The following is a 54,724-nucleotide window of genomic DNA, read 5'->3' on the forward strand; positions in this document are numbered from 1 at the left end:
TTTGCGACACTACCAATGCAAATCCCCAGAGCTTTTCCACTCCCGGCGGTTTGCACCCTTAATTTTCATATTGTACCGTTAATTAGCATACTGTGCCCTTAATTGCCGTACGGTCTGAGTTGTGGATAAGTGTCGACCTATTGGGGCGGGAGATTTAGGTGGCCAACAAGCGTCTTGCGAAACATCGTGCAGCGGTTCTTCGGCCGATCCTGGAGCTTGAGAAGAGGGGCGAGCCGATCAGCGCTGCTATTGGTGACGCCGCTTGGGAACTCGGCTTGGCGAAAAGCCACACATGGTCACTCTACCGACGTCTTAGAGAGAACGATGCACGTGCCACGGCGTTGGAGTTGGACCGTCGCGGGCCGAAACCGGGGTCGAAACGGATCGCGCAAGACGTCGAAATCATCATCGATGAGAGTCTGCAGCGTTACTATCTGGTTCGCGAGCGCTCGAGCTTTCTTCGCATCTGGCGTGAGATCCGTGCCGAGTGCGAGGCGAAAGGATTTCAACCCCCGACCCGGAAAACGGTCAAGGCCCGACTCGACGCGATGGATCAGCGAGAGGTCATCCGGAAACGGCGCGGGGCAGAGGAGGCTGACAAGGTCTTTGCCGCGCGTCCTGGCCGACTTGAAGTTTCAGCCCCGCTGGAAGTCGTTCAGATCGATCATACAACTTCGGACATCACGTTGGTCGATCACGTCAATCGACGGCCGCTTGCGCGCCCCTATCTGACGGTGGCCATCGACGTCGCGAGCCGGATCGTTCTCGGGGTCCATGTCACTTTCGATGAGCCATCTGTCTTGTCGATCGCCTTGTGTCTCGATCACTGTGTGCGCCGGAAATCGGTGCACGTCCCTGGAACACTGGAAGAGGTGATTTGGCCGACGGCCGGCATTCCTAAGGCGATCCACGTCGACAATGCGCAGGAGTTCCACAGTGACGCCTTTAGAATGGCCTGCGAAGATTGGGGCATTACTGTCGAGTATCGTCCGCTTGGCGGCAAACACTATGGCGGTCATGTCGAACGGCTGATCGGAACGACCATGGGTGCCGTTCATGTGCTGCCCGGGACTACGCATTCCTCAATCGTCGAGAAGGGCGACTATGACAGTGAGAAGCATGCGGCCCTGACACTGACCGAGTTCGAGGATTGGCTTCATCTGGAAATCTGTCGCTATCACAATACGGTTCACCAAGCTCTTGGGAGAACGCCGCTTGCGGCTTGGGCGGACATGGGCGGTGATACCGCCGGACGGCAGGTTGTAGATGTCGATGCCTTTCGGATAAGCTTCATGCCGTTCGAGTGGCGCCAGCTCGGCCGCACCGGTATCACGCTCTTCGGGGTCTATTACTGGAGTGATGTCTTCGCGTCATTGGTTGGACGCGGGCAGGGCAAGGTACAGGTGAAATACGATCCGCGAGACCTGTCGCAGGTCTGGGTCATCGCCAGTGATGGCCGCGTGATCCCGGCGCGCTACCGGGACCTCAGCCACCCGCGAATATCGCTTTGGGAAAGCCGGCGGGCGCGGAAAGAGTGGCAGGAAAAACATGGTGGCCGGATCAACGAGCGGATCCTATTCCAATTGATTGACGCGCAACGGCGGCTGGCTGAGGCGGCGCGCCAAAAGACGCGGACTGCCCGGTTGGACATCGAAAGAGAAGCGCGGCTGCCCCGGCACCAACCAAGCCGTGATCCGTCGCGCGAAATGTTCGCGATCGACACGGGCAATCCTGATCTGCCAACCTATGAGATTGATGAGTTCAATGACCCCAGACGAAAGAATTGACCGTATCCGCGGCGACCATTGGATCGCGTTTGACCGTGCCACGATCGTTCTCAACCGATTGACATCCCTGATGGAAATGCCGCAGCAAAGCCGGATGCCGGGGCTGATGGTTTATGGAAGTTCCGGTATCGGCAAGACAATGATCGCCAAGCGCATGGCGAGTAAATACCCGACACAGTACAACGCCGAACTGGGCGCCACGAAGACACCCATACTGCTGGTTCAGGCGCCGCCCGCGCCGGATGAAAGACGGTTCTATCAGCACATCCTGGCAACGATCGGGGCGCCGATGTGGGGCCGGCATACCGTATCCGAGCTCGAGGTGCGCGCGCTCAGTCATCTTCGGGACATGGACCTTAGGATGTTGATGATCGACGAGGTGCACAATTTGCTTGCTGGCAGCTATCGGGAGCAACGCCGATTCCTGAACATGCTCCGGTTCCTCGCCAACGATCTCTGTGCCTCGCTCGTCGTCTTCGGTGTGAACGAAGCCCTGGAAGCGGTTCGAGGAGACGACCAGCTGGCCCGACGTCTGGACGAACACTATCTGCCGCTTTGGGAAGATGATGTGGAGTTCTCCCGGCTAATCCAGACACTGATTGCCGCGATGGCGCTCGAACAGCGGTCAGGCCTGACAGTGGCGTCGCTACGGACGATCCTGAAAGTGACCGGCGGTGTCACCTCGCGCGTGTTCATCATGATCAAGTCCCTGGCTATCGATGCGATCGAGACCGGTGAGGAGCGGATCACGGACGAAGCAGTTCAGGCCTGGCAGCCGGTTTGGACGAAGCACGCCTGGAACATCCCTCGCCAGCCTGCCGCCGCATTCGGGTGAACGTCAAATCGTTACCGTTCCGGCCACCGCCGTCACGCGATGAGCTTCTGTCCAGCTGGATTGGGCGACTGGCGAAGGCCAATCATTGTTCGGTTGAAGAGCTTTGCGGCTATCTGGGGTTGGGGCGGGGCAGGGTGCCGGAAGGTATCAACGATCTCGGACAGATAGACTGGCTTCGCCTCTGCTCGGCAGTTCAACGGACCCGGCATGAGATTGCGGCCATGACCCTTCCGGATGCGACGCATCACGGTGTGCAATATGTGTCGCGGCATGACTTCCAATACTGCCCGCGTTGTGTCGCGAAATCACCCGATCTGGCCCTCCGCCATTGGCGCTTGGCGTGGTCGATGACATGCGAAACCTGCGGTCAAACACTCGCGGCCAAGTATTCGGCCAACGATGTATCAGGCAGACTTCGTGCTCGAGCTGCACGCGGCGCGGAAGCTCTGAAGACGGCTGCCGCCACAACCGATCCCAGACGGTTGCGCCGGATCGGTATGACCCTGCAAGTCATGTCGGTGCTAAAGATCGGGCATCTATGGTCGCTCACCTCCGTGAGCGAGCGCGAAAGGCTCCTGGCACTTGCTGCGGTCGATATCGGCACGACCCGTCCCTTGTTGGGAGCTACCATCATCCTGCGCGGAAACGACCGGGGAGCCCGGGAGTTGCGCCGCGCCTTTCCTCAACATCGTCGGGTGATTGAGCAGGCCCGTGGGTTGTCGCAGGACCTTGGCCAGCGGTTTCCTGGGCGGCGGAAAACAGAGCATCCGACCAGGAAGACGCATGGAACGAGCCCCCCAAGTGCATCCGTGAGCGCTCTGCAGGCAGCTCGTCAGGCCATATCCGAACTTGGCGCCGGCGCAAACCGTGAAGCGCTTCTGACCCGCGCCGATGCAATCTGGAAAAGCTCAGATGGTGTCAAATCCTGAGGCGTGAAGCCTGTGGAAATATTGTAATTAAGGGTACAAAAACGCCCTGAATCCGCAGATTCTGATTTATTAGGGTACAGTGACAACATCGTTCGACGCAGAGGCATGTCCCGAGAGGCCGTGCAGATGAGGATCGATTGGTTGCCGATATGATCGAGTTGGCCAGGCAATATGGCCGATACGGCTATCGTCGGATTGCGGTTTTGCTCAGAGAGGCGGGTTGGTCGGTCAGTGATGGCCGTGTCGAACGGCTATGGCGGCGAGAGGGGCTGAAGGTTCCAGCAAAGCAACCAAAGAAGGGACGGCTCTGGCTGAACGATGGATCATGCGTGCGGCTGCGGCCCGAGTATCGGAACCATGTCTGGTCCTATGACTTCGTTCACTGCCGGACAGATGATGGCAAGGTCTTCCGAACGCTGAACGTCTTGGATGAGCACAGCCGGGAATGTCTGGCGATCAAAGTGAAGCGCAAGCTGAACTCGACAGACGTGATCGACGTTCTTACGGACCTGTTTATCCTGCGTGGCGCTCCCGCCTTCATCCGGTCTGACAACGTCCTATGTCGGGAAAATCTGGCTACTTAGGTCAGCAGGTCCTGGGGCATTTGGTACTCCAGATGCCCTGTTAAGGTTGCCCAGACGGGCTCTGCCGTCAAGAAATGATCTCTTCCATAGCAAACACAGGGTACGCGCGGCGGCGGCCCTCACCGTCCTCAATACGAGATCCCAAATCCCAAGCAGAAGGCCCGAACATTATCTACGAGGTCAGATGGCTGCCTCCACGGCTCATGTCAGAGAGAGGTCCTTCCGCCTGGGCTCGCCCCTTCGAAGAAGGGGCGATAAGGTTCGCCGTGTTTGACCACGGCGTGTACGGTGCGTGCCATCTTGGCCGCGATCGCGGTGTAGGCTTTGCGGCGCAGATGCGCATTGTGTCGATCCTTCGAGATGTAGCGCTCGAACTTGTCGCGGAAGCTGTTGGTCCGCTTCAGTACCGCGGTCTGACCAGCCATCCAGAGCGTGCGGCGCAACCGGGCATTGCCGTACTTCGAGATCCGGCTCTGGCCGCGGAACATGCCGGACTGCATCGTGGCGAGGTCCATGCCACAGAACTTCAGGAACTGCCGATGATGCCGGAACCGACGCAGGTCACCGGCCTCGGCCAGGATGGTCATGGCGTTGATTGGGCCGATGCCGGGAATGGTCGTCAGCAGCTGATAGTCGGGCAGATCCGACAGCAACTCGACGGCCCGTGCCTCAATCACATCGCGCTGTCGGATCAGGCTGCGACCTTCGGCCAGTACCAAGCGGAACATGCGGATTGCATCGGAGTCGGAATGCACTGGCAGTCCGACTGAACTGACCGCAGTGGCGTAAATATCTGAAAGCAGACGCTCTTTGGAGACCTTGCGGCCAACGACCCCCCAAGCGTCAGCTATGAAGGCCTCTTGGCTCATGACCGTGATCAGATGTGGCGATGGATACTTCTCGAGGAACGCCAGGAACCAATCGGTCCGCGAGCTTCGGTGAAATCGCTCGGCCTCGGGAAAGTACAGCGGTAGGTAATGCGTCAGGATGCGGTGCCACAACTCGGTCTTCGAGCGCGAAACGATCTCGTGGGTTTTGGAGAGCTCCTGAATGTCGGCGGTCCCGGTCACCAGCGGATCGTGAAAGAACTGAACGGCGCCGATCTCCAGCATGTGCAGGATGACCTGGGCGTCCTTCGGATCGTTCTTGTCCCAGCTGTTGTGCAGGGCCTCTCGCGTTCGCGCCAGACCGACGGAGGACACGAGCTTTAGGTCGAACCCGGCCTGTCCGAGATGGTGAGCCAAGACACGGTGATAATTGCCGGTCGCTTCGAACCCGATCCGCACCGGTAGGTCGTAGCTGGTGAGAGTGGTGGCCAAGCGCTGGAAATCTTCCAGTGTGTTTGTAATCGTCAGCCGACGGCGGCGCTTCTTGCCGGGAATGCTGATCAGCACCTCATGCCGATGCTTGGAAATGTCGATGGCGACCAACACGGTCGCGATGGTAGAATTGGTGACGGTCATAGCCGGTCTCCTCAGGTGTGGTTATGCAAAACCACTGTTGAGACCTGAGACCCGGTTATGGCCACCCGCTGCGCTATTTGGGGGCTGCGCGCGTGGCCATAACCTAAAAAAGCGCTTCTTCCCGACGTGCTATGGTCCCGAGTTCGTTGCGCAGGCGGTCCGGGACTGGATCGCCGCCGTCGGCTCTCAGACAGCCTACATTGAGCCAGGATCGCCTTGGGAAAACGGATACTGCGAAAGCTTTAACGGGCGGATGAGGGACGAACTTCTCAACGGAGAGATCTTCTACACCCTGCGGGAAGCACAGATCGTCATCGAAGACTGGAGGAAGCACTACAACACCAAACGACCCCACAGTGCATTGGGCTACCGCCCGCCGGCCCCCGAAACCATCATCCCCATGGAACCCAGGCCGATCATGCACTAACAATCAATCTGGACCAGTCAGATGAGGCTGCTCAACACCGGCTGCGTTCAATGCGCCGATCTGACGATCAAGGGATTGTCCGTGGCTGGACACTCTGGCGTAACCAATAAGCATGTTTTGAGGCTATCAGATCCAAGATATATGCACCGGAAATATGCAACTGTTTAACAGCCTTGTTTTCATAGCATGAAGTGACTGGTGCAAATATCATGATATTTGCACACTGTCAGCGCGAGTACGGTCTTTTTCGCTGTCGTTTTTCACAAATAAGTTCAGCATCCGGTCACACACGGTTCAGTGAGCCTCACAGCACGGAAATCGTTGTTCTTGCACAGGAGGCCGCTAAGGAGCCTAATCTGTGCCTTCGATTGGGTGGTCTATCCACTCAAAGCAGCACTATTGAGCCTGACCAAATCCCGAAGGAAATCAGCGACCAGGCGAACGCGACGGGACTGGGCAAGATCGGACTGGGTTACGAGCCAGGTCGACTGGTCGATCCCGAGGTCGGAATCAAGGCAGATCAGATCATGGGACCGGGCCAGAAAATGTGGCAGGACGGCGTGAGGCAGAAGCCGGGTTAGCCGGCCAGCCGCGCGCGCACCGGCCGGGGGATGTCCTCCGGCCTGCCTCCGTTGTCCAGGCCGATCGCCGCCTGCCAGACCTCTTTTGCCCGCAGCATTGGCGTCTCGCGCGCGGTGATCGCGGTGCCGTCCGGCAGGAGCAGGGCGGCGTCCCAATCCGCGTCCTCCAGATCGCGCCATTCGACGTTGAGATGCACCTCGGCATGGCGAAAGAGGTTGCGCAAAGCCCGCGGCGGCAGGGTGGCGGCAAGAGTGATCTCGGCGTCGCGGGCCTCGGTGGAGGGGTACAACGGCTGCGCTATGCCCGTGCGTGCGCCTTCAATGAGGCGGGCGAGGAGCCGGGCGTGATAGCTGACGTGGGCCACGAGGTGGGCGCGGGTCCAGCCGTTGCGGAGCGAGGGGCCATAAAGGTCCGCATCGTTCAACTCGTTGAGCTTGCGCGCAAAGTAGGCGGTGCCGCGGCGCGCCAGCAAGAGGTCGTCATGCGGTGCGGTCTCGGCGTCGTAGCGGGCGCCGCCGCCCTGGCGGGCGCGCAGCGCATCGCGGGCGGCGGTGTCCGCGGCGTGGCCGGTCATTGCCCGTCCACCATGGTGCGCATGAAGTTGAGCCGCTCGATGATCGGCGCGTCGGAGAAGCGGAACAGGTCGAACGGCGTCTCCGCCTGCAGCGACCAGCCGACCCAGGAGGGCACCACGAAGATATCGCCCTTCTCCAGCTTGCGGGTCTCGCCGCCCAGCACCACCGCGCCCGAGCCCTCGAAGACCTGGAAGACCGAGGAGCCGACCTCCTGCCAAAGGGGCGTCTCGGTGCCGGCGCGCAGCCGGTGGAACTCGCAGCGGATGGTCGGCATCACGTCGCCGCCGGTGGTCGGGTTGGTGTAGCGCACCGCCGCGTGGCCGAGACCCACCGTGGCGGGCTGGCCTTCGTCTTCCAGCAGCAACTGCTCGGTCAGGGCGCGGTCGGTGTGCTCCCAGCGGTAGGCGCCGATCGGCGACGATACCGTATCTTGCAGGCCGGACAGAGGCCGCAGGCCGGGGTGGCACCAGAGCCGCTCGCCCCGGCTGTAGTTCGGCGTGGCATTGTCGGTGACCCGCTCGGCGCCGAACTCGAAGAAGCCCACGTCCATCTGCTGGCTGAACGGGATATCCAGCCCGTCGATCCAGGCCATCGGCTCGGTGGCGACGTTGTGGTGGCCGTGGAAGGCCCAGCCTGGCGTCAGCAGCAGGTCGCCGCGCGACATGCGCACCGGGTCGCCATTGACCACGGTCCAGACGCCCTCGCCCTCGACCACGAAGCGGAAGGCGTTCTGGGAATGGCGGTGCTCGGGGGCGTTCTCGCCGGGCAAGAGGTATTGGATGGCGCACCACAGCGTCGGTGTGCAATAGGCGTGCGGCGCGAGACCGGGATTGGCGAGGCCGATGGCCCGGCGCTCGCCGCCACGGCCCACCGGCACCAGGTCGCCGGATTGCTCGGCCATGGGCAGCAGGTCGGCCCATTTCCAGACATGAGGTTGTGCCTTGGGCTTGGGGTGCCCGGGCATGAGGTTTCCGGTCTGGGTCCAGAGCGGATTCATGTGGTTGTCCTCGAAGCCCTTGTAGAGCGCGCGCAGTTCCGGCGTGTCTTCGGGTTGCATGGCGTTGTCCATGGCGGTCTCCTTTTGGTTTGGTCAGGCGGCGTCGGGCTGGTTCGGCGGCGCGGCGTCGCGGAAGGCGGGCAGCTGGTCCAATTCTCCGAAGATACGGGCAATAGTGGGCCAGTTTTCGAGCGCAATGTCGAAGCGCTTGTTGTTCCAGACCTGCGCATAGAGGCAGAGATCAGCCAGCGACGGCTGGTCGCCATGACAGTAGCGGCCCGTCTCGGAACTGTCCGCAAGCGCGATTTCCAACGCGCCAAAGGTGAGCGTCACCCAGTGGATGAACCATTCCTTCTGCTTGGCCTCGTCAGCACCGAACTCATCGCGCAGGTAGAACAGCACCCGCAGGTTGTTGAGCGGATGCACCTCCAGCGCGATCATCTGCGCCAGCGCCCGGACCCGTACCCGGCCGTCGGCATCGGCGGGCAGAAGCGCGGGTTCCGGGTGGGTTTCCTCAAGCCATTCGATGATGGCCAGAGATTGGGTCAGGTGGCTGCCGTCCTCGCGCTCCAGCGTCGGCACGAGGCCTTGCGGATTGCGCCTGAGGTAGTCCGGTCGCCGCGTCTCCCCGTCGCGCAGCACGTAGGGGACATAGTCGTAATCGAGCCCCTTGTAGTTCAACGCGGCACGCAGCCGAGTTGATGTGGACGACCGGAAGAAGTTGTGCAGCTTCAGGGTCATTCTTTCGGCCCGATTTTCGTGGTCAGATCGCCCAGCCCCTCGATCGAGACGACGCAGGTGTCGCCCTCAACCAAGGGCCCGACACCCGCAGGCGTGCCGGTCATGATCAGGTCGCCCGGGCGTAGCTCCATCGAGTGCGACAGGATCGAGATCATCTCGGGGATCGACCAGATCAGCTCGGAGAGATCGGCCTCCTGCTTGACCTCGCCGTTGACGGTCAGCCGGATGAAGCCCTTGGACGGGTGACCCGCCTTCGCCACCGGATGCACCGGCGCGATCGGGGCGGACAGATCGAAGCCCTTGCCGAGATCCCACGGCCGGCCCTGTTCGCGCGCCTTCAGCTGCAGGTCGCGGCGGGTCAGGTCGTTGCCGACGGCGTAGCCCCAGACGTGATCCAGCGCGTCTTCCTCGGCGATGTTCTTTCCGCCTGTGCCGATCACCGCGACCAGCTCGGCCTCGTAGTGGAAGTTCTCGGTCTGGGGCGGATAGGGGATGGTCGCTTCATCCTCGACCACAGCGTCGGCGGGCTTGAGGAAGAAGAACGGCGGATCGCGGTCCGGGTCCTTACCCATCTCGACGGCGTGGGCGGCGTAGTTGCGCCCGATGCAGAAGATGCGGCGGACCGGGATGCGCGCGTCGCTGTCGGCGATGGCGACGGTCGACACGGGGGCGGGGGTGAAAGCGTAGGTCATGGGTTTTCCTTTCGTTTTGAGCGTGAGGGCGTCTCAGCTCTGTTCGTTTTCCGGCAGCGGGCGGGCAGTGGCGCGATCCGACCGGGCGGTGACCCAGAGAATTGCGAGCACCGCGAAACCTGCCGCATTGATCCACAACGTCTGTGCCCCGCCAACACCCGGCGGCAGCAAGAGCGCAACCCCGGCCAAACCAATGAGCACCCGCCGCCCCTGCCCTGCCGGGCCATGGAACCAGCCGACGAACGCGGCCGAGATCGCATAGACCCCGATGACGGCGGTGGTGACGGCCACGACGATTTCCATCGGGTCGCCGATCAGGAGCAGCGCCGGCGAGAAGACGAAGAGGAAGGGCACGATATAGGCGGTCCAGCCGAAGCGCATGGATTCCCAGGCGGTGGCCATGGGCGAGGCCTTGGCGATGGCGGCGGCAAAGAAGGCGCCGATGCCGATGGGCGGCGTCACCATCGACATCATGCCGAGGTAGAAGATAAACAGATGCGCCGCAATCGGCTCGACGCCGGACTGCACCAGCGAAGGCGCGATCAGCACGGCGAGCAGCAGGTAGACGCCCACGGTGGGCATGCCCATCCCGAGGATCAGGCAGACCACGGCTGAGATCAGCAGCAGCACGAAGACATTGCCCTGGCCCAGGTCGACCAGCGCGAAGGTGGCCGCGAAGCCCAGGCCGGTGACGTTCAGCACGCCAATGATAAAGCCCGCCGCCGCCGAGATCATGATGATCTGGGTGATCGACTTGCCCGCCTCGACCGCCGAAGCCCAAAGGTCGCGCAGCACCATGCGGGTCTTGCCGTAGCCCACGGTCAGCCCAATCGTGAGCGCCGCGGCCCCGCCCCAGAGCGCCGCCGTCTCGGCCGGCTGGTTGAACCAGAAGAGCGCGGTAACAATGGCCGCGAAAGGCAGGATGAAGACCCAGCCGCGTGACATGACCGCGCCGGTTTTCGGCGCGTCCTTAACGTCGAGCGGCTTGATCCCCTGTTTCGCCGCCTGAAGGTCGGCCTGCACGAAGAGCGCCACGTAGTAGAGCAGCGCGGGCACGATGGCGGCGACGACGATCTCGGCATAGGGTTTCTGCAGGATGTCGGCCATTAGGAAGGCCACGGCGCCCATCACGGGCGGCGCGATCTGGCCGCCGGTGGAGGCGACGGCCTCGACCGCGCCTGCGGTGGTGCGGCGAAAGCCCGACTGGATCATCAGCTTGATGGTGACGACGCCGGTGGCGACGATGTTCGACACCACCACGCCGGAGATCGAGCCGAAAAGGCCCGAGGCGACGATTGAGATCTTGGCCGCGCCGCCGCGCTTGTGGCCCATGGTGGACATGGCGATGTCGTTGAAGAAGTCCGCCCCGCCGGAGCGCAGCAGCAGCTGGCCGAAGAAGACGAAGGCCACGACGACCGTCGCCGCGACGTTGAGCGTGAGGCCCAGCAGCCCGTTGGGATCGAAGGCCAAATAGACGGCCAGCCGCTGCGGTGCGACCTCGCGGGTTTGCAGCGCGCCCGGCACCAGGTGGCCGATCATGCCGTAGCCGACGATGACCAGAACCACGATCACCAGCGTCCAGCCGACCGAGCGGCGCAGGCCCTCGAGCACCAGCAGGAACAATGCCCCGCCAACCAGCAATGCATCCCAAGGCAGTGACATCGCCTGCGACACGAGGCTCGGATAGGCTACCATCACGTAGAGCGAGAGGCCAAGGCCCAGCGCCGAGAGCACCCAGTCGAGCGTCGTGGCGGCACCGGAGCGCTTCCGGTCCGTGTCAACGCCAGTGACGAGGAAGATGATCGCCAGGCTCAGCCCCAGCACCAGCGCCAGGAATTGTTCGGTGTAGTAGGAATATCCAAGCCGCGACGGCAGGCTCGCGGCCTGTGCCATTGCGACGATCGTCAATATACCGGCCAGAGCGCTGACAACGATGCCCTTTGCGCCCGAGGCCTGGGGGGAAGTCACGTCCTGTTCCACAGCATGCCCTTTCCGTTGAGGGACGGGGCGGTCGGGCCGCCCCGGCATTACGTTACTCGTCCGAGGTCATCTCGACGCCGCGGTCCTCGAAGAAGGCCACCGCGCCCGGATGGTATTCTACGCCCGGGAATTGCTTGAACGCGGTCTCGAGGTTCAGCGCGAGAAGCGGCGGATAGGCGGCACCAATGGCTTCGCGTTGCTCGAACAGCACCGTCAGCAGCGCCTGCACCTGCTCCTCGGACACGTGCGCCCCGGCGACGAGGACGTTGTCCCAGGTCACGAACATCATCGGCTCGCCCACGCCCACGCGGACCGGGGCCGGGGTGACCTCCGAGAAGTAGAACGCAGGCCGCACCTCGCGTATCTTCTCCAGCGTCTCGTCGTTGGCATCGATACTCAGGAAGCGGACACCGCCGACGGAGGCGTCGACCTCGGCCACCTTGGGACCGCCCACGGCAAAGAAGGCGCTGTCGACCCGGCCCGAGGCCATGTCGTCGGAACCGCGGATCAGTTCCGGCACCGGCACCTGGTCTACATCGTCCCAGCCGATCCCGCCTGCGGCGAGGATGGCCGTGATGTGGGGCCGCGCGATCGGGAAGGCGTCCCAGCCCGAGGGCACGCTGCGGCCTTCGAGGTCCGCGACCGAGGTCAGGCCCGAGCTTTCCTTGACATAGAGTCCCACCGGAAACGGGTTGACCCGCGCCACGATACGCAGGTTGGGCATCGGGCTGTCATAGTCGCCAGAGCCTTCGACCGCGGTGATCACGTCGTTCACGTCATTGAGCGAGAACTCGGCCAGCGCCTCGTTCACCGCCTGCATCATTTGCGCGTTGCCGCCATAGGGCTGCACCACCAGGCGCATGCCGGCGCTCTTGCGCGCCTCGCCGGAAATGACCGAGGCCATTGTGTTCCAGACCGAACCTTGCGGCGGCGTGGAAAAGGATTGCACCTGCGCCTGGGCTGCGGGGGCGAGGCCGGCGGCCAGCAGCGCGGCGGCGGCGAATGTCTTGATCGGTGTCATGTGGTTTCCTCCCTGGATAAGTGGTTCAGGCGGTGGTTTCCGGATTGCGGATCAGTGCCTGGCGGTCGATCTTGCCCGTGCCCGTCTTGGGCAGGTCGGGCAGATAGTCGAAGAGACGCGGTGCTTTGTAGGGCGTTAGGTGCGTCTTGATGTGGTCGCGCAGCCGCTTGGTCTGGGCCTCGTCACCCGTACGGCCCTGTACGAGGCTGACGATGGCGCGCAGCGCGGTGCGCTTGTCGTCCAGTTGCTCGGCCAGCACCGCGCATTCGTTGACGTCCGGGTGCTCGTTCAGGCAGCGCTCGACCTCGAGCGGCCAGACCCACTGGCCCGAGACCTTGACCAGGTCGTCGGCGCGGCCCTGGAAGTAGTAGAAGCCGTCCTTCTCGACGAAACGGTCGCCGGTGTAGATCCAGTCGCCGCGCATGGTGTCGCGGGTCTTGTCGGGGCGGTTCCAGTAGGTCGGCGCCGAGGAATGCCCGCGCACGAACATCACGCCTTCCTCGCCCGGCTCGGCGGGTTTGCCCTCGGGCGTCTCCAGCCGCACTTCATAACCCGGCACCCGCGCGCCGGCCGCGCCCAGACGGTGATCGTCGAGCCGGTTGCTCAGGTAGATGTGCAGCATTTCGGTCGAGCCGAGACCTTCGGTGGGGCCGTGGCCGACCTTGGCGTTCCAGGCGGTATAGACGTCTTCCGACAGGATCTCGGCCGCCGACATCGACTGGCGCAGCGAGGTGAGATCGCGGGTGTCGATATCAGGGGCGCGGCAGAGCGCCGTGTAGAGCGTCGGCAGACCGAAGAGCACCGTGGGACGATAGGCCTCGATGGCATTCAGCACCGCCTCGGGGCGCGGCTGGTCGGGGACCAGCAGCGTGGTGGCGCCGACGGCAAAGGGGAAGACCAGCGAATTGCCGAAGCCATAGGCGAAATAGGCCTTGGGCACGGAATAGCAGATGTCGTCTTCGTCCAGTTTCAGCACATGGGCGCCGAAGCTGTCCTGGATATAGGCCACGTCGTGATGCAGGTGCACGATGCCCTTGGGCCGCCCGGTCGAGCCCGAGGAATACATCCAGAAGGCCATGTCGTCGGGCCCAGTATCGGCGGCGTCGAGCGTCGTTGCGGTGCCGTCAAGGAATGCATCTGCCTCGGTCGCGTTGGCGACGTCGGCAGCGCCGTTGGCGATGATCAGCGTCTCGAGTTGGGTGTCCGCAAGCGTTTCCGCATCGAAGACCTTCGCCAGATCCGCCTCGACAAGGGCGAAGCGCGCGCCGCTGTCCTTCAGGAAGTAGTTCAGCACGTCCGGCTTGGTCTGGATGTTCAGGAGCACCGGCACGAAGCCTGCCCTGACAGCGCCGTAGAACGCCGCCGGATAGACCGGCGTGTCGTCGAGGAAGAACGCGATCCGCTCGCCGCGAGCCAGCCCGGCGCGGGCGAAGGCGTTGCCCCAGCGCGCCGCCTCGGCGATCAATTCACTGTAGCTGAGGCTGCCCTTCGGGCCGGTGACGGCGGTCTTGTCGGGGTTGCGAGCAAGGTTCTGCCAGAGAACCTGGGAACAATTGCGATGCTGCGCCTTGTCGAAACCGATTTCCCGGGCACCCGCTGCATCCGGTGCAACCGGGTCCGTGAGCGTGGTGGTCTGGGTCACATCCTGTGACATGATATCTTCCTCCTTCGGCCGGGGTCCCGCGCGGGGACCTCGCTGGCCGCGATGTTCGTGCATTGAATTCTGGTGGTCTGAGCGGTCAGCCCGCCACGGCCCGCTGCGCAGCGTAGTCGGCGGCAAATTGTGGGGCGACCTGGCGCAGACGCTCTTCGGTCATCCGTCCGGACCGCATCAGGTAGTCATAGGCGAAATCCATTGGCGCGAGTTGCATCTTGTCGCCGAAACTGTCGTACCAGAGGGCTGAGGTATTGGCCGCGTCGACGATCTTTCGGGCGATGGGCTGACGGTTGTCCTGGTAGCTGGCCAGCGCCGCGTCGAGATCGCTTTCCGCCGCCAAGGCATGGACCAGCGCGATCGCATCCTCCAGTGCCAGCCGGGTGCCCGAGCCGATCGAGAAATGCGCGGTATGAACCGCATCGCCCAGCAGCGCGTATTTCCCGGCCACCCAGTTTTCGCACCAAAGGCGGGGAAACTGCCGCCACATCGACTTGTTGGTGATGAGCTTGGTGCCCTTCAGCACGTCCGAGAACAACTCGGCGCATCGCTCGGCGCTTTCCGCCTCGCCCATGTCGGCAAAACCGGCCTTTCGATAGGTCTCGGGCTCGCATTCCACGATGAAGGTGCTTCGGTCGGGTGTGAAGCGGTAGTGGTGCGCGTTCATCGGACCGTGCTCGGTTTCGATGAAGGTCTGGGTCAGCGTGTCGAAGGGGACCTGCGCGCCGAACCAGGCGAAGTGATTGTCGAAATGCTCGATCCTGGGCTGGAACTCTTCCTCGAAGGCGCGCCGTACCAGAGAATTCAGCCCGTCGGCGCCAATCACCAAATCGGCCTCAAGCTCTTCCACACCGGTGATCTGGGTGCCGAAACGGATCGGGATGTCCAGCGCCCGTGCCCGCTCGGTCAGGATCTCGATCAGGTGCAACCGGCCGATGGCGGTGAAACCCACCCCGTCCAGCGTCACCGAGCCCTCTGGCAGATTCAGCGTCATGTTCTGCCAGCGCTCCATGTGCGGCGCGACGAGGTCATGGGTCTCGGGATCGTCGGCCTTCAGGAAGGCCAGTGCCTGGTCCGAGAACACCACGCCGAAACCGAAAGTGGCGCCTTCGGGGTTCTGCTCGGTGACCCGCACCTGGACCTGCGGCAGCAGCCGCCGAAGCAGGATCGCGGTGTAGAGCCCGGCGGGCCCCGCCCCGAGAATTTCTATGCTGGAAAGCTGTGTCATGGGTCCTCCCAATTTATCTCGACCTTTTCGAATTGATACCTTAAGATTGCATATTATGCAACGCATTTTACAATAAGGAAAGATGACATGCAGACGATACAGACCTTCGACATCACCTTCGGCGATTGCGACCCCGCTGGAATTGTCTTTTATCCCAATGCTTTCCGCTGGATGGACACGGCGCTTCACGCACTCCTGAGACCGGCTGGCGGGCACCAGGTCTTGTGCCGCAAGTTGGACGCAGTAGGCCTCGGGCTTGTCGATGCGTCCGCGAAATTCCGCCACCCGATGCACGATGGCGACCGACTCGAACTGCGAATCGCCGTCACGGAGTGGTCGCGCCGTTCGCTCACGCTGGGCTATGAGGGTTCGGTCGAGGGCAGGCAGACATTCGAGGGACGCGAAGTGCGTTGCCTTTTCACCCGGACGGAAACCGGTATTGTGGCGGCCGATCTTGCGCCGTTACGCACGCTTCTGGAGGCCGAAGATGTCTGACGAGAATGGCCACGGCCAGGGACTGAAATCGCTCGACACCGCGCTTGGTGTGCTGGCGCACCTGGCGGAACAGGGCGGACCGCAGTCGCTCTCTGAGATCGGTCGCGCCTGCAACATGCCGCCAAGCAAGGTGCATCGCTACCTCGCCTCTTTCGTCAATGCCGGGCTGGTGCAACAACAGGGCCGGTCGGGAAGATATGACCTCGGGCCGGGTGCGCTGCAGATCGGGCTGGCGGCGCTGGCGCGGCACGATTTCGTCAACTCAGCCGCCGACGGTCTGCCCGAGCTTTCGGCGAACACCGGGATGACCGTGCTGCTGTCTGTCTGGGCCAACCAAGGCGCGACCGTCGTCCGCTGGGAGCGAGGCGCGGCACCGACGGACACCTCAATGGGGCTCGGCACCACCCTGCCCTTGCTGACTTCGGCTACCGGCCGCGTGTTCCTGGCCTGGGGTCCACTCCACGCCATCGAACCGGAGCGCGACACACAGTTGCGCCGGCTGACGCGACAACCGAACCTGCTGCTCGACATGGAGCCGACCAAGGCCGGCGTGGCGGCTCTTGCGGAGCGCACCCGTGCACGCAAATTCGCATCGGTCGAGGGCCGTTTCATCCCCGGCCTCGTTGCAGCCGCAGCGCCCATTCTCGACTGGCAGAACGAAGCGCAGGCCGCTGTAACACTCGTAGGGACCGACCCGGCCGCCATTGCACCGGGGTCAGCACAGACGGAAATGCTGTTGGACTATTGTGCGGAGAAATCCGTCGTCCGGACTGCCGTTTGAGCCCAGGCGGCAGCCAAAATCACATAGATTGCATTGGGCGGACTGGCACTCGCTGACCGGGACCGCATAACACGGCTGCTACGCGCCGAGGCGAGAGTGTTCAGGGAGATGGTCGAGCGCACCCAGCCAGACGACTGAGCCGACTGCGCTCGGTAATGGCGGTTCCGGTTACGCTTCAAATTCTCGCAGGACCTTGGCGGCATTGACGTCGGTGCGCTTGCCTCCCCGCATCGAAAGCTTACCGTTGACCAGCACATAGGCGACGCCGGAGGCATAGCGGCGCGGGTTCTTGGCGGTGGCATTGCTTGCGATCGCTGCCCTGTCAAACACGCAGATATCCGCATAATAGGGAACAGCGGCTGCCGGATCAACCGAAGTAAATGGGGACGTCAGAGGTCGCGCCATGAGGTGGCAGTGCCCTGATTCAGAGCGCAATCCAAAAGGTAGGATTTGGTTTTCGGTTTGAACTGCGCCGCAGCATTTGAGCTTTGGTGAGCCGATATTTTGGCCCGTCCGGTCCCGGGTTTCAACTTCAGCATTTCCTCAAGCCAGCAACCCTCTTGCAATTATGGTGCGTTGAATCTCGGATGATCCTTCGTAAATCCGGAAAATTCGCAAGTCGCGCAGATATCGTTCCAGAGGGAAGTCGCGTGTATAACCGTAGCCGCCGTGGATTTGCAAAGCTCTGTCGGCAATACGCCATGCGGCTTCGGTGGCATAGAGTTTGGCGAAGGCAGACTCGGTTGAATAGCGCGCGCCTGTCCCGCGCTTGACGGCGGCTTGCATTGCGAGTGCCCGAGCCGCGGTCAGTTCGGTGGCGCAATCGGCCAGCATGAATTGCAACCCTTGGAAATCACCAATCGGATGGCCACCGACCTTGCGCTCCTTGGCGTAGACGATCGCCGCTTTCAGTGCGGCGTCCGCAATGCCGGTGGCCTGAGCCGCCACTTCAATGCGCCCGTTATCCAGCACTTTCATCGCCGTACGGAACCCTGTTCCTTCATCGCCAAGACGGTTCGCTGCTGGCACCCAACAGTCGAAGGTAATGCCGAACACGTGCCCCCCTTTCAGGCCCATGGTCCGCTCGTTCGGGGCGATGTCGACACCTTCTATGTCCTTGGGTTCGACAACGAAAGCACTAACACCGCGCGCTCCGGCTTCTCTGTCGGTCTTTGCGTAGACGACGATGAAATCAGCCGCTCCGGCGTTCGAAATGAAACACTTGGTCGCTTTGATTCGATATCCTTCGCCCTCACGCACTGCGTAGCTCGTCATGTCTGCGGGATTGGACCCTGCCTGGGGTTCGGTCAGGGCAAAGGCGCCCAGGGTCTTGCCCAATGCCGCATTTGGCAGGAAGCGCTCCTTCAACTCGGCACCCCCGCCCAACAGGATTGAATCCGTTGCAAGGAAATGTGCGGTCAGCATCGAGGCTGTCGAGCCGCACGCCCCCGCGACCGCCTCGACAGCCGCATAGAGCGCAGGGCCAGAGAGCCCGATACCGCCCAGACCCTCTGGAAGGTTCATTCCCATCAGCCCCATCTCGGCCATGACAGGCAAATGAAGGGTCGCAAAGGTCGCTTCTTCATCGAGCACGGCGGCCTGCGGTGCCAATACTTCAAGCGAGAACCTTTCGATCTGGTCGACTACGGCACGTTCGTCTTCGGACATGGGATAGTTCATTTTGTTTCTCCTTTGGCCAATTCGGCCAGAATTTCGGTTGCGTTTGCATTCAATCCCGGTGCAGCTGTACGGTCGCCGCGCGCAGCACCGCTGAAATGAACGGGCTGCTCTGGCACATTCAGGCGGCCCAACAGAGGATGGTCCACCGCCGACGCGAGGCCACGCTCGACCGCCTGTGACGAAGCCCAGGCCTGTGCGACCGACTTGATTTCAGAAGCCGGGATTCCGGCAGCGGACAAACTGGCGACAATCTCGGCCACGCTCCGCTGTCCTGCCCAGAGCGCAATCTGTTCTGCAAGCGCGGGTTCGTTTTCGCGGCGCAAGGGATCAGTGACAAAGCGCGGATCCCTGGCCAGTTCGGGCTGCTCGATGACCTTGCAGAAGGTTTCGAACAGACGATCATTCAAGACCGCCACCGCGAAGTGCCCATCGCCTGCCGGATAGGTACCAAAGGGGGCCGACAGTGAATGACGATTGCCGGTACGGGTGGGGGCATCCTTGCCCATCAGGGTGCGGCAGGCCAGCAGCGGCATCATCGCGGTCAGCGCATCAAACAGCGCAACATCCACATGCCGCCCTTTACCAGTTCTGCTGCGGTCAAACAAAGCGACCATTGTGCCCCATGCCGCAAAAAGGCCCCCGGCCACATCGCCCATGGCTTCGCCAATCATGGTCGGCGTTCCGTCTGGTTCACCGGTTACATCCATCAGACCGCTCATGGCCTGAATGATAATGTCATAGGCGGGTTTCGCTGCGTTGGTTCCGGTTTGTCCAAAGCCAGAGACCGACACATACACCAGCGCGGGAAACGCGGCACTGAGGGCTTCAACGCCAAGGCCCAGTTTCTCCATCACTCCGGGTCGGAAGTTCTCGACAAGCACATCCGTGTCGACCAGCAGCGACTTGATCGTCGCGATATCCTCATCTGATTTCAGGTTCAGAGCAATCGAACGCTTGCCTCGGTTTATCGCTTGAAACAGCAGGCTCTCGCCCTGATCAAACGGTCCGATATGGCGATAATCATCGCCGTGAAGGGCTTCCACCTTGATAACGTCGGCTCCCAGATCGGCCATCAGCGCGGTACAATAAGGCCCGGCGAGCACACGGGTGAAATCCAGGACTCGCACGCCTTCGAGGGGCTTGGAGTTTTGGACGGGTGATGGTTGCATCGGGCACCTCCAGCTTTCTAGTCGCTGGAGTTTAGGGCGAAGCATGCTATATATAGAAACATTAAGTTCTCATATCGTGATAAATGAAACCTATACCTATAACGCTTCGGCAGATCGACTATGTGATTGCCACTGCCGACGGGGGCAGCACAGCTGCCGCCGCGCGCCTTCTCAATGTCTCGCAGCCCTCGGTTTCGCTTGCGATTTCCAAGGTCGAGGGCCATCTCGGGCGCCCACTTTTCGCCCGCACCTCTGGTCAGGGAATAGTTCCAACCGCCTATGGGCGACGTAAACTGGGCGAGTTCAGAACCTTGCGCAACGAGGCTCAGGGCGTGCTAAATGCCGGTGCTGCCGGACATACTGTTCTGAATCTGGGCGTATTTTCGACCCTGGGTCCACGGTATGCTCCATCCCTGGTGCGCGGGTTTCAAGACATGAAACCGGAAACCGAGATTCACCTGTTCGAAGCGAATTTGGAAACTCTTTCAGAGGGGATAGAGATCGGTCAGATTGATGTCGCACTGATCTATGATTTCGGCCTGCCCTCAAGCCTCAGGATTACGCCGCTCGCCGATGTTCAGCCCTATGGCCTTTTACCGGGCGGGCACCCGCTGGCCGGCCGTGAAGCGCTGGACATGGCTGAACTTCTGCAAGACCCGCTGATCCTGATCAACCTGCCGCACAGTCGCGGGTATTTTCTGACACTGGCGCAAATGCACGGGATCAATCCAAAGATCGCTTACGAAACAGAGTCTGTAGAGATGCTTCGTTCAATGGTCGCAAACGGTCTTGGCGTCGGGCTTTTGGCGACAGATATCCCGCACGTCACCGCATACGACCGGCGATCCATTGTTCGGATGCCGCTTACTGGCGATCTTGCGCCACACCGTATCGCCCTGGCAAGGCCAGGGCGACTTCGATCCACTCCGTTGGTAGATCGATTCTGCCAGCACGCAGTAGAGTCATTCGCGGCGTGATCTGTGCTTTTGCATGGGTATGTTTCGGACGCACGCTCGTCCCAACTGTTTTCTGCCAAGTCGCTGATCGGCGTATCCGTCCGTTGTGACCGCTCTAACGGAGGAGGTCTGCTGGCGATAATGTCCATGATCGATAATGGACATCTTGAGGCACTTCATGGCGGGCAAGAAGGGGCAGAAGAAGCGGTTCTGGTCTGACGAGGAGAAACGCACGATCTGTCTGCAGACGCGCGCGCCTGGCGTGTCCGTGGCGCAGGTGGCGCGGCGGTATTCGATGAATTCCAACCTGGTCTTCACCTGGTTGCGGGACCCGCGCTATGCGCCCGGACCGAATGTCATGGTCATGTAATTCGTGAGACTCGCGCATGATTTTTTCGTTGTTATCAGCGGCAATTTGGTAAGGTTATCTTTGGGATGGTAAAGTTATTTATGAGATGGTAATTTTAACCGTGAGATGGTCTACTTTGTGGATAACTTAAGACTTTGGCGAATGAGGCAAAGAACAAAGCGCTAGAGAGGGCCGAGGTGCTCAGGCCACTCTTGTCGCCGCTCGCTCAGGGCCAAAGTATTGGGCGGGAGGTGGAGGCTGCGGCGGCTCAGTTGAACATTTCGCGGAGTACAGCCTGGCGCATTTTGAGCATGCTGCGTAAGAACGATGGTCGGGCAAGTTCACTCCTGCCCAAACGCAGCGGCCCCAAGCCCGGCTCTCTTCGTCTACCAGAGCACGTTGAAAGCATGATCGCCCGGGTATTGCGTGAACGATATTTGGTTCCGGAACGCCCTAGCTTTCGCAGGATTGTGGGCGAGATTCGTGCCGAGTGCCTTGCCAGAGGTTTTCAACCACCGGCACGGCAAACGATCAAGGCTCGCCTTGACGCGATAGACCAGCGCGAGGTGTTGCGGAAGCGGAAAGGATCGAAGGCCGCCAGCCAGGTTTTCGAAGCGAGGGCAGGGAGGTTGGAGGTGGAACGTCCATTGGAGGTCGTCCAGATCGATCACACATTGGCGGACATCGTGCTTGTTGATCAGGTTGAGCGCAAACCTCTGGCGCGACCATGGCTGACGCTTGCGATCGATGTTGCGACCCGTGTGGTTCTGGGCGCCTATGTCACTTTCGACGCACCTTCCGTCCTGTCCATTTGCCTTTGCCTCGACCACTGTGTGCGGCCGAAGTCCATCCGGACACCGAGCTCGCTGGAGCAACTTTATTGGCCGACAGCCGGGATTCCACAGGCCATCCATGTCGACAACGGCCGGGATTTTCGCAGTGACGCATTCCGATCGGCCTGTGCGGAATGGGGCATCGCGATCAAGTACCGGCCGCCGGGCCGGGTGCATGTTGGTGGGCATATCGAACGGCTGATCGGCACGACCATGGGTGCTGTGCATGTATTGCCGGGAACGACGCAATCCTCGCCAAAAGACAAGGGCGAGTATGACAGCGCTGCCAAGGCCTCAATGACGCTGGACGAGTTCGAGGACTGGCTGCAGCTGGAGATCTGTCGGTACCATAACACCCGCCACAGCGGATTGCGGCGCACCCCGCTGGCCGCCTGGGCCGATCTTGGGGGCGACGATGCTGGCCGACAAGTCGTGGACACAGATGCCTTCCGGATCAGTTTCCTCCCGTCAGAACGCCGACAACTCGGTAGGACCGGGATCAACCTGTTTTCTATCGGCTATTGGAGCGACGCCTTCGCGCCGATGATCGGTCGTGGGGCAGGGAAGGTTACGGTCAAGTACGACCCGCGAGATATGTCCCGGATTTGGGTGGTCACGGACGATGGTCGAACAATTGCGGCGCGCTACAAGGATCTTTCGCGGCCCAAAGTTTCCCTTTGGGAGTCGCGGCGCGCCAATGCAATCTTCCATGAGCGGCATGGCGGAAGGATATCGGAAGCAATTCTGTTCGGGATCATCGAAGAACAGCGGCGTATCGCCCATGCGTCGCGGCAACGGACGCTTACGGCGCGCCTGGACGAAGAACGCAAAGCACGCCTGCCAAACGACAAACCGAAGCGTGATCCATCCCGCGAGATGTTTGCAATTGATACCAGTAACCCCAACCTCCCAACTTACCCGATAGATGACTTTGATGGACCACGACGAAAGACTTGATCTCATTCGCAGCGATCGCTGGATCGCTTTCGACCGCGCAACCATTGTTCTCAACAGATTGATATCCTTGATGGAGATGCCCCGGCAGTACCGAATGCCGGGCCTCATGGTTTATGGCAGCTCCGGCATCGGCAAGACCATGATCGCCAAGCGGATGGAGAGCCTCTACCCGAGTAACTATCGCTCGGACCTCGGGGTGACGCGCACGCCGATCCTTCTCTTGCAAGCGCCACCTGCACCGGATGAACGGCGGTTTTACCAACATATCCTGGCGTCGATCGGTGCGCCAATGTGGGGTCGTCACACGATCTCGGAACTGGAAGTGCGAGCTCTCAGCCATTTGCGCGGCATGGACCTTAAGATGATCATGATCGACGAGGTCCACAATCTCCTGGCCGGAAGCTATCGGGAACAACGCCGGTTCCTGAACATGCTGCGTTTTCTGTCCAACGATTTGTGCGCATCGCTCGTCGTGTTCGGTGTCAACGAAGCTGCCGAGGCCATTCGCGGTGACGAGCAACTGGCGCGCCGACTGGACGAACATTTTCTGCCACTCTGGGATGATGATGTTGAGTTTTCCCGGCTGGTCCAGACTCTGATCGCTGCCATGCAGTTGGAGCGCGGGTCTGGTCTGAGCGTCCAGTCACTGCGCACCATCCTCGGCATTACTGGCGGCATCACGTCGCGTGTGTTCACGATGATCAAGGCGCTCGCCATCGACGCCATCGAGACGGGCGAGGAGCGGATCACGGATGACGCGATTCAATCCTGGCAGCCGGTTTGGGCCAAACATAGCTGGACCGTTCGGAACCAGCCGCAACCTGCATTTCAGTGAACCGCAAACCCCTGCCGAGGCGTCCGGCACCTTTTCAGGACGAACTGCTGTCAAGCTGGATCACGCGCCTGGCGGACGCCAACTACTGTTCAGTGCCGGAGCTCTGCAGATATCTGGGGCTTGCTCAAGAACGTCCGCCGGAAACGTTGACGGATCTGATTGGCGTGGACACCGACAGGTTCTGTGCAACGTTGCGCCTCCCGCCCGAGGAGCTCGACAGCATGTTGATCCAGCGACGCGCTGAATTCCCGATTGAGTGTATTTCCTGGTCGAATTTTCAGCACTGTTCCGTGTGTGCGCATAAGGTACCTAGGATATCATTGCGCCATTGGCGCTTCGCTTGGTCAATGCACTGCGAAGCATGCGGGTCCGAGCTGTTGCCTGTGCGCAGTAAGACAGCAGCACATGTGCACCTGCCGACCCGGCTCCGCATCCGCGCCAAGGAAGGGGCGAAGCGGCTAATGCTCGCCTATCGACACGGGAACTGCCATGCTGGTCGACGGATGGATCTGACGCTGCAAGTCGCTGGTGTGCTCGCGCCAGAAATTCGTCACGGGTCGCTCTTTTCCCAGAACCGTATAGATCGCTTCAAAATCGTCGCTGCAATCGACCTCGGAATGACTCGACCTTTGCTCGCAACGGCGCTGGTGTTGAAGAACGATCCCGCCTCTGAAACCAGGCTTCGTGCTGCCTTCCCGCATAAACGGAAGCTGTTGGATCGCCTTGCACGGCTTGCCGAAAGCTTGCCTCAGCACAGATCGCGAGAGGGAGCGAGCCTCAAGAACCATTCGTGGATGAACTGCGCCGGCACGGCCCCCACACCAGAACCGGAATACCTTGAGGCAGCGCGGAGAGCGATTGATCAGCTTGGGAAAAACGCAGAACGGTCCGATTTGCTAAACTGCGCAGCGGAGTTCCTCGAAAACGCACGCTAGTCCCGTGTGGATATCTCATGAATAACTTTACCAAATATCGAAAATGGGTAGCCACTACGAAAGAGTCCCAAGAATAACGTGGCCATGACAGCGACAGCGCGTAATCCCGTTTGGCTTTGTGGATGCGATTGTTCGGGGGCTTGCCGCGCGCCTTGTGCCGGATCGCCGACGCGCCATCCTGACGATAAAGCTTCAGCAGCCGGAAAATCTGCCGACGCGTCAGTGCCAGCATGTTCGCAGCATTGTCGACGCTCAGCCGTCCATCATCGACCTGCGCCAAAACCTCCACGCGCTTCAACTCGCGCTCGCTCATAACCACCCATCCCATGCCCAATCTCCCTCAGTCTCGGAAGGGAGAGTGACATTCCTGAATTGCTCATGGGTGACATTTTAGCTTTGCGGCTGTGAGCGATACTTGAACCGCGACTCCTATTGTCGTTGAGGGTAGGGGGATCGACCTATCTCTTCCATCATCTTTTCACGGAAGACCTCGGCGGGTGTTTTCCATCCTAAGCATTTGCGAGGCGTGTTGTTGAGCTGATCGCAGATCTGCTTGATGTCAGCGTCCGTCATTGCCCTGATATCACGCGTGCGGGGTAGCCAGCGTCTGGCGCGGCGGTTGGTGTTCTCAACGGTGCCTTTTTGCCAGGGAGAGGAGGGATCGCAGAACCACGTTTGGGTGCCCAGCTCGGCTTGCAGGTGCGGCCAGCTCACGAACTCAGTACCACGGTCGAAGGTGATTGATCTACGAGCGATCAGGGGCAGGTCTTTGATCGCCTTCATGATCTTGCCCATCACAGGTTTCGTTCGCTTGTTAGGGTTCTTCAGGATCACAGTGAACCGGCTGACCCGCTCGACCAACGAGGTCACATTTGTCTGGCCACGCTTTTGTTCAAACAGCATTAAATCGCCCTCCCAATGGCCGAACTGGCGACGGTGAGCGACATCGTCAGGCCTGAATAAGATGCTGACATCACGGTCAAACTTGGACTTCTGACGTTTGCGGGCACGGCGTGGTTTGCGGTTTTTGCGATGTAAGGGCAGATACCACCACAGCTCTTGCGCCATGCCTTCTTTGGAATAGATGTAGCGATAGATCGTCTCCTGGCAGACCCGCAGTTTGTCACCTTCATGGATCATCCGGTTGCCGATCTGTTCAGGCGTCCAGCCTTGTTTGATCCGTTCAATCACGCGCTTGCACAGATCAGGATGTCGGATCAGTTTGCGTTGCGTGGATCGGCGTTGCTGCGTGCGCTGGTGTGCTGCCATCCCAAAGTATCCAGCGTACTTCTTGGGCAAAGAGTCATCGGCCCAGAAGTTACGTTTGATCTCCCGAAAGATCGTCGACTTGTGACGCTTCAGGACACGCGCCATCTCTGCGACGGGGACCTTTGCAAGCCACCAGTCTTCGATTCTGCGTCGTTCTTGCATGCTCAGTTGCGTGTAAACGGTTCCCATGCGATATTCCTCCTATTAGATAACTCATTGTTTTCTAATAGGAGTCGCACTTCAAAGTAGCGCGCACCGCTACACGGCTCAAAAACGTATAAGCAAGCATATGTTAAGTTGGCTCTTGGCCAAGAGTGCGCATGACTCGGGCGCACCTGGGACGAATACTTCTCGGGCGAAAGCGGCGCGCCTAAGACCCGCAGCAAGAGTTAAGTCCGCTATCCGCGTCGGACCCGGGGTCATGCCAGCCAAGTTCGCAGAACGTCAGAAGGCCGCAAGCATGTGGACTAGGCCTTTTTCGATGTTCTTCCACGGCTTCTTGCCCACGGTATGTAAGAACCAACATCTGGTACCGCAGATATTTTTCGTAAAGAACTGCATGAAGCGACAACAGATTTTGTGACCCACAGGCCTGGATCAAGGACTTATGGAACTCCCAGTCATATCGGAATCAGGATCGGAGCGACCACGCCCTGCGCCAATGGCTGCGGGAACTGGCGAATAAACGTCGCCGGTTCGGATATCGTAGTTAGGGCATCCTTTTGGCCAGAGAGGGTTTTGAAGTGAACCATTAGAAGCTTTTCCGTCTCTATCGCGAGGAAGGGCTGGCCGTGCGCCGCAGGTGATCACGCAAACGCGCACTGGGTACGCGCAGGCCCATCCTAGTGCCGGATCGCGCCAATCAGCGTTGGTCGTTGGACTTCGTGTCCGATGCCTTTGCTAATGGCCAAAGGTTCCGTGTGTTGTGCATCGTGGATGACTGCACGCGCGAAGCCTTGGCGGCCACTGTGGTGGATCGCTCACTGTCAGGTGAGCGGATGATCCGCGAACTGGATGACCTGATCGGGAGGCTGGGTCAGTTGACTTTCTGACCCACGATCAGATCAAAGCGATGACAACGGCCGACCGTATCGTCAACCTCGGCACTCGTCAGGGGTATGTTACCCCCTGGATCACGACGTCAGCGGAAAAGCGCCCTTAGGGGTGCCACAGCCTCTTGCCAGCTGTCACGCGCTTCTAGCCGGTCGATCCAACTCGCAACTCCTGGGTACTGGTCCAGTAAAATCCCCGCTTGATCGCGATACATGAAGGTGGTCGCAAGATAGAAGTCGGCAAGGCTGAGTGCGCCTGCGATCCAGTCCTTGCCGTCGAGTCCGGTTTCCAGAACGGCAAGGAACTGATCTGTGGCTTTTCGTTCCGCTTCGACCACAGTCGGATCGGGATCGCCCATGCCGAATTTCTCTTTGAGAAACAGCTCAAAGGACAATTTCTGCATCGCCGGGCCAAGGTGGATCGCTTGCCACCAGGTCCATTGATCGACGAGGGACCGCGCCTTGCGGCCCTCAGGATAGAGGCCCGCCTCGGGCCGAAGCCCCGCCAGATAGGCACAAATTGCCCGGGATTCCCAAAGCACGAAATTCCCGTCCTCCAAAACGGGCACCTTTGCATTGGGATTGCGAGCGAGAAATTCCGCCGCGCGGTTGTCCCCGGCCCGGATGTCGACCTGGACGATTTCGAGGTCCACGCCCAGTTCGTGTGCCACCGCCCGCACACGCAGCGCATTGGGCGAGAAATTCGCGTTGTAGAGTTTCATGATTTTGTCCGCCTCTATAGTTACTGCGGCGCCCGAAGAAGCACCGCCCGGTTTTCGGTCAGGAAATCGGTAACCGACTGTCCGGACTTGCCGGTGAGCGTCTTGAGATCGTCGCTGGCCACATCAAGGTAGCCTTCGGCGATTGCCTGGTCGAAAGAGACGAAAACACGCGCCATGAACTCGGGCAGGCCATTTGCGATCATCGCCTGCACCATGTCTTCGGCCGGCATCGGAACGTAGGGGATGTCCTTGCCGGCGATGTCCGACAAAAGCGCCGCGATATCGGCCTGGCCGGTGGATTCGGGCCCGGTGATGTCCAGGACCTCGCGGTCGGTCGCATTCATCAGCGCGGCAGCGGCGGCGCGGGCGCAGTCGGCGCGCGTGACGTAACTCGCCCGTCCGTCCCCTGCCGCGGCAAAGAGCTGCCCCATGTCGATCGCCTGCGGTCCGCTCATAAGCAACAGATCCGTGTAAAGGTTGTTGCGAAGGATCGTGTAGCTGGCGCCGCTTTGCTCGATCAGCTTCTCGGTGTTCTGATGATCCTTGCTGAAAGTGATGGGGCTTTCGGGTACCGGGCTGGCAAGCGAGGTATAGACGATGTGGTCGATACCCGCCTCGCGTGCGGCGGTGATCGCATTGGAATGAGCCGCGAGCCGTTTGCCCGGCTCCAGATCGTCGGTGGAGATGATCAGGATCCGCTTGCCGCCCGCGATGGCCGGACCCAGTGTTTCGGGCGCGTTGAAATCGCCTTGGCGAACATCCACCCCCTTGTCCCTGAACTCGGCGAGTTTGTCGGCGTTGCGCGTGACCGCGATGATCGGACCGGCGCCCGCCTCGATCAGTTGATCGATTACCTGGCGTCCAAGCTGGCCGGAGGCGCCTGTGACGATAAATGGTCCGTTCTGAAAGCTTGCCATGGGCGTATTCCTGTTCTTTGAGAGAGAGTCAGCCGTGGATGTGAACCTGCGCGGGGTTGGCCAGCTTGCCGCGGGCGAAGTCCCAGCTCGTTGTCAGGATTTTGATCATGACGTCGACCTCTGACCCATCGCGCGGCGCAAAGGCCATGACGGCATTTGCCGGGATGTGTCCGGCCGACGCCATCGGGTGCGGTTCGCCCCATCCCTTGGCGATGAGTTCATCGACCGCCGCCAGCGGCAGCATCATGTGCGACGAACCGTCATAGGAGGGATGCACATGGGCAAATTCGCGTCCGATCATGAAGGCTTCACGCGGGCCGCAGGCATGCGCCACCGGCAAGACCAGTGCTTCGGCGCCGGGCACCGAGATGCCCGACCGGCAGCGCTCGACGAAGGGCAGGGCGAAGGCCTTCTCCTTGAAAAATGCGTGGATCTCTGCCGAGGAGTTCTGCGACACCTGCTCATGCGGGGCGCAATCGGTGGTGTCGGGGCGCGGGCCCTGCCGCGGGGGAAGTTCGAAGCTCATGGTTGGTCCTATCCAAATCTGAACGCGCTTTCGACCGCGCCCAACACGTGATCCTCGAGGGTCTTCTCCCCCCGATCCGCAAGCGCAGCCCCGGCCACGACGTGCAACGGGATCAGATGTTCCTCGCGCGGATTGGCATCGCGTGCGCCGGGCGCCTGATCCCACTCGGCCAGCATGGCATGGCGCACTGCGGGGTCTTCATGGGTCACCGCACTCGTGAGCCATCGGTCAAAGTCTCCGCCGTTCACCGGGCCGTCCGGTCCGCCCCTCATCGCCCGCATCATCTTGCCCATGTTATGATAGGTATTGCCGGATCCGATGATCAGCACCCCTTCGTCGCGCAAGGGCGCCAACGCGCGACCGACGGCAAGATGCGCCTCGGGGTCGAGATCGTCGCGCAGGCTCAATTGGACGGTGGGGATGTCGGCCTCAGGAAAAGCCACCTTTAGTGGAACGAATACCCCGTGATCGAAGCCACGCGCAGCATCGGCCCCGGTTTGGAATCCCGCGTCTTCTAAAAGTGCGCGTACGCGGGTCGCCAGCGCGGGCTCGCCCGGCGCGGGCCAGGTTAGCTGATAGGTATGCTGCGGAAATCCCTGATAGTCGAACAGCAGAGGCGGGGCGGGGTTGGTCTGCAAGGTAAAGACCCGCTCTTCCCAATGGCCCGAGATCACGAGGAGCGCCTTGGGCCTTGCCGGCAGGCTCGCAGGCAAGTCCTCAAGGAATTTGCGGTGCCGATCCCAGGCGTCAGGCGGGTTCCAGTCCATGAAGAAACAGGGGCCACCCCCATGGGGAACAAACAATGTCGGCTGCTTTTCAGTCATGTTGTCGTCCTTTTAAACCCAAGTCCGAGGCTATGGGCACCCCCGTGGCAACTCCGCAGCAGATCAGATTGGCGCTGCCGGAACTGCCGGTGCATAGGCCGACTTGACCGCACGCACGCGATTGGCGGTCAGCCACGAGACGATCAGGAGTACCCAGGTCGCCAGAGCCGGCGACCAACCCGGATCGCCTGCGCCCACATGGGCCCCGAAGGCGAGCACCAGATGCCAGAACATTGCCGCATAGGCCCAATCTGCCAGCACCGCCGAAGGGCGCCAGAGGATCACAACGGCACCGACGATCTTCAAAATTGCGAGTGGCCAGATGATGTATGTGGGATAGCCCAACACCTCGCGATACATGCCCGCGACCATGTCGTGGGATGAGATGTAGAAGGCCGCCGCACCCAGATAGACCAATGCCACAAGGCCGGTCGCGATCCAGTAGACATATTTTGCCACGTTGTCACTCACTGCCGCTCTCCCGGTTTTCGGCGGGTTGTTAGGCTGCCGTTTTCCATATAGTATCATTAGGTGCCTTGCTTCATCAGTTAAAGTAGGCACTTAAAAGTAACTTACTTTCGTGGGCTGCGAGGGCTATCCACAATGAAAAGCGTCCAACCAGCTTCCTGCCCGATGGAGGCGCTGCTGCGTGTCATCACGGGACCTTGGACGATTTATATCCTTTGGGTTCTGTCCGAACAGGGTCCACAGCGTTTCGGCGCGACCAAACGGCTGGTGCCTGGAATTTCCACCCGGGTCCTGACTGAGAGGCTGAGAATGCTGGAACATGCCGGCGTGGTCTGGCGCGAGCAGGCCATGACCATCCCGCCCGCTGTCACATACGGGCTGACTGAACGCGGCGCGGAGCTGCGCGGTGTGCTGGACACCCTTGGATCCATTGCACGCCGCTGGGAGGCGGAGGGTGCTTTCGACGGGACGGCACGCTCGGCGGAATGATGACGTCCGTCCTGTTCGCGGAATAATCCCGCGCCAGAAAGCACCGCGAACGGAGCACGGCCCGAAGCTCATGACGAATTGAAAGCCGCGTTGGGTATGCCTGACAGGCGGCACTCACTCCGAACGATCCGCCCAGGTTTGCGGCTTGCCGCCACATAAAAATCAATTTACTGTACCGACTAGACGGTACAGTCAAGTTTGAAATCCCGCAATGCTGCACAGGACAGGAAGAGCGAGATGCGCGAGAGAAAAATGGCCGAGGTTTTGTTCGGCGCGCGGGAGGTCTTCTTCCGGTGCGGTTATGAAGGCGCCACCGTCGATGCCATTGCCGCCGAAGGGAAAGTGTCGAAGGCAACAATGTATTCGTATTTCCCGACCAAGGAGCAGCTGTTTCTGAGCGTCGTGGAATCCGAATGCGGTCGGCTTGCGGAAGAGATCCTCCGACCCTTGTCCGCAGGTCCCGAGCCGCGCGCCCAGTTGGAAAAACTTGCCCTGCGCATGATCGATCTCGTTCTGGACGAAACCTACATCCGCCTTCTGCGGACGTGTATCGGTGCCACCGAGATGCTTCCCGAGGTCGGGGAGGTGTATTTTCGTGCCGGACCGAAACGGGCACGCGAACTCATCAGTAAAGTTCTGGAACGCCTTTCCCGGGAAGGCGCGCTTGAGATCGACAACCCCCCGCGTGTTGCGGATCACTTCATACATCTTTGCGTTTCTGGACTGTTGATGCCACGCCTGCTGGCCGTGCAAAGAACAGTCGAGCGGGACAAGCATGCGGCCGATGCAGTCACTGCATTCCTGCGACTCTACGGGAGCGGACATAGAGTAGAGCTCTGAACTGACCTTGCTTTCCGACAACGGGGCAGTGCTCCACATCTCTCAATAAAATTGCCGAATGGACAGTGAATAATGACCATACAATCCAAAATGCAGGCAAAGAATGCGTCACCAAGGATCCTCGGCGCTGCGCGGGCAATTGCGCACAGAGAGGGCGCGGGAAAGATTACGATCGACGCCGTCGCGCGTGAGGCCGATCTCAGTAAAGGCGGGGTCTTATACAATTTTCCGACCAAGAGAGCGCTTCTTGCCGGGCTGCTTGATGAGATGCTCGCAGAACATCACGAACGCCTGGCATCAGTCCCGGAAGATCGCAGATCCCGCACCCTGCGTGGGCACCTGGAAGCAATCGTGCAAGCCAGAGCCGTCGATGACGACCTCTCGATGGCGATTCTCGCGGCTGCCGCGTCAGATCCGCGGCTGCTCGATCCGCTACGGGCTGAACTGACCGGCGACCTTGAGCGTATCCTGTCCGACACACAAGACACTCCGGGTGCTATGGTTGTCGTCCTAGCGATCCAGGGACTTCGGTTCCAGAAACTTCTGGGCCTTCCCGACGGTGGCGCGGATCTCAGGGGACGCGTCATCGAGCAATTGAGGGCCATGATTAATGAACTCGAATAGAGAGACACGAAGTTTGAAGCGGATCGTTTTTGTTATTGCGGTAGCGGCCGTGTCGGCCGTTGCCGTCCCGTTTGTTTCGCCGTTCCTGACCGATGTGCTGGCCCAGACCGCGACGGACACCCTGGAGGCAGAAGTCGATACAAGGCCTGCAGCGAACGTGGAGCGACCAGTCACGGTCGAAGTGACCCGTGCGCTCAATCGCGTCGTAAGTCAGTCTCGCAGCGTTGCAGGCCGCGTCGAACCTGCTCGAACGGTGGACCTTGCGTTTCAGATACCCGGGCAGATCATTCGCCTTGAGGTTGAGCCCGGCGACACGATTCGCGAGGGCGAGGTGATCGCGGAGCTCGACCAAATCGATTTCGAACTCGCCGTCGACCGGGCTCAGGCGTCCTACGACCTGGCGAATTCCGAACTCGCGCGCGCCTCGGACCTCGCCGATCGTGGCGTGGCGTCCGACGCGCGCCTCGACACGGCCCGCGCGCAGTTCGTCCAGGCAGAAGTCGCGCTCCGCGAGGCAGAGCGGCGCCTGTCCCAAACGAAAATCGTCGCGCCATTCGACGCGATTGTGGCGCGCACCTTCGTTGAAGAATATGTCAACGTCACGTCGGCCGCGCCTGTCGCGCGTCTACAGGATGTCAGCGAGATGCGGCTCGTGATCTCCCTGCCAGAGGAACTTGCGGCCATTGCGCGGTCGGCACCCGATGCCTTCGAGATCGTTGCAACTTTTCCGGCTGTTCCGGGTTACACCGCGCCTCTGGTGCTTCGCTCGTTTGCGACCGATGCCGACCGGACGGCGCAGACCTACGACGTGGAATTTGCGATCACGGGTGATATCGACCCGCGTCTTCTGCCCGGGATGACTGCGGATGTGCGCATCTCCATTGCCGCAGAAGCAGATCGCCCGCAATCCGTGATTGTCGCGTAGCCCTTAATTGTGAGATGAGAAATCCAACGAAATCAACAGCTGTGCTTTGCCCTTAAATATGAGATTTTGCCTTTAATTCCGATATTTTTGCTCTTAAACCTGAGACAGGGTTCACAGACATTTGCGGCAAATATCGATGGATGATGATGGCGAAGACTCCGTTGCCGTTGGTGCTGAAGAAGCGCGCAGAGCCGCGGTGCTGCGTCCCCTTGTTCAGGCCTTTCTCAAAGGGACTGGCAGTCTGGAAAGTGGCATCAATGACGCCGTTTGGGAGCTTGGTGTCAGCAGGGCGACGGTCTGGCGTTGGATAAAGCGGTTGGCGGAAGAGGGTGGGCGCACCAGCGCTCTGGCGCCGCGGAAACGGGGCCGCCCGACCGGGACGCTCTTGATATCCAGCAAAGTCGAAGCGGTGATCGAAGAGCACCTTCGCCGTTATTTTTTGCGCCGGGAGCGTTCGAGCCTGTCGCGCGTCGTGACAGAAATCCGCAGTGTGTGCTGGCAACAGGGCTTGCAGGCGCCGACACGGCGGACGGTTCAGCGTCGCCTGGATGCGATGGATGCCCGCGAAGTTGCGAAGGCACGAGAGGGCGCAAAGGTTGCCCGCCAGAAATTTGCGCCGGTCACAGGTGAGAACAAGGCCAGTGTGCCACTGGAGATCGTCCAAATTGATCATACGCCGGCGGACATCATTCTTGTCGACAGCTTTGAACGCCAACCAATTGGGCGGCCTTGGGTCACGCTGGCGATCGACATCGCAACGCGGATGGTAACCGGATACTACACTTCTCTCGAGGCGCCTTCGCGACTGTCAGTGGCGCTTTGCCTGACACAGGCGGTGGCCCCCAAGGCGGAACTTCTGACGGAATTGGCGTGCAATATTCCTTGGCCCGCACAGGGCAAACCGCTCAGCCTCCACGTCGACAATGGCCGCGATTTCCGGTCGCGGGCCTTTCGTTCGGCATGCGCGGAATGGGGGATCGATCTGGTCTATCGGCCGCCGGGAAGTCCTCACTTCGGAGGTCACATCGAACGTTTGATCGGGACGATGATGGGGGCCGTCCACCTGTTGCCGGGAACAACGCAATCCTCGATCGCGACCAAGGGCGACTATGATGCCGAAGGCATGGCCACGATGACGTTGAGCGAATTCGATCGTTGGTTTGCTTTGGAAATCTGCCGTTACAACAACAGCATTCATTCGAGTCTTGGCTGCACGCCCGTTGCCAAATGGGAGGCGCTCTCAGAGCAAATGACGGGCGACATCCCATTTGATATCGAAGCCTTTCAGGTGAGTTTCCTGCCGAGCGAACTGCGCAAGATCAGGCGTGACGGCATCCATCTGTTCCAGATAAGATATTGGTCCGATGCCCTTGCAGGCCACATCGGGCGCGGGGATGGAAAGGTGGTCGTTCGCTACGATCCTCGTGATATCTCAATGATCTGGGTTGAACTGGACGATGGCCGGTATGTTGAGGCGCGGTACAGAAACCTCGAGATTCCGCCCGTCTCGCTCTGGGAATATCGCGAAGCCATGAGGAAGGCTCGTGCCCTTGGCGCGTCCGGGTCCAATGAGCTGGTTCTGGCTGAGCTGATCCGACAGCAACGCCAGATAGAAGCTGAAAGCCGGGGCCTAACGAAGGCCGAACGCAGAACCCGTGAAAGAAAAGGGACATTGGAGGGTGCCAACTCGGCCGTCTCGTCAACCGAAGGGCTGCGAGCGATCGATACGGGTGATACATCGCGCCCATTGTTCAAGGTGGAGAGATGGTGAATTGAGGGCAGGGACAACTGAAGAAGACGGCCGGATCGCCCTCATTCAATCGGATATCTGGATCGGCTTTCCACGGGCGGAACAGGTGTTGGACCGCTTGCAGGGCATGATCGAAGCGCCACGACAAACCCGTATGCCTGGGCTTCTTGTGCATGGCGCCTCCGGGATTGGAAAGACGATGATTGCCCGAAACCTGTCGCGCAAGTACGCACCAGAATACGATCCGGCGTCGGGCATCACCCGCACACCGCTTCTGCTGTTGCAAGCGCCGCCCGCGCCTGATGAACGGCGGTTCTACCTGCACATCCTGGCCGCCGTCGGCGCCCCGGCGACGGCACTGAGCGCTCGCGCTCAAAATGTGGCTTCCCTCGAAGTCCGTGTCATCGCGCTCTTGCGTGACCTTGGCCTGCGGATGATCATGATCGACGAGGTTCACAACCTTTTGGCCGGGACCCACCGCGAACAGCGCCGCTTTCTCAATGTTTTACGGTATCTCAGCAATGAACTCGAAGTATCGCTGGTCTGCCTCGGGGTCAGCGAGGCCGTCGATGCCATCCGTGGTGATATCCAGTTAGCCAGGCGGTTGGACGAACATCACCTCCCAAACTGGCGCGACGATGCCGAGTTCTCGGACATGATCCAGACACTCATCGCGGCAATGCCCCTCGAGAAGAAATCCAATCTGAAGGTCAAGTCACTCAAGCAGATACTTGCGCTGACCGGTGGGGTGACCTCGCGCATCTTCGCGCTGATCAAGGATCTTTCCATCGACGCCATTGTCACAGGTGATGAATGCATCGCCGATGACGCAATCGCAAAATGGACCCCGGTTTGGTCGCGCCATGCGAACGCCCATCGGCGGCTTGAGATGACCGGGCTGTGAAGCCGCGTTCGCTGCCCAAGACTGTCGCGCCGCTGCCAGACGAGTTGTTGTCAGGTTGGCTGTCCCGGCTGGCTGCGGCCAACTACTGCAATGACGCGGAACTGCTGGCTCATATCGAAATCGATACCACGCATGGCACCGCCTTGGACTTCAGCATCGACGCGGCTGCGGCAGAGAAGATTGGCAATGCCGCACGGGTCGCCCCAGATGTCGTGCGATCTTTGGCCTTTCCGGCGATGACGCCACGAGAAGCCTCGCTGACGGCCCAGATGCCATTCCAGCATTGTCTGCAATGCTCCCGAGAGGGCCTTTCGCTCAGGCATTGGAGGCGGGCCTGGGCATTCGACTGTCAAGTTTGCGGGACGAGACTTGTGCAGACACTTGGTAAAACAGGTGACGAACAATTACCCGACAAACTGATTTACCGAGCGCGCCGCGGGGCAGGGATGCTTGAGTGCGCCGCGCGATCTCGAAGCCCCAAGCAACTTCGGCGCGCAATGCGCGCGGTCACCTTTTCCATGTCACTTAAGGGCTGCCACGGGGAGCCGTTGTTCGCTCTTCAAAGCCACAGACCAGAAGTGAGGCTGTTTTGCCTTGCCGCAATCGCCGCCGCGCGATCTCATCCCTTGGCTAAGGCAGCCATCGTCAGCTTCGCCATAGACGACTTTGCCAGGGTTGCTCTCTTACGCGCCTTCGAGAAGGAGCATCGATTGCTAGCCGCGGTCGATCACATCGCGCAAAGGCGCGCGAGAAGCAAAGTCCCCATGACAGCCGAATCTCGCAATTAAGGGCAAAACTCGATGCCGAAAGCGTCTCGTCTCAGATTTAAGGGCAACGCGACAGCTAGAGTCAACGCCTCTGTCCGCCAAACTTGCAGAGAATTCGCGCATCTAGCCCAGTTTGACGAATGTTGCTCGAAGCACGAATGTCCGCACAGATGAAAACGAACCGCCCGTGTCCAGTCTTCGTCTCTTGCTGCGATTTATAAATGCGTGGCCCAGCGAGGATGGCTCTCGTCAATGATCAAGGCATGGCTGTGCCTGCGATGTCCCCTTAGGTGGGGATGGTCGAGTGGCAAATTTTTGTGGGTGTGCTCAAGCTCAACGGGATCGCCGGACGGCCAGAGTTTCAGCGCTGCGAGCATACCGAAGGCGGCGATGAGGGCCAGTCCGATCAGTGCGGGAACGACACCATAGACCGTCAGCAGCCATCCCGACAGCGGATAGGTCACAAGCCAGCAGGCGTGGGACAGCGCGAATTGCGCCGCGAAGAGTGCCGGGCGGTCCCCGGCGTGGGCGGAACGGCGCAGCAACCGGCCCGAGGGGGTGAGAACGGTGGAATACCCCAACCCCACTAGCAGCCAGGCTGTCAGAAGGATGGACCAGCCAAGGCCTGCTCCAAGGACCGTCAACGCCAGACCGACCAGAGTAGCCACCATCAGCGCGGCTCCGCCGAACATAACGGGCCGGTCCGGCAACACATCGAGAACACGCGGCAGGACCAGCGCGGCGATCATCGACCCTGCGCCGAAGGCGAACATCGTCCAGGCCAGAGCACTTTCCGAAAGGCCGAGCGAGCCGCGCACAAGAACGACGGTATTGACCAGCACCATCGCACCTGCCGCCGCCGCCGCGAGGTTCAATGCCAAGAGCCCGCGCAAGCGCGGCGTGGCCAGATAGATGCGGATGCCGCGCGTTGTGCGGTCATAGACACCGCGCGGCTCGGATGGGCGGGGACTCGGCAGCACGATCGAAGCAACCAGAAGGGCCGATGCGGCGAAACCGAGGACCGTTCCGAGGAAAAGTGAATTGTAGGACATCACCGCGAGCAGAAGGGCCGCCAGCGTCGGGCTGACGATGTTTTCCAGATCGTAGGCCAGCCGCGACAGCGACAGCGCGCGGGTATAGCGCGCCTCTTCGGGCAGAACGTCCGGGATCGTGGCCTGAAAGGTCGGCGTGAAGGCGGCGGAAGCCGATTGAAGAAGGAAGATCAGGACGTAGACCTGCCAGACCTCGGTCACGAAGGGCAGTGCGAGGGCGACACCGGCACGCACCAGATCGAGCATCACCAGAAGCGCGCGGCGCGGCACGCGGTCTGCGAAAGCCCCTGCAATGGGCGCGATGCCCACATAAGCAACCATCTTGATGGTGAAGACTGTGCCGAGGACCAGCGCCGCCCCGTCGCCCGAAAGATCAAAGGCGAGCAGGCCGAGTGCGACTGTGGCGAGTCCGGTACCCAGAAGGGCTACGACTTGCGCCAGAAAGAGGTGCCGATAAGTGCGGTCGGAGAGAATATCGAGCATGGTCGGCCTCAGAGATATCGGGCGATCGCCCGCAACTCTGCGCGATCAGTTTCAGAACTTTCAACGTCAATACAATGGTCCATGTGATCATGGATCAGCGCACGCTTGGCGTTCGTCACGGCCTTTTCGACCGCTTGCATCTGCTGAGCAATCTCCAGACAGGGTTTGCCCGCCTCGATCATTTCGATCACGGCGCGCAAATGGCCGTCAGCGCGTTTCAGCCGGGCGACAAGGGCGGGATGGGTTGCATGGACTGGATGTTTTGTCATAAAGTAGTTCTATCCCCCCCGGGAGGATAGAACAAGATGGTGCCACGACGCACCACGCTAGAGACGGGCAGACGGGCAGACGGGCAGACGGGCAGAACCTATGGAAACCTTGAGGACAGTTGTAAACGCCGCGTTTGCGACACTCTTATGTTTAGCCGTACTTCTCTGGTCTGTGGTGCCCGCAACCTCGCACGCGCCCTCAGTCTTCAGCGTCCTCCAAGAGCACGCAGAAATGATTGCTGAGCACGGTCATTCGCATGGACTGGAAGAAGACCTTGCCTGGGCCATGCATGGACACAACCATGACAGCGTCGATCACGATCACAGTCAGGCGGTTGTGCCTGGCCCCGACCGATCGCCGCACCCGCTCGATATTTACAGAGCCGCATGGCCTTTGAGGTCGGCCACGTCGAACACCTTACAGACATACCAAATCGAACGACCTCCGCGCGTCTGACCGACTGCGTGCCAACAGCGCGCTGCATTCGATCATCAACACATATGCGGAGTCAAATCCATGAATATAGTCCACCGGGGCTGGACCGATCCCGGCATACGCCGGATCGTGATCCTGTCCTTAATAACGCTGTCGGCACTCGTTCTGAGTGCAAGCCACGCGTTTGCCCACAATGTCACCGAAGGTGACGCGGGCTACATCCAAGAAATCTGGGGGATCAACATCATTCCCTTCATGTATCTCGGCGCCAAACACATGGTGACGGGATACGACCACATCCTGTTCCTGCTCGGCGTCGTCTTCTTCCTCTACAAGATGAAGGATGTCGGCGTCTACGTCAGCCTCTTCGCCCTCGGGCACTCGTCCACTATGCTGGCCGGTGTCTGGTTCGGCTGGGGCATCAACGCCTACATCATCGACGCGATCATCGGCCTTTCGGTCGTCTACAAGGCGCTCGACAATCTCGGGGCGTATCAGCGCTGGTTCGGGTTCCAGCCGAACACTAAGGCCGCAACGTTGATCTTCGGCTTTTTCCACGGCACGGGCCTGGCCACGAAAATCCTAGAGTATGAAATCGCTTCGGACGGGCTGCTGGCCAATCTTCTGGCGTTCAACGTGGGCGTCGAGCTTGGCCAGATCATGGCGCTTGCCGTGATCCTCATCGTCATGGGATTCTGGCGGAAATCCCCAAACTTCTTCCGCCAAGCCTACACCGCCAACGTCGTCATGATGTCCATGGGATTCATCCTCATGGGCCTGCAAATCACCGGCTACTTCGTAGCCACCTGAGAAGTTAGGAGACCAAAATGTTTAACGCAAAAAAACCGAGCCTTGATGAGCTTCCCAGCTCCGCGCAGCTTATCCGTTCCACTGCCATTGCGGCGGCCAGCGCCGTTGCGATCCTTGTGACCGTCGTGCTGCCTGCCGAATACAACATCGACCCGACCGGGATCGGCGGGGTTCTCGGGCTGAGCGAGATGGGGGAGATCAAAGCCCAGCTTGCGGAGGAGGCCGAAGCCGACAGGCTGTTGGAGATCGAAGCCGAAGAGCAGTCGAGCCTTATGAACGATATCTTTGGACTCTTTGTCGGCACGGCACATGCACAGGAGGCCGAAGTCTGGCGCGACGAAACCACCTTTACGCTGGCACCCGGCGACAGCGCCGAGTGGAAGCTGGTCATGGAAGAGGGCCAGACAGTGGAATACCGAATGCTGGTCGATGGCGGTCGGGTGAATTTCGACATGCACGGCCACGGCGGCGGTCAGTCGGTGACCTATGAAAAGGGCCGCGGTTCGACCGGCGACGAGGGCGAGATCATCGCGGCATTTGACGGCGAACACGGATGGTTCTGGCGGAATCGGGACAGCCAGCCCGCAACCGTGACTGTCCAGGTGCGCGGCCAATACACCGAATTCAAAGACGCAAGTTGACACAAGGGCAGCCACCCGCATGAAAAGATGCGGGTGGCTGCCTGGCTCCGAAACAGACCTTGGATGAGTCCGCAGTCTCGCCTCAGATTTTCCCCTGAAACCAACCTCGGGCATCCGTTGGCCAATCAGTGAGTACCCACGTGGCAATGTCACGCCTATGTTACAGGATACTTCTTGACCTCCCCCTACTGGAAGCTTGCATAAGAATTGCATGATCCGCGTTTTTCGCCTCATTTTGATTCTTGCATTGAGCTTCGGTGCCGTGGTTGCGCCGGATGTATCGGCAGCGAATGCGGCTGAGGCAGCAATGGTTCAGATGGTGGGCGCCGAAAGCGCGGACGACCATTGCGGCGGATGCGATCCGATCGGATTTGCTGACGGGATATCCTGCGAGGGTGGGTGTACGGTCCCATGTGGCGCGGGAAGTTCGGCCGGTATCGTAGCTCGTACGTCAGCGATGACGCTTGAGATGGCCTTCGGTGTTGTCATCCCGGTCGCGGGACCTGTGATCCCGATTGGCGCGATTCCCTCGCTTGATCCATTCCCTCCCAAGCTGCCTGTCTGAACCTGATAACGGCCTAGCTTATTGCGGGGCCTGACCGTTGCCTTGGCCGAAGCTGGCTGAGCGCGACCCCTTCAGATCAAGGCAGAAGTGATGACCCTCAACAGACTGATTTCACGACGGCACGTGCTGCGCACCGGTGCCGCTTTCACGGCCATATCCGCTCTGTCACCGGCTCGAGTAGCGATGGCAGGTCCGACAGAGGACCCATTCTTGCTACGCGCTGCGGCCGGACAAGCCGCCCTGCGACCGGCACCCTACGGCTCTACCGACGTCTGGAGCTACAATGGATCCCTCCCCGGCCCCGAGATCCGGGTGCGGCAGGGAGACCGAATTCGGGTTCTGGCCCGGAATGGGCTAAATGAGGGGACGACGGTCCACTGGCATGGCATTCGCACACCCAATGCGATGGATGGTGTGCCGTTCCTAACACAGGACCCGATCCCCGTCGGTGGCGATTTTCTCTATGAATTCGATGCACTGGATGCTGGCACGTTCTGGTATCACCCGCACCAACGCAGTTCCGAACAGGTCGGACGCGGGCTTTACGGGCCGCTGATCGTCGAGGAAGCAAACCCGATCCGCGTAGATCGCGATCTGACCTGGATGCTCGATGACTGGCGGATGACCGGCGACGGACAGATTGCGACAGATTTCGGAAGTCGGCACGACGCCGCGCACGGCGGGCGTATCGGCAATTCCGTGACCATCAACGGCCAGATACCGGACCGCATCGCCGTGCGATCCGGAGAACGCATCCGCCTGAGGTTGGTCAACGCAGCCAATGCCCGGATATTCGGGCTGGATTTCGGGGGGCTTGCGCCGGTCGTGGTCGCTCTGGACGGTCAACCCGTGGCACCTCATGCACCAGACAGTGACGCCGTGGTGGTCGGCCCGGCCATGCGTGTCGATCTGGTGATCGACATGACCGGCAAGCCCGGAGAGAGCGTGACCGTCACCGATGTCTTCTACAGGGATCTGGAATACCGTCTGGTCGATCTCGCCTACGGGCCTGACAGGCTGCGGGACAGTGTGCCGGATTGGTCGATGGACCTGTCGCCCAACCCGCTGGCCGAACCGGATATGGCGTCGGCTGCGCGGCATCAGATCGTCTTCAACGGCGGCATGATGGGGCAGATGATGATGGGCGGCGGCATGGGGTCCATGATGGAGCAGATGCGCGAAGGCAACATGTGGTTCATCAACGGCAAAGCAGCAACGGGGCACATGATGGATCCCTTGCTGGTCCTGCCGCAGGGCACGTCGCATGTGCTGCAGATGGACAATCGCACCGCGTGGCATCACCCGATGCATTTTCATGGACATTCGTTCCGTGTGATCACACGGAACGGGCAACCGACACGGCACCGCGAATGGCAGGACACCGTCCTGATGGCGCCCGAGGAACGGGTCGAGATCGCCTTCGTGGCGGACAATCCGGGAGACTGGATGTTCCATTGTCACATCCTGGAGCACCAGGCGGCCGGCATGATGGGCATCATACGTGTCGATCCTGGCACGACCAAAACCTGAAACAATCTCACGTAACGATCACCACGAAAGGAAAGAACCGATGAAGAAACTAATTGGACTTGCCAATCTTGGCACCGCAGGTGCTGCCGCTATACTTGCAATGAGCCTGAATGCCGCGCCTGCCGCAGCGCAAGAGGCCACGCTCTACAAGAACCCGCAATGCGGATGCTGCGAGAGCTATGCGGACTACCTGCGCGAGAATGGCTTCACAGTCGAGGTGAAGCCGACCCACGATCTGGCTCAGATCAGCCGTGATGCAGGTATCCCGGACGATTTTCAGGGCTGCCATACGACCTTTCTGGAAGACTACGTCGTCAGCGGTCATGTGCCGGTCAATGTCGTCAACAAGTTGCTTGATGAGCGCCCGGACATTGTCGGCCTGACACTTCCCGGCATGCCGTTGGGATCGCCGGGTATGGGGGGTGCGAAGCAGGAACCGTTCAAGATTTACACCGTCGAAGAAGGTGTGAACCCGACCGTCTATGCGGTCGAATGATCAATTGCGCGGTCTGGTGCGATCCCGTGCCTGACCGGTTTCAAGGGAAAACAAAGGATGAAGTGCATGATGATGGATGGTGGAATGATGGGTGGCGGCATGATGATCGCGATGGGACTGGTTTGGTTACTCATCGTGGCGGTGCTGGTGCTCGCGGCAATCGCCTTGGTCAAATACATCCGCTCGGACAGCGGAAAATAGAAATGCGCCAAGATGCGGAATGAGGGCGACAGCAACGGCGACGGCCTGTTGTCGATGGGGATTGGTCTGGGGGCGTCCGTCCTGCTTGTCGTGGCATCGATAGTCGCACTCTCGTTGTATTTGGATAGCCAGAAGAAGGCACAAGCGACATGAAAATTACCATTAGGCTCGCAGCACTTTTGCTGGCTGCAACGGTCTTGCCCGTTTCGGCGCAGGATGACTCGCTCGCGGGCGAACGCCTTTATCAGGAGAATTGCGCCAGTTGCCATGGCGCAAACCTGGAGGGGCAGCCCGATTGGCGCTCCAGATTGCCGAACGGCCGGTTGCCTGCCCCGCCGCATGACGCCTCGGGCCATACTTGGCACCATACGGACCGCGTGCTTTTGGACATCGTGAAGCGCGGAACGGCGGCGATTGTCGGGAATGGCTATGAAAGCGACATGCCCGGTTTCAAGGAGGTGCTGACGGATGAAGAGATCACGGCGATCATCGATTACATCAAGAGCACATGGCCCGATCGGATCCGCGCTTCGCAGGAAAGCCGTACCCTTGCGGATGAGCAGGTGCAGCCATGACGCAAGAGGTCGTCAGCAAAATCGACCCCGTACCGCGGCGCAGGATCTCCGGGTTTGTGCTGGTGCCGCTGATAGCTTTTGCCCTCATGGTCTTGTTCGGCTGGGGGCTTTTCAGGGGCGGCGACGACTTGCCATCGGCGCTTCTCGACAAACCTGTGCCGGAGTTTGCGCTTGCTCCGGTGCTCCGCCGCGAGGAAGGTCTTTCGACGCAGGACCTGATCGGCCATGTCTCGCTGGTGAACGTCTTTGCCTCGTGGTGTGTGCCCTGTCGGGCCGAACACCCGCTGTTCATGGAGCTGAGCGCCACCGGTGAGGTGCCGCTCTACGGGATCAACTACAAGGACCCACCCGAGCAGGCGCGCGCCTGGCTCGACGAATTGGGCGATCCCTACGCGCGCATCGGGGCCGACATCGACGGACGTGCTGGCATCGAATGGGGCGTTTACGGCGTGCCCGAAACCTATGTCATCACGTCCGACGGCACCATTGCCTACCGCCATGTCGGCCCCATCACGCGAGCGATTCTGGAGGAAACCCTTTTGCCGATCGTCCGTGATCTGAAAACCCAAGCTGGCAAGGAGCCAACGCCATGAAATATCTCAAAACGGCGCTGCTCGTCTGGGCATTGTCCGTCGGCACGGCGTTTGCCGGGCCGCAAGGCTTCGCACTGCACGACACGCCGCAGCCGGTGATCAATGTGCGCTTCGAGACCGAGGACGGCAGCCGTGGGGACATGGAGGATTTTCGTGGCAAGGTGATCCTCGTGAACGTTTGGGCAACCTGGTGCGTCCCCTGCCGGGAAGAGATGCCGACGCTGGATGCACTTCAGGCGGAACTTGGCGGCGACCGTTTCGAGGTCGTCGCCCTGTCCATCGACAGGGCCGGGTCGCCCGTCGTGCGGCGGTTCTACGACGAGATCGGTGTCAACAATCTCAAGATGTATGTCGACAAGACCATGCTGTCGATGACCGCGCTGCGCACCGTCGGTCTGCCGACAACGATCCTGATCGACGCGCAGGGGCGGGAGCTTGGGAGACTGGTCGGCCCGGCCGAATGGGATGATCCCGAGATGGTCTCCTTCTTGCGAGGCTTTATCGAATAAGCGCCCCTGAAAGAGCGCCGCCCGCCCTTGACCGCCCAGTTATCAGAATGACCAGTACTCAAACGTCAGAAGGATTTTCCGGATGACCGACATATCATCTTCCAACGATGCGGGTGCCGCCGACATCGAAAGCGCAGGCAATTGGCCCCGGTGGTTGACGCGCAGACGACTGCTGTTCGTCGGTGCGGCAACCGTTATGGGCGGCGGCATGGCGCTGAACTGGGGATGGCTCACCGCGATCGGTCTCGCGCCTGTCTTGGTTTCGCTGGCACCCTGTGCCGCGATGTGCGGGCTTGGTCTGTGCATGAAGGGCGGGTCTGGCGGGAAATGCGACGATGCGGGTGGTGGCAAGCCCCATCAATCCGAAAGGTGATGCAGTTGATTGTCTATCTGACCCGGCGCGCCGCCTTGGCGACATTTGCGGCCACGATCTCCTTTCCGGCCTCCGCCGATCATCCGGGTGAAAATCTGGATGCGCGGATGTTCGAGATGGAGCCATACTTCCAGGCCATCGACGCAGCACAGGCCCCGGATTTCGAGTTGCAGGATGCGGAGGGCAATCCTGTGCGCTTGGCGGATTTCAGCGACAAGGTCGTCATCCTGCATTTCATCTACGCCAACTGCCCGGACATCTGCCCGCTCCATGCGGAAAAGATCGCGGCGGTCCAGGCTTCGATCAACGACGGGCCGATGAGGGATCTGGTGCAATTCATCTCGATCACAACCGATCCCGTGAATGACACGCCTGACGTTCTGCGCGGGTACGGGGACCGGCATCGGTTCGATCCGACCAACTGGGTCATTCTGACCAAACGGCCTGATCAGGCTGACGACGCAACGCGCCTTCTGGCGCGGAACTACGGGCTGGAGTTCACGATAGCGGACGACAGCGACATGATGATGCACGGTGCGGTCACCCATGTCGTGGATATCGGGGGGCGGTTTGCCGCAAAGTTCCATGGCATGGAATTCAAGAATGTGAACCTGATCCTCTATGTCAGCGAGTTGATCAACAATGCCCAGCACCGACGCCGGGAACGCGGTTGGTGGGACCGGCTGACGGGGGCGTTTCAATGAGTAATGCTGCGATTGGCGTCATGCAGTCCGCGCCGGATAGAATTTCCCTGACAGCACTCCGTCGATATTTTTCGGTGATCATCCCGGCTAATCTGATCTGGGAGTTCGCCCACATGCCGCTCTACACGATCTGGAACGAGGGCACCTGGGGTGAGATCGCCTTCGCCGCGGTTCATTGCACGGGTGGCGACATCCTGATTGCCATGAGCGCGCTGATGCTTGCCTTGATGCTGACCGGCCGCGGCTGGCCCTTCGTGGCGCCGACACGACGATCGGTGACCGTCCTGACAATATTGTTCGGTTTGGGATATACGCTGTTCAGTGAATGGCTCAACATCGTGATCCGCGCGGCTTGGGCCTATTCGGACCTGATGCCGATCATTCCGGTCCTCGATGCAGGGTTGTCGCCGGTACTGCAATGGATCGTAATCCCGCTGATTGCCTTCTGGTGGGCATCACGGCCCTTCAGCGGACATGGTAACGCATGATGGATATTTCCGGCATCGGCATCGTCGCGGCGTTTCTGGCGGGAGCCATTTCGTTCCTGTCGCCCTGCGTCCTGCCGCTGGTGCCGGGCTATGTCTCCTATATTGCGGGCCAGCCGGATTTGCGCACGACACGGTCGGTCGGTCTGCGGGCACGCGCCGGGGCACTTGGGCTAAGCGCCTGTTTCGTTTTGGGATTTTCCACGGTCTTTGTCGCGTTGGGTGCCGGGGCCAGCGCGCTCGGGTCGCTGCTTCTGTCCTGGCGCACTGAGCTCAACTATCTGGGCGGGGCGATCATCATCCTGTTCGGACTGGTCATGCTGGGTGCCTTCCGTCTGGAAGCGTTCTCGCGTGACACCCGCTTCACACTCGACATTCCGGGGGGTCGCCCGCTCGGAGCCTACGTCCTGGGCTTGGCCTTCGCGTTTGGATGGACGCCGTGCATCGGACCGATCCTTGGCGCGATCCTGACACTCAGTTCGACTTCCGGCGGCATGTCGGACGGCATTTGGCTGCTGTCGATCTATTCCGCCGGGCTAGGCGTGCCGTTCCTGCTGGCCGCGCTGTTCACCGACGCCATCGCCGCGCGGGTCAGACAGATCGGCAAGGCCGGTCGCTGGCTCTACAAGGGCGCAGGCGTCGCCATGATCATCATGGGCGTTGCCATCATGACCGGCCAATTGTCCCGGTTTGCCTACTGGCTTCTGGGAACCTTCCCATTCCTGGCTTCAATCGGTTAATTTTCCTTGGCGTTTCTGAGGTGAAGCCAGATCAGTATTGCCCCGATGACGAGAAATATCAGGTTGAGGAAGAACGTGTAGTCGATGCTGAACCGGACCATTTCCTGAAGCGAGGGCCGCTCGGTCGGGATCATCCCTACGAGAGCAAACAGGTAATGCACCGTAATTCCCGCAGCGACCATGCACAGGTACAGCAAGCCTGAAAGATAGAGCGCATACTGCCAGCCATAATACTTTGCGTGCACCCATATCACCGTGGCAGCAACAAGATCGGCTCCGAGAAAGGCGATCACGCCTCCGAACGACGCATCACGCGACCAGAGCATCGCGGCCAGGGGGACATTGCCCATCGACCCGATGAAGGTGAAGAAAGCGACGACCGGTGCCACCAGCGCGTTTTCGAGAACGATCAGGAAGCCCGGCGCGTCCTGCGCACCGCCATCTGCGACCAGGAAGATCGCGTTCCAGAAGCTCTGCGGCACAAAGACGGAAATGAATCCCGCGACCGTGAAGCCGAAGAGGATCTCCTTCCAGACCATCTTCCATTCCATGAAGAAAACGCGGGCGATCCGGTCCCATCCTTCGCGGGACAGCAGTTTGTCGCGGAACGATCCCTTCATGGTCTGGTCGGTGTCCATACCTTCGTCGGACTGGGCCTTCTCCGCATGCTCTTTTTCGCTTTCGACAAACGACCTTGGAAGCCACATCAGGGAGAGGGCATAGGCGTAGATCGTCATCAGGATGCCAAGCAGGAAATTCGCCACCATGAATTTCCAGCCCAGCAGGACCAGAAGGACGATTCCAAGCTCGATCACCAGATTTGTCGATGAAATCAGGAAGGCGATCGAATTGACCGGATGCGCACCTTTCACGAGGATCGAACGCGACGCGGCAAGAGCCGCGAAGGAACAGGACGACGACACGAAACCAAAGGAGCCGGCAATGCTTGGCTTCCTGGCACCACGATCACCCAGAACACGCGCCATCTGATCCCGTGTCACGAAGATTTGGATGCCTGCGGAGATGATATAGCCGAAGATCAGCGCCCAGAGCGCCTTCCAGAGCATGCCCGCCCCGGTCGTGAATGCTTCGACTATCTGGTCCATTCAGCTTGACCTTTTTCGCAGTGCTGTCTGACCTGCGCACCTGTCGGGAGAACGGGTCTGAGGGATGTGAAAAAGGCACCCGCCTTTCAGCCGATCAGATAGACCCTGATCGGCATCCAAATCCCCATGACCATCATCATCAGGTTCTCCGTGAGCGAGACAAAGCCAAGCGGCACATTGCTGTCACCGCCGACACAGGCGCATTTCAATTCACGCTTGTCGATATAGACCGCCTTGAAAACCGATACTGCGCCAACAGTGCCGATGAACAGGGCCACCGGTGCCGAAAGCCAGGTCAGCGCCCCGGCGACCATGAGGATGCCTGCGAACGCCTCTCCGAACGGATAGATCTTGCCATATCGCACCCACCGACGCGCCAGCAGGTCGTAGTTCAGGAACATGGTCGAAAAGCTTTCGACATCCTGAAGTTTTTGTACGGCCAGAAAGCACATCGAGATGGAAATGAACCATTCCAGGGCGCGCAGGGTAATAATGGTCTCGAAGCTGTACCACGACAAACCGAGCGCCATCAGGAACGCGACGGCAAAGATCGCAATCACCGGCTGATAGGATGTGTCCGAGCGTTCGTCTTCGGGCGCATCCATGCCGAAATGGACCCGAAGGTCGTCATATCCGCCGATCCGCTCGTCGCCGATCCAGGTTTGCGGGGTGGTTTCGACGCCGTGCTCTTCCATGAACGCGTCGGTTTCCTCACGCGTGGTCAAAGGGTGATCCTTGACTTCGAAACCCTTGCGCTCCAGCAGGTCCTTGGATTTGAGCCCATAGGGACAGAGGTGGTCGGGCATCACCATCCGGTAAAGCTTGGCTGTCTGGGTTGTGTCTCTTGGCAGGTCATATCCTCCGTTTCAGGGTTCAGGCGTCGCAGCCATAATAGCCGCGATAGCCTGCCCGCAGGCCGGCATCGAGCTCGAGTACGAGGTTGGCGTCCTGCACTTCACCACTGTTTTCCAGCGCCGCAGCCCCGTCCGGCGCACTGAGGGCCACGGACATTCCTTCGGTGCGCAGGGTGCCGGTTCCGTCGGTTGAACCAAGACGCACCAGATCGCCGCTGATCTTTGCCAGCGCCGCCGGGGCGCCATCGATCTGTCCTGCGGCAAGCACAGGTTTGCTGGTCGCGGTATACTTGAAGGTGCAGATGGCCCCATCCGGGAAAAGCTGCGCGATCTCGTCGCCGGTCAGGAATTCCAGATCGAGGATAGCGATTTCGGCGGATGAAAGCGCCTCGTTCAGATCGACGATGCGGGCCGGACCATCCGGGCTCTCATCGGCCGCGTCACCATTCGCGTCGATGTCATTCACCAGATACCGCATCTCGGCGATTTCCTTGTCCTGGGCAAAGATGATCTCGTCAGCCAGTTTGCGCACCCGCGGGTCAGAAATGTTGGCGCGGCTCGACGTCATGATCGCGATCGAATGGTGCGGGATCATCGCGCGCATGTAGCTGGTATCGCCAACGGTTACCTGGCTCCGGACCAACCAGAGGGATCCGGCAAACACCACAGCGCCGCCAATGAAGATGGCAGCGTTGATCGCCTTGCTGGAGTACATCGACAGCATGAAGCCCAGCATGATGATCGACATTGTGGCCCCCATCAGCACGGCCATATAGGCGCGTGTTTCGGACCAGAAGATATGGCTCAGCAGATAGGTGTTGAGATACATTAGGATGAACATCACCACCGTGGATGTGGCGATCATCGCGAAAAAGCGTATGTATGTCATTGGAAACCTCCAGTCTCGAAAAATTGATGTCCTATAGAAGGAACAACATTGCTGCGCTGGAATGTTCCGTAGTTTTCGGGAAAGTTCGGCTTTTGCAGACGTCAGAGCTATCCGGACGCCTTGCTGATACTGCCCGCCTTTTGTTCCATCGCCAGATCGGCCAAGATGGGGCAATCGGGGCGGTGATCACCCGCGCATGCATCCACAAGATGCGACAGCGTCGCGCGCATTTCGGTTAGTTCAGCGATCTTGCTGTCAATCCGATCAAGATGCTCTTCGGCAATCTGCTTCACCTCGGCACTGGCGCGGTCAGTATCGGCATAAAGCTTCAGCAGGCTCCGGCAATCCTCGATGGTGAACCCAAGGGCCCGTGCCCGGGCGAGAAAGGCCAGCTTGTGCACGTCGCTTTGCCGAAAGCTGCGATAGCCATTTGAACTGCGCAGCGGTTCGACAAGACCGATGTCTTCGTAGTAGCGGATCGTTTTGGCGGGAAGGCCGGAAAGGTCGGCCACATCTCCGATGTTCATAATCGTTTCCTCCTTGAGTTCATTCAGCTGGAATCGGGGATGCCGAGGCTTCGGAGACGGGGCGCGCCGTTTCGTCCATCGCCGGGCGCACGCGGCGCAGCCGCAGCGCATTCGTCAGCACGAAGACAGAGCTGAGCGCCATCGCACCTGCTGCCAGAACAGGTGAGAGCAGAAGTCCTGACACCGGATAAAGCACGCCCGCCGCAACCGGGATCAGGGCGACGTTGTATCCAAATGCCCAGAAAAGGTTCTGGCGGATGTTGCGCATGGTGCTCCGCGACACCTCGAGGGCGTTCACGACGCCGCGCAGATCGCCGGACATCAGCACCACATCTGCGGATTCGATGGCCACGTCGGTGCCGGTGCCGATAGCGATACCCACGTCCGAATGGGCGAGCGCGGGTGCGTCGTTGATCCCGTCGCCAACGAACGCGATGCGCTGGCCGGTGCCCCGCAGATCGTCCAGCGCCGCCACCTTGCCGTCGGGCAGAACGCCCGCGATCACATGGTCTATCCCGGTTTCGCGGGCGATAGCCTCTGCCGTTTCGCGCTTGTCACCGGTGATCATGGCCACCTTCAGTCCCTGTGCGTGCAAGGCGCGGATTGCAGCGGCGCTGGACGGCTTCACCGGATCGGCTACCGCGATGACGGCGGCGACACGACCGTCGATTGCCGCGAAAAGTGCGGTGCGGCCCTGTTCGGCCAGTCGGCGCTCCTCGTCGGCCAGGTCGCCGATCTTCAGCCCCTCGCGGGTCATCAGGCGGTCGGCCCCGACAAGCACCTCGCGGCCCGCCACCCTGGCCCGCACGCCGTAGCCGGTGATGGATGCGAAATCCATGACGTCATGCCGCGCGACGCCCTCGACCTTTGCCGCGCGCACGATTGCCTCGGCGATCGGGTGTTCCGATTGCGCCTCGACAGCGGCGACCAATGCCAGCACCTCGGCGCGGTCAAAGCCGTCCGCAAGCACGAGATCGGTCAGTTCCGGGCGGCCCTGGGTAACCGTTCCGGTCTTGTCCAGCGCCACAACATCCACGCTGGATAGCTGTTGCAAGGCATCGCCCTTGCGAAAGAGCACGCCCATCTCGGCGGCACGTCCCGTGCCGACCATGATCGACGTCGGCGTGGCGAGCCCCATCGCGCAGGGGCAGGCGATGATCAGCACGGAGACGCCGGCCACCAGCGCAAAGGACAGCGCGGGCGAAGGACCGACCAACAGCCAGACAATCACCGTCAACAGCGCCAATGCCATGACCGCGGGCACGAACCAGAGCGTGATCCGGTCCACCAGGCCCTGGATCGGCAGCTTGGCGCCCTGTGCCTCTTCGACCATCCGGATGATCTGGGCCAGTGTCGTGTCGGCACCCACACGCGTCGCGCGGAAGTGGAAGGCACCGCTGCCGTTGACGGTGCCGCCGGTGACGGGATCGCCCACGGATTTGGCGACCGGCACCGGTTCGCCGGTGATCATGCTCTCGTCGACACGGGCACTGCCTTCGGTCAGTTCGCCATCCACTGCAATCCGCTCGCCGGGGCGCACGATCAGAATGTCGCCCGCGACGATGCGGTCGATGGCCACATCCTGCGGCTCGCCGTCAACCAGCACACGGGCTGTCTTGGCCTGAAGGCCGAGCAGTTTCTGTATCGCAACCCCGGTCCGGCCCTTCGCGCGGGCCTCCAGCCAGCGGCCCAGAAGGATCAGCACCACGATGACTGCCGCCGCCTCGAAATAGACCGCGCGCGATCCCGCGGGCAGCAGCGTCGGTGCGAAAAGCGCCACGAGCGAATAGATATAGGCCGCCGATGTGCCAACCGCGACAAGACTGTTCATGTCCGGCGCGCCTTTTAAAAATGCCGGGAAACCGCGTGTGTAAAACGTACGTCCCGGCCCAAACAGGACAGCCGTGGTCAACACGAACTGGATCATCCAGCTGGCCCGATGGCCAATGGTGTCGCCGATCAGACCGTGCATGCCGGGGATCAGATGTGCGCCCATCTCGAGCAGGAACACCGGCAGGGCGAGGGTCGCCGCCACGACTGTCCGGCGCGCCAGATCCCGCGCTTCTTCGTTCTTGCGGGCTCCTGCGTCTTGCGATGAACTGTCTTCGGCCTGCGTGGCGGGGTAACCCGCGTCGCTGGCCGCCTTGATGAGGTCGGCAACCGCGACCGCGCCCTCCAGGTAGGTGACCGTAGCGGTTTCCGATGCCAGGTTGACGTTCACGTCCAGCACGCCCGGCAGCACTGCCAGAGCCTTGTCCACCCGACCGACGCACGAAGCACAGGACATGGATGCGATGTTCAGACGAACGCTTCGGGTACGGGCCGGATACCCGATCTCATCAAGGGTTGTCGCAATTTCGGCAATGCGCTCCGGTGCGTCGATCTGCGCCTGGGCGGTCTCGTTGGCGAGATTGACGCGGACATTGCTGACCCCCGGCAGAGCCGTGAGGCCACGTTCCACGCGCCCGACGCAGGAAGCGCAGGACATGTTTTGCAGCGAAAGCTGAAGGGTGCGCGGATCCGACATGAGAATCTCCTTGATCTGATCCTCCTATAGATAGGGCCTCCAGTTACTGGAAGGTCAACAGCCATGTTGAGTAAAATTCTGGCCATTGACCTTCCCATGCAGGAACGCCTTACATGCATGTCTTCAAAGGAGACTGCGATGTTCAGATTCAGCGTACCGAACATGAGTTGCGGCCATTGTACCGCTTCTATCCAAAAGGCCATCATGGCTGCCGACCCGGATGCAACGGTTTCGTGCGATCTGACTGCACGTATCGTCGACGTCAACAGCACCCTGGGTGAAACTGCATTGGCCGCAGCGATCCGCGATGCGGGCTACAGGTCTGAGAAGCTGGCAGAGGTTCAGTAGCCAAGATGCGTCAGCAACGCTCTGCTGAACGGAAATAGCGGCTCTCTCTATGTCGCTGATATGCAACATTCTCTGACAGCAGCGGCCAAAACTCGCCGGTTTCAAAAAAAGCGACGAACCTTCCTGCGCAGGACGGATTGACTGTACTGCATGGGTATCCGATGTTCGCGGCATGAGCTTTCGAGTTTTCATATCAAGCTGGTCAAGGGCGTTTACGTGCATTGCGTTTGCGCTGGCATTGGTATTGTCACCACCTTCTGCCGCTCACGCGGCGTCCGGCATGCATGACGGACATCAAGCCAAGTCTATTGTTGTCGTTGGTGCCGCCATGACTCATGACACCGGAAGCGATGCGCATCACGCGCATGAGAAGCTTAGGGTCGCAAGCGACATCGCAGCGTCCGACAAGGATGGCAAAGAGCAACAATCCCAAGAGTGTTGCAACGGTATCTGTATTTCTGTCGTCTTCCTCGAAGACACCAAGATCGAAGCAGAGCCGGTTGGTACAAGTGAATATGTCATTCTCGACGGTCAAACGTATTCGGTGGAAACAGCAGGGTTCCTGCGGCCCCCTCGATTCCTGATCTGAACCGACGCCCAAAACGGGTGTGAGCCTTGCGCAGAGTCTGCGTGAGACAACGTTCATCAATCAGGTTACGTTCATGAAAATTCATCTACTTATGGGGGCTTCGGCCCTCGGGCTTGGCGCATGCGCCTATGAGCCCACCCCGTTGCCGTCCGTCGCGACCCAACAGGCCGTCGCCAACACGGCAGTTTCATCGCTGATCAGCTATCAGGACCCCTTGGCGGGCTACACCTACCGCGGCCCCACAGGTCCCCGCGACTGGCGTTCCGTCAATCAAGAACAGACGGAGGGCAACTGATGCGGGTATCGAAGTTTCCGCTGGTTTTCGGCTTTCCGCTAATCTTGGGTGCCTGTGCTGCAGCTGTACCGGGCATCTACACGGAACCAAAAGCTGGCTTCGCCAACATTTCCAGCCAGGTCACACCAGCCATCGGCAAACGGACAGCCTTCGCCGAAACCCAGGCCGAAAACGAGGCCTTGAAGAAGCAGGTGCACGCAATGGTGCACCGCAAGACCATTTCGGCGGACACCGCCGTTCAGGTCGCGCTTCTGAACAACAAGGGATTGCAGGCGTCTTATGCAAATGTCGGCCTATCCGCCGCTGAGGCCTGGCAGCAATCGACCCCGGAAAATCCGATCGTCGCAATCGGTATACTGGGCATCGGTGCGCCCGAACTGGGTGCCTACAGGGCGATCGAAGGACTGATCCGGTCGAACGTGCTCGATGCCACCACTCGCAAGCAGCGTACGGCCATTGCAGACGCAAATTTCCGGCAGGCTCAACTGAGCGCCGTGAACGACACGCTCGCACTGGCCAATCAGACGCGGAAGGCATGGGTCGATGCCGTAGCTGCCTTCGAGGC

General features: G+C 60.4%; 61 protein-coding genes and 4 pseudogenes (1 of these 65 cut by a window edge). 37 read left to right on the forward strand and 28 right to left on the reverse strand.

Translation table 11 applies throughout. From position 1 onward, the window contains the following. The first annotated feature begins 158 nt into the window (after positions 1-158). The 4 genes and pseudogenes from A8B82_RS12835 to A8B82_RS12850 all read left to right on the forward strand — a co-directional run. Positions 159-1,787 (forward strand): Mu transposase C-terminal domain-containing protein, encoded by a 1,629-nt coding sequence (locus A8B82_RS12835; protein ID WP_082899296.1) that lies wholly within the window; start codon positions 159-161, stop codon positions 1,785-1,787. Continuing rightward, entirely contained in the window at positions 1,765-2,622 is an 858-nt protein-coding gene (locus A8B82_RS12840) for a TniB family NTP-binding protein (RefSeq protein WP_235604691.1), read from the forward strand. The genes A8B82_RS12835 and A8B82_RS12840 overlap by 23 nt, the downstream gene beginning before the upstream one ends. Beyond that, positions 2,568-3,551, forward strand: coding sequence for a TniQ family protein (locus A8B82_RS23600; RefSeq protein WP_161489459.1), 984 nt, complete (start codon positions 2,568-2,570; stop codon positions 3,549-3,551). The genes A8B82_RS12840 and A8B82_RS23600 overlap by 55 nt, the downstream gene beginning before the upstream one ends. A gap of 83 nt (positions 3,552-3,634) precedes the next feature. After that, positions 3,635-4,105 (forward strand): annotated as a pseudogene (locus A8B82_RS12850) (IS3 family transposase); the annotation flags it as partial. A gap of 236 nt (positions 4,106-4,341) precedes the next feature. Here the strand turns inward: A8B82_RS12850 and A8B82_RS12855 are convergent. Then, on the reverse strand, positions 4,342-5,598 hold the full coding sequence (locus A8B82_RS12855) for an IS110 family transposase (protein WP_067293022.1): 1,257 nt from the start codon (positions 5,596-5,598) through the stop codon (positions 4,342-4,344). Between the two features lie 133 nt (positions 5,599-5,731). Here A8B82_RS12855 and A8B82_RS12860 point away from each other — a divergent pair. Next, a pseudogene (locus A8B82_RS12860) lies at positions 5,732-6,025 on the forward strand (integrase core domain-containing protein); the annotation flags it as partial. Positions 6,026-6,028: 3 nt separating this feature from the next. On the opposite strand, the gene A8B82_RS24530 reads toward A8B82_RS12860, so the two are convergent. The 9 genes from A8B82_RS24530 to A8B82_RS12905 form a co-directional block, all read right to left on the reverse strand. Beyond that, the gene (locus tag A8B82_RS24530) at positions 6,029-6,139 is read right to left on the reverse strand and encodes a recombinase family protein (protein ID WP_235604692.1); all 111 of its coding nucleotides are present in this window, start codon (positions 6,137-6,139) and stop codon (positions 6,029-6,031) included. A 463-nt stretch (positions 6,140-6,602) separates the two neighbouring features. Then, positions 6,603-7,181: a maleylpyruvate isomerase N-terminal domain-containing protein gene (locus A8B82_RS12870; RefSeq protein ID WP_067293028.1), complete on the reverse strand. Its 579-nt coding sequence runs from the start codon at positions 7,179-7,181 to the stop codon at positions 6,603-6,605. Beyond that, complete coding sequence (locus A8B82_RS12875) at positions 7,178-8,251, reverse strand: cupin domain-containing protein (protein ID WP_067293031.1); 1,074 nt, start codon at positions 8,249-8,251, stop codon at positions 7,178-7,180. Before A8B82_RS12875 ends, A8B82_RS12870 begins: the two co-directional genes overlap by 4 nt. 21 nt (positions 8,252-8,272) lie before the next feature. Then, the gene (gene maiA, locus A8B82_RS12880) at positions 8,273-8,920 is read right to left on the reverse strand and encodes a maleylacetoacetate isomerase (RefSeq protein ID WP_067293034.1); all 648 of its coding nucleotides are present in this window, start codon (positions 8,918-8,920) and stop codon (positions 8,273-8,275) included. After that, a complete protein-coding gene (locus tag A8B82_RS12885; protein WP_067293037.1) occupies positions 8,917-9,612 on the reverse strand; it encodes a fumarylacetoacetate hydrolase family protein in 696 nt (231 codons plus the stop codon). Before A8B82_RS12885 ends, maiA begins: the two co-directional genes overlap by 4 nt. A gap of 33 nt (positions 9,613-9,645) precedes the next feature. Beyond that, positions 9,646-11,592, reverse strand: a complete 1,947-nt coding sequence (locus A8B82_RS12890) for a TRAP transporter permease (RefSeq protein ID WP_067293040.1) — start codon at positions 11,590-11,592, stop codon at positions 9,646-9,648. A gap of 52 nt (positions 11,593-11,644) precedes the next feature. Then, entirely contained in the window at positions 11,645-12,613 is a 969-nt protein-coding gene (locus tag A8B82_RS12895) for a TAXI family TRAP transporter solute-binding subunit (protein WP_082899299.1), read from the reverse strand. Between the two features lie 25 nt (positions 12,614-12,638). Then, positions 12,639-14,267, reverse strand: coding sequence for a benzoate-CoA ligase family protein (locus tag A8B82_RS12900; RefSeq protein ID WP_067293043.1), 1,629 nt, complete (start codon positions 14,265-14,267; stop codon positions 12,639-12,641). An 85-nt stretch (positions 14,268-14,352) separates the two neighbouring features. Next, positions 14,353-15,495: an FAD-dependent monooxygenase gene (locus A8B82_RS12905; RefSeq protein ID WP_067293045.1), complete on the reverse strand. Its 1,143-nt coding sequence runs from the start codon at positions 15,493-15,495 to the stop codon at positions 14,353-14,355. An 87-nt stretch (positions 15,496-15,582) separates the two neighbouring features. On the opposite strand from A8B82_RS12905, the gene A8B82_RS12910 reads away from it, so the two are divergent. Both A8B82_RS12910 and A8B82_RS12915 read left to right on the forward strand, forming a co-directional pair. Beyond that, positions 15,583-15,990, forward strand: a complete 408-nt coding sequence (locus A8B82_RS12910) for an acyl-CoA thioesterase (protein ID WP_067293048.1) — start codon at positions 15,583-15,585, stop codon at positions 15,988-15,990. Next, the gene (locus A8B82_RS12915) at positions 15,983-16,771 is read left to right on the forward strand and encodes an IclR family transcriptional regulator (RefSeq protein ID WP_067293051.1); all 789 of its coding nucleotides are present in this window, start codon (positions 15,983-15,985) and stop codon (positions 16,769-16,771) included. The genes A8B82_RS12910 and A8B82_RS12915 overlap by 8 nt, the downstream gene beginning before the upstream one ends. A gap of 168 nt (positions 16,772-16,939) precedes the next feature. Here the strand turns inward: A8B82_RS12915 and A8B82_RS12920 are convergent, their stop codons facing one another. The 3 genes from A8B82_RS12920 to A8B82_RS12930 all read right to left on the reverse strand — a co-directional run bounded on the left by A8B82_RS12920 (position 16,940) and on the right by A8B82_RS12930 (position 19,620). Beyond that, positions 16,940-17,101 carry a hypothetical protein gene (locus A8B82_RS12920; RefSeq protein ID WP_201120808.1) on the reverse strand — a complete coding sequence of 54 codons (162 nt, stop codon included), beginning with the start codon at positions 17,099-17,101 and terminating at the stop codon, positions 16,940-16,942. Between the two features lie 213 nt (positions 17,102-17,314). Next, on the reverse strand, positions 17,315-18,451 hold the full coding sequence (locus A8B82_RS12925) for an acyl-CoA dehydrogenase family protein (protein ID WP_067293057.1): 1,137 nt from the start codon (positions 18,449-18,451) through the stop codon (positions 17,315-17,317). Next, positions 18,448-19,620, reverse strand: coding sequence for a CaiB/BaiF CoA transferase family protein (locus A8B82_RS12930; RefSeq protein ID WP_067293060.1), 1,173 nt, complete (start codon positions 19,618-19,620; stop codon positions 18,448-18,450). Before A8B82_RS12930 ends, A8B82_RS12925 begins: the two co-directional genes overlap by 4 nt. An 83-nt stretch (positions 19,621-19,703) precedes the next feature. Here A8B82_RS12930 and A8B82_RS12935 point away from each other — a divergent pair, with 83 nt between their 5' ends. The 5 genes from A8B82_RS12935 (at position 19,704) to A8B82_RS24815 (ending at position 24,485) form a co-directional block, all read left to right on the forward strand. Next, complete coding sequence (locus tag A8B82_RS12935) at positions 19,704-20,597, forward strand: LysR family transcriptional regulator (RefSeq protein WP_067293063.1); 894 nt, start codon at positions 19,704-19,706, stop codon at positions 20,595-20,597. 136 nt (positions 20,598-20,733) lie between these two features. Next, on the forward strand, positions 20,734-20,946 hold the full coding sequence (locus A8B82_RS12940) for a transposase (protein WP_235604693.1): 213 nt from the start codon (positions 20,734-20,736) through the stop codon (positions 20,944-20,946). Between the two features lie 290 nt (positions 20,947-21,236). Beyond that, entirely contained in the window at positions 21,237-22,715 is a 1,479-nt protein-coding gene (locus A8B82_RS12945; protein ID WP_223145488.1) for a Mu transposase C-terminal domain-containing protein, read from the forward strand. Further along, positions 22,693-23,550, forward strand: a complete 858-nt coding sequence (locus A8B82_RS12950; RefSeq protein ID WP_235604694.1) for a TniB family NTP-binding protein — start codon at positions 22,693-22,695, stop codon at positions 23,548-23,550. The genes A8B82_RS12945 and A8B82_RS12950 overlap by 23 nt, the downstream gene beginning before the upstream one ends. After that, the gene (locus A8B82_RS24815) at positions 23,547-24,485 is read left to right on the forward strand and encodes a TniQ family protein (RefSeq protein ID WP_161489461.1); all 939 of its coding nucleotides are present in this window, start codon (positions 23,547-23,549) and stop codon (positions 24,483-24,485) included. Before A8B82_RS12950 ends, A8B82_RS24815 begins: the two co-directional genes overlap by 4 nt. Before the next feature lie 73 nt (positions 24,486-24,558). Here the strand turns inward: A8B82_RS24815 and A8B82_RS24820 are convergent. The 3 genes and pseudogenes from A8B82_RS24820 to A8B82_RS24825 all read right to left on the reverse strand — a co-directional run. Continuing rightward, a pseudogene (locus tag A8B82_RS24820) lies at positions 24,559-24,813 on the reverse strand (helix-turn-helix domain-containing protein); the annotation flags it as partial. Between the two features lie 101 nt (positions 24,814-24,914). After that, positions 24,915-25,943 (reverse strand): IS30 family transposase, encoded by a 1,029-nt coding sequence (locus A8B82_RS12960; protein ID WP_067293071.1) that lies wholly within the window; start codon positions 25,941-25,943, stop codon positions 24,915-24,917. Between the two features lie 181 nt (positions 25,944-26,124). Beyond that, positions 26,125-26,355 (reverse strand): hypothetical protein, encoded by a 231-nt coding sequence (locus A8B82_RS24825; protein WP_369824838.1) that lies wholly within the window; start codon positions 26,353-26,355, stop codon positions 26,125-26,127. Positions 26,356-26,380: 25 nt separating this feature from the next. Here A8B82_RS24825 and A8B82_RS23975 point away from each other — a divergent pair. After that, positions 26,381-26,794 (forward strand): annotated as a pseudogene (locus A8B82_RS23975) (IS3 family transposase); the annotation flags it as partial. Positions 26,795-26,895: 101 nt separating this feature from the next. Here A8B82_RS23975 and A8B82_RS12965 read toward each other — a convergent pair. The 5 genes from A8B82_RS12965 to A8B82_RS12985 all read right to left on the reverse strand — a co-directional run bounded on the left by A8B82_RS12965 (position 26,896) and on the right by A8B82_RS12985 (position 30,266). Then, positions 26,896-27,528 carry a glutathione S-transferase family protein gene (locus A8B82_RS12965; RefSeq protein ID WP_027238702.1) on the reverse strand — a complete coding sequence of 211 codons (633 nt, stop codon included), beginning with the start codon at positions 27,526-27,528 and terminating at the stop codon, positions 26,896-26,898. A 20-nt stretch (positions 27,529-27,548) separates the two neighbouring features. After that, a complete protein-coding gene (locus tag A8B82_RS12970) occupies positions 27,549-28,445 on the reverse strand; it encodes an SDR family oxidoreductase (RefSeq protein ID WP_037931965.1) in 897 nt (298 codons plus the stop codon). A 28-nt stretch (positions 28,446-28,473) separates the two neighbouring features. After that, positions 28,474-28,971: a luciferase domain-containing protein gene (locus tag A8B82_RS12975; RefSeq protein WP_037931962.1), complete on the reverse strand. Its 498-nt coding sequence runs from the start codon at positions 28,969-28,971 to the stop codon at positions 28,474-28,476. A gap of 8 nt (positions 28,972-28,979) precedes the next feature. Continuing rightward, positions 28,980-29,795, reverse strand: coding sequence for a DODA-type extradiol aromatic ring-opening family dioxygenase (locus A8B82_RS12980; RefSeq protein WP_037931959.1), 816 nt, complete (start codon positions 29,793-29,795; stop codon positions 28,980-28,982). A 63-nt stretch (positions 29,796-29,858) separates the two neighbouring features. Beyond that, the gene (locus A8B82_RS12985) at positions 29,859-30,266 is read right to left on the reverse strand and encodes a DoxX family protein (RefSeq protein ID WP_157802081.1); all 408 of its coding nucleotides are present in this window, start codon (positions 30,264-30,266) and stop codon (positions 29,859-29,861) included. A gap of 132 nt (positions 30,267-30,398) precedes the next feature. Here A8B82_RS12985 and A8B82_RS12990 point away from each other — a divergent pair, with 132 nt between their 5' ends. The 7 genes from A8B82_RS12990 to A8B82_RS13020 all read left to right on the forward strand — a co-directional run bounded on the left by A8B82_RS12990 (position 30,399) and on the right by A8B82_RS13020 (position 36,583). Then, positions 30,399-30,752: a winged helix-turn-helix transcriptional regulator gene (locus A8B82_RS12990; RefSeq protein WP_224556225.1), complete on the forward strand. Its 354-nt coding sequence runs from the start codon at positions 30,399-30,401 to the stop codon at positions 30,750-30,752. Positions 30,753-30,989: 237 nt separating this feature from the next. Further along, positions 30,990-31,592, forward strand: coding sequence for a TetR/AcrR family transcriptional regulator (locus tag A8B82_RS12995; RefSeq protein ID WP_036540318.1), 603 nt, complete (start codon positions 30,990-30,992; stop codon positions 31,590-31,592). A gap of 72 nt (positions 31,593-31,664) precedes the next feature. Beyond that, positions 31,665-32,216: a TetR/AcrR family transcriptional regulator gene (locus A8B82_RS13000; RefSeq protein WP_224769550.1), complete on the forward strand. Its 552-nt coding sequence runs from the start codon at positions 31,665-31,667 to the stop codon at positions 32,214-32,216. Between the two features lie 13 nt (positions 32,217-32,229). Further along, entirely contained in the window at positions 32,230-33,141 is a 912-nt protein-coding gene (locus tag A8B82_RS13005) for an efflux RND transporter periplasmic adaptor subunit (RefSeq protein WP_224769549.1), read from the forward strand. Between the two features lie 136 nt (positions 33,142-33,277). Next, the gene (locus tag A8B82_RS13010) at positions 33,278-34,912 is read left to right on the forward strand and encodes a Mu transposase C-terminal domain-containing protein (protein WP_111550019.1); all 1,635 of its coding nucleotides are present in this window, start codon (positions 33,278-33,280) and stop codon (positions 34,910-34,912) included. Then, positions 34,872-35,795 (forward strand): TniB family NTP-binding protein, encoded by a 924-nt coding sequence (locus A8B82_RS13015; protein ID WP_268873819.1) that lies wholly within the window; start codon positions 34,872-34,874, stop codon positions 35,793-35,795. Before A8B82_RS13010 ends, A8B82_RS13015 begins: the two co-directional genes overlap by 41 nt. Then, positions 35,792-36,583: a TniQ family protein gene (locus A8B82_RS13020; RefSeq protein WP_037932134.1), complete on the forward strand. Its 792-nt coding sequence runs from the start codon at positions 35,792-35,794 to the stop codon at positions 36,581-36,583. The genes A8B82_RS13015 and A8B82_RS13020 overlap by 4 nt, the downstream gene beginning before the upstream one ends. 194 nt (positions 36,584-36,777) lie before the next feature. On the opposite strand, the gene A8B82_RS13025 is transcribed toward A8B82_RS13020, so the two are convergent. Continuing rightward, entirely contained in the window at positions 36,778-38,097 is a 1,320-nt protein-coding gene (locus A8B82_RS13025) for an MFS transporter (protein ID WP_067293074.1), read from the reverse strand. A gap of 8 nt (positions 38,098-38,105) precedes the next feature. Further along, positions 38,106-38,366, reverse strand: a complete 261-nt coding sequence (locus tag A8B82_RS13030; protein ID WP_007120627.1) for a metal-sensing transcriptional repressor — start codon at positions 38,364-38,366, stop codon at positions 38,106-38,108. A gap of 517 nt (positions 38,367-38,883) precedes the next feature. Between A8B82_RS13030 and A8B82_RS13035 the strand changes: the two genes are divergently transcribed. The 13 genes from A8B82_RS13035 to A8B82_RS13090 all read left to right on the forward strand — a co-directional run bounded on the left by A8B82_RS13035 (position 38,884) and on the right by A8B82_RS13090 (position 47,024). Next, positions 38,884-39,612: a HupE/UreJ family protein gene (locus A8B82_RS13035; protein ID WP_067293076.1), complete on the forward strand. Its 729-nt coding sequence runs from the start codon at positions 38,884-38,886 to the stop codon at positions 39,610-39,612. Between the two features lie 17 nt (positions 39,613-39,629). Next, the gene (locus A8B82_RS13040) at positions 39,630-40,253 is read left to right on the forward strand and encodes a hypothetical protein (protein ID WP_037929504.1); all 624 of its coding nucleotides are present in this window, start codon (positions 39,630-39,632) and stop codon (positions 40,251-40,253) included. 211 nt (positions 40,254-40,464) lie between these two features. Next, positions 40,465-40,818: a hypothetical protein gene (locus A8B82_RS13045; RefSeq protein ID WP_037929506.1), complete on the forward strand. Its 354-nt coding sequence runs from the start codon at positions 40,465-40,467 to the stop codon at positions 40,816-40,818. Between the two features lie 210 nt (positions 40,819-41,028). Further along, positions 41,029-42,348 (forward strand): multicopper oxidase family protein, encoded by a 1,320-nt coding sequence (locus A8B82_RS13050; RefSeq protein WP_223865962.1) that lies wholly within the window; start codon positions 41,029-41,031, stop codon positions 42,346-42,348. A 40-nt stretch (positions 42,349-42,388) separates the two neighbouring features. Beyond that, positions 42,389-42,844 (forward strand): DUF411 domain-containing protein, encoded by a 456-nt coding sequence (locus tag A8B82_RS13055; RefSeq protein ID WP_037929510.1) that lies wholly within the window; start codon positions 42,389-42,391, stop codon positions 42,842-42,844. Between the two features lie 66 nt (positions 42,845-42,910). After that, entirely contained in the window at positions 42,911-43,045 is a 135-nt protein-coding gene (locus tag A8B82_RS24685) for a hypothetical protein (protein WP_007121580.1), read from the forward strand. A 149-nt stretch (positions 43,046-43,194) separates the two neighbouring features. Then, positions 43,195-43,620 (forward strand): c-type cytochrome, encoded by a 426-nt coding sequence (locus tag A8B82_RS13060; RefSeq protein ID WP_037929512.1) that lies wholly within the window; start codon positions 43,195-43,197, stop codon positions 43,618-43,620. Beyond that, the gene (locus A8B82_RS13065) at positions 43,617-44,213 is read left to right on the forward strand and encodes a DsbE family thiol:disulfide interchange protein (RefSeq protein WP_037929514.1); all 597 of its coding nucleotides are present in this window, start codon (positions 43,617-43,619) and stop codon (positions 44,211-44,213) included. The genes A8B82_RS13060 and A8B82_RS13065 overlap by 4 nt, the downstream gene beginning before the upstream one ends. Beyond that, entirely contained in the window at positions 44,210-44,722 is a 513-nt protein-coding gene (locus A8B82_RS13070) for a TlpA family protein disulfide reductase (protein ID WP_037929516.1), read from the forward strand. Before A8B82_RS13065 ends, A8B82_RS13070 begins: the two co-directional genes overlap by 4 nt. An 82-nt stretch (positions 44,723-44,804) precedes the next feature. Further along, positions 44,805-45,095 carry a hypothetical protein gene (locus tag A8B82_RS13075; RefSeq protein ID WP_037929519.1) on the forward strand — a complete coding sequence of 97 codons (291 nt, stop codon included), beginning with the start codon at positions 44,805-44,807 and terminating at the stop codon, positions 45,093-45,095. Then, on the forward strand, positions 45,095-45,799 hold the full coding sequence (locus tag A8B82_RS13080; protein ID WP_037929522.1) for an SCO family protein: 705 nt from the start codon (positions 45,095-45,097) through the stop codon (positions 45,797-45,799). Before A8B82_RS13075 ends, A8B82_RS13080 begins: the two co-directional genes overlap by 1 nt. Further along, entirely contained in the window at positions 45,796-46,287 is a 492-nt protein-coding gene (locus A8B82_RS13085; protein WP_081855445.1) for a hypothetical protein, read from the forward strand. The genes A8B82_RS13080 and A8B82_RS13085 overlap by 4 nt, the downstream gene beginning before the upstream one ends. Further along, the gene (locus tag A8B82_RS13090; protein WP_037929528.1) at positions 46,284-47,024 is read left to right on the forward strand and encodes a cytochrome c biogenesis CcdA family protein; all 741 of its coding nucleotides are present in this window, start codon (positions 46,284-46,286) and stop codon (positions 47,022-47,024) included. Before A8B82_RS13085 ends, A8B82_RS13090 begins: the two co-directional genes overlap by 4 nt. On the opposite strand, the gene A8B82_RS13095 is transcribed toward A8B82_RS13090, so the two are convergent. The 5 genes from A8B82_RS13095 to A8B82_RS13115 all read right to left on the reverse strand — a co-directional run bounded on the left by A8B82_RS13095 (position 47,021) and on the right by A8B82_RS13115 (position 52,927). Then, on the reverse strand, positions 47,021-48,130 hold the full coding sequence (locus A8B82_RS13095) for a permease (protein WP_037929531.1): 1,110 nt from the start codon (positions 48,128-48,130) through the stop codon (positions 47,021-47,023). The two genes, A8B82_RS13090 and A8B82_RS13095, sit on opposite strands and share 4 nt — an antisense overlap. Positions 48,131-48,216: 86 nt before the next feature. Further along, positions 48,217-48,942 (reverse strand): MauE/DoxX family redox-associated membrane protein, encoded by a 726-nt coding sequence (locus tag A8B82_RS13100; RefSeq protein ID WP_037929534.1) that lies wholly within the window; start codon positions 48,940-48,942, stop codon positions 48,217-48,219. 61 nt (positions 48,943-49,003) lie between these two features. Then, positions 49,004-49,873 (reverse strand): DUF305 domain-containing protein, encoded by an 870-nt coding sequence (locus A8B82_RS13105; protein WP_037929537.1) that lies wholly within the window; start codon positions 49,871-49,873, stop codon positions 49,004-49,006. A 107-nt stretch (positions 49,874-49,980) separates the two neighbouring features. After that, on the reverse strand, positions 49,981-50,400 hold the full coding sequence (gene cueR, locus A8B82_RS13110; RefSeq protein WP_037929540.1) for a Cu(I)-responsive transcriptional regulator: 420 nt from the start codon (positions 50,398-50,400) through the stop codon (positions 49,981-49,983). A gap of 19 nt (positions 50,401-50,419) precedes the next feature. Further along, on the reverse strand, positions 50,420-52,927 hold the full coding sequence (locus tag A8B82_RS13115) for a heavy metal translocating P-type ATPase (protein WP_067293079.1): 2,508 nt from the start codon (positions 52,925-52,927) through the stop codon (positions 50,420-50,422). A 138-nt stretch (positions 52,928-53,065) separates the two neighbouring features. Here A8B82_RS13115 and A8B82_RS13120 point away from each other — a divergent pair, with 138 nt between their 5' ends. The 4 genes from A8B82_RS13120 to A8B82_RS13135 all read left to right on the forward strand — a co-directional run. Further along, entirely contained in the window at positions 53,066-53,275 is a 210-nt protein-coding gene (locus tag A8B82_RS13120; RefSeq protein WP_037929722.1) for a heavy-metal-associated domain-containing protein, read from the forward strand. 280 nt (positions 53,276-53,555) lie between these two features. Next, positions 53,556-53,864 (forward strand): hypothetical protein, encoded by a 309-nt coding sequence (locus tag A8B82_RS13125; protein ID WP_232367722.1) that lies wholly within the window; start codon positions 53,556-53,558, stop codon positions 53,862-53,864. Positions 53,865-53,937: 73 nt separating this feature from the next. After that, positions 53,938-54,159: a hypothetical protein gene (locus tag A8B82_RS13130; protein ID WP_223865963.1), complete on the forward strand. Its 222-nt coding sequence runs from the start codon at positions 53,938-53,940 to the stop codon at positions 54,157-54,159. Then, a protein-coding gene (locus A8B82_RS13135) for a TolC family protein (RefSeq protein ID WP_067293082.1) crosses the window boundary here: on the forward strand, positions 54,159-54,724 show its 5' portion. Its footprint extends 895 nt past the window's final position; 566 of the gene's 1,461 nt are visible here — the first part of the coding sequence; its start codon is at positions 54,159-54,161; the stop codon falls past the right edge of the window. The genes A8B82_RS13130 and A8B82_RS13135 overlap by 1 nt, the downstream gene beginning before the upstream one ends.

Origin of the sequence: Sulfitobacter sp. EhC04 (genome assembly GCF_001650875.1) — a bacterium.
In the GTDB taxonomy this organism is placed as follows: domain Bacteria; phylum Pseudomonadota; class Alphaproteobacteria; order Rhodobacterales; family Rhodobacteraceae; genus Sulfitobacter.

Excerpts from the sequence above, each read along its gene's own strand:
- A8B82_RS12885 (WP_067293037.1), bottom strand. The coding sequence starts at position 9,612 with ATGACCTACGCTTTCACCCCCGCCCCCGTGTCGACCGTCGCCATCGCC.
- A8B82_RS13115 (WP_067293079.1), bottom strand. The coding sequence starts at position 52,927 with ATGTCGGATCCGCGCACCCTTCAGCTTTCGCTGCAAAACATGTCCTGC.
- maiA (WP_067293034.1), bottom strand. The coding sequence starts at position 8,920 with ATGACCCTGAAGCTGCACAACTTCTTCCGGTCGTCCACATCAACTCGG.
- A8B82_RS12905 (WP_067293045.1), bottom strand. The coding sequence starts at position 15,495 with ATGACACAGCTTTCCAGCATAGAAATTCTCGGGGCGGGGCCCGCCGGG.
- A8B82_RS12980 (WP_037931959.1), bottom strand. The coding sequence starts at position 29,795 with ATGACTGAAAAGCAGCCGACATTGTTTGTTCCCCATGGGGGTGGCCCC.
- A8B82_RS12870 (WP_067293028.1), bottom strand. The coding sequence starts at position 7,181 with ATGACCGGCCACGCCGCGGACACCGCCGCCCGCGATGCGCTGCGCGCC.
- A8B82_RS13040 (WP_037929504.1), top strand. The coding sequence starts at position 39,630 with ATGTTTAACGCAAAAAAACCGAGCCTTGATGAGCTTCCCAGCTCCGCG.
- A8B82_RS13065 (WP_037929514.1), top strand. The coding sequence starts at position 43,617 with ATGACGCAAGAGGTCGTCAGCAAAATCGACCCCGTACCGCGGCGCAGG.
- A8B82_RS12960 (WP_067293071.1), bottom strand. The coding sequence starts at position 25,943 with ATGGGAACCGTTTACACGCAACTGAGCATGCAAGAACGACGCAGAATC.
- A8B82_RS12900 (WP_067293043.1), bottom strand. The coding sequence starts at position 14,267 with ATGTCACAGGATGTGACCCAGACCACCACGCTCACGGACCCGGTTGCA.
- A8B82_RS12950 (WP_235604694.1), top strand. The coding sequence starts at position 22,693 with ATGGACCACGACGAAAGACTTGATCTCATTCGCAGCGATCGCTGGATC.
- A8B82_RS13070 (WP_037929516.1), top strand. The coding sequence starts at position 44,210 with ATGAAATATCTCAAAACGGCGCTGCTCGTCTGGGCATTGTCCGTCGGC.
- A8B82_RS12910 (WP_067293048.1), top strand. The coding sequence starts at position 15,583 with ATGCAGACGATACAGACCTTCGACATCACCTTCGGCGATTGCGACCCC.
- A8B82_RS13075 (WP_037929519.1), top strand. The coding sequence starts at position 44,805 with ATGACCGACATATCATCTTCCAACGATGCGGGTGCCGCCGACATCGAA.
- A8B82_RS13035 (WP_067293076.1), top strand. The coding sequence starts at position 38,884 with ATGAATATAGTCCACCGGGGCTGGACCGATCCCGGCATACGCCGGATC.
- A8B82_RS12855 (WP_067293022.1), bottom strand. The coding sequence starts at position 5,598 with ATGACCGTCACCAATTCTACCATCGCGACCGTGTTGGTCGCCATCGAC.
- A8B82_RS12930 (WP_067293060.1), bottom strand. The coding sequence starts at position 19,620 with ATGCAACCATCACCCGTCCAAAACTCCAAGCCCCTCGAAGGCGTGCGA.
- A8B82_RS24685 (WP_007121580.1), top strand. The coding sequence starts at position 42,911 with ATGATGATGGATGGTGGAATGATGGGTGGCGGCATGATGATCGCGATG.
- A8B82_RS13030 (WP_007120627.1), bottom strand. The coding sequence starts at position 38,366 with ATGACAAAACATCCAGTCCATGCAACCCATCCCGCCCTTGTCGCCCGG.
- cueR (WP_037929540.1), bottom strand. The coding sequence starts at position 50,400 with ATGAACATCGGAGATGTGGCCGACCTTTCCGGCCTTCCCGCCAAAACG.
- A8B82_RS13085 (WP_081855445.1), top strand. The coding sequence starts at position 45,796 with ATGAGTAATGCTGCGATTGGCGTCATGCAGTCCGCGCCGGATAGAATT.
- A8B82_RS13105 (WP_037929537.1), bottom strand. The coding sequence starts at position 49,873 with ATGACATACATACGCTTTTTCGCGATGATCGCCACATCCACGGTGGTG.
- A8B82_RS12875 (WP_067293031.1), bottom strand. The coding sequence starts at position 8,251 with ATGGACAACGCCATGCAACCCGAAGACACGCCGGAACTGCGCGCGCTC.
- A8B82_RS12895 (WP_082899299.1), bottom strand. The coding sequence starts at position 12,613 with ATGACACCGATCAAGACATTCGCCGCCGCCGCGCTGCTGGCCGCCGGC.
- A8B82_RS13125 (WP_232367722.1), top strand. The coding sequence starts at position 53,556 with ATGCATGACGGACATCAAGCCAAGTCTATTGTTGTCGTTGGTGCCGCC.
- A8B82_RS13045 (WP_037929506.1), top strand. The coding sequence starts at position 40,465 with ATGATCCGCGTTTTTCGCCTCATTTTGATTCTTGCATTGAGCTTCGGT.
- A8B82_RS13120 (WP_037929722.1), top strand. The coding sequence starts at position 53,066 with ATGTTCAGATTCAGCGTACCGAACATGAGTTGCGGCCATTGTACCGCT.
- A8B82_RS13000 (WP_224769550.1), top strand. The coding sequence starts at position 31,665 with ATGACCATACAATCCAAAATGCAGGCAAAGAATGCGTCACCAAGGATC.
- A8B82_RS13080 (WP_037929522.1), top strand. The coding sequence starts at position 45,095 with ATGCAGTTGATTGTCTATCTGACCCGGCGCGCCGCCTTGGCGACATTT.
- A8B82_RS12945 (WP_223145488.1), top strand. The coding sequence starts at position 21,237 with ATGCTGCGTAAGAACGATGGTCGGGCAAGTTCACTCCTGCCCAAACGC.
- A8B82_RS13025 (WP_067293074.1), bottom strand. The coding sequence starts at position 38,097 with ATGCTCGATATTCTCTCCGACCGCACTTATCGGCACCTCTTTCTGGCG.
- A8B82_RS13010 (WP_111550019.1), top strand. The coding sequence starts at position 33,278 with ATGGATGATGATGGCGAAGACTCCGTTGCCGTTGGTGCTGAAGAAGCG.
- A8B82_RS13090 (WP_037929528.1), top strand. The coding sequence starts at position 46,284 with ATGATGGATATTTCCGGCATCGGCATCGTCGCGGCGTTTCTGGCGGGA.
- A8B82_RS13060 (WP_037929512.1), top strand. The coding sequence starts at position 43,195 with ATGAAAATTACCATTAGGCTCGCAGCACTTTTGCTGGCTGCAACGGTC.
- A8B82_RS12840 (WP_235604691.1), top strand. The coding sequence starts at position 1,765 with ATGACCCCAGACGAAAGAATTGACCGTATCCGCGGCGACCATTGGATC.
- A8B82_RS12915 (WP_067293051.1), top strand. The coding sequence starts at position 15,983 with ATGTCTGACGAGAATGGCCACGGCCAGGGACTGAAATCGCTCGACACC.
- A8B82_RS13095 (WP_037929531.1), bottom strand. The coding sequence starts at position 48,130 with ATGGACCAGATAGTCGAAGCATTCACGACCGGGGCGGGCATGCTCTGG.
- A8B82_RS12990 (WP_224556225.1), top strand. The coding sequence starts at position 30,399 with ATGAAAAGCGTCCAACCAGCTTCCTGCCCGATGGAGGCGCTGCTGCGT.
- A8B82_RS24530 (WP_235604692.1), bottom strand. The coding sequence starts at position 6,139 with ATGCTTATTGGTTACGCCAGAGTGTCCAGCCACGGACAATCCCTTGAT.
- A8B82_RS12925 (WP_067293057.1), bottom strand. The coding sequence starts at position 18,451 with ATGAACTATCCCATGTCCGAAGACGAACGTGCCGTAGTCGACCAGATC.
- A8B82_RS12935 (WP_067293063.1), top strand. The coding sequence starts at position 19,704 with ATGAAACCTATACCTATAACGCTTCGGCAGATCGACTATGTGATTGCC.
- A8B82_RS12940 (WP_235604693.1), top strand. The coding sequence starts at position 20,734 with ATGGACATCTTGAGGCACTTCATGGCGGGCAAGAAGGGGCAGAAGAAG.
- A8B82_RS13055 (WP_037929510.1), top strand. The coding sequence starts at position 42,389 with ATGAAGAAACTAATTGGACTTGCCAATCTTGGCACCGCAGGTGCTGCC.
- A8B82_RS12975 (WP_037931962.1), bottom strand. The coding sequence starts at position 28,971 with ATGAGCTTCGAACTTCCCCCGCGGCAGGGCCCGCGCCCCGACACCACC.
- A8B82_RS13100 (WP_037929534.1), bottom strand. The coding sequence starts at position 48,942 with ATGGTGATGCCCGACCACCTCTGTCCCTATGGGCTCAAATCCAAGGAC.
- A8B82_RS13130 (WP_223865963.1), top strand. The coding sequence starts at position 53,938 with ATGAAAATTCATCTACTTATGGGGGCTTCGGCCCTCGGGCTTGGCGCA.
- A8B82_RS12995 (WP_036540318.1), top strand. The coding sequence starts at position 30,990 with ATGCGCGAGAGAAAAATGGCCGAGGTTTTGTTCGGCGCGCGGGAGGTC.
- A8B82_RS12965 (WP_027238702.1), bottom strand. The coding sequence starts at position 27,528 with ATGAAACTCTACAACGCGAATTTCTCGCCCAATGCGCTGCGTGTGCGG.
- A8B82_RS12970 (WP_037931965.1), bottom strand. The coding sequence starts at position 28,445 with ATGGCAAGCTTTCAGAACGGACCATTTATCGTCACAGGCGCCTCCGGC.